Source organism: Gracilibacillus suaedae (genome assembly GCF_017599345.1).
Lineage (GTDB): Bacteria > Bacillota > Bacilli > Bacillales > Amphibacillaceae > Gracilibacillus > Gracilibacillus suaedae.
Genome location: NZ_JAGFVL010000042.1, coordinates 1 through 57,671, shown reverse-complemented (window position 1 = coordinate 57,671; position 57,671 = coordinate 1). Strand labels below are relative to the sequence as shown.

The following is a 57,671-nucleotide window of genomic DNA, read 5'->3' as shown; positions in this document are numbered from 1 at the left end:
GGTAGCGCTAACCGGTTAGCCATGACATGACTTAATGCAAAACGAAGGGCAATATATAATTGATCTTTAGTAGCCTGTGATAATTCGGTGACTCCAAAGACAAAGCCATCCTTGTCTTCTACAATGATCGTTTCATTATCTTCTATATATATGTGCGGATACCTACCTAATGTCAGTTTGCTAAAATACTGACTAGCTTGCTCGAACACTTGAGGCATATATTTTTGTGAATAAGTTGATTTTGCTTCTGTTAAGTTTGTTAATGCCACATGATATACAGCCCATTGTTTTGCTATTTCTTGTAATTCTACTTGTTTGATGGCCAACTGATGCTTGAGAATCGATGTATCCTCATTTGCCTCCAGCATCGCAGTAGTTGCTTTTTGGTCACTTAATAAAGCTTGTTTTTCTTTTATTTGCTTAGTAGTTTCGTTGATTACTTGTTTACATTCTTCTTGTACAACCTGTAACGTCTTTTCCTCATCAAAATTTCCTTCAGCGATTTGCTTAATTTCATCATCTGTGAAAAGGACAGCCAAGCTATCATATAACTGATTATGTTTCTGTTGCAGGTGATCAAGTTCTTCTTTTTGTTCTCCCTTTTCAATAAAGGATTCCTCTGTATCCACTTCTGCCTTGTGCAGTAACAGATTGATCTCTTGCTGATACGGTTTTTGCTTCTCTAACATAGTCTCCAGTTGTGATTGCCATTCTGCTCTTCTCGTTTGAAGCTGCTTATAAGCTGTTCTATTAACCTGCTCCTTCTCAATAATTGATTCTAAATCATCCATATCTAAATCCAGGGTATCAATAGCTTGTTGTTTTTCCCTTTTTAGCTCGTAAAATTTATTTACTTCTGTTTCTAATTGGTTCATCTCCAAAAGCTTTTCTTTTTGAGTGATTACTTGTTGATAAAGCCTAGGCCAATAAGTTAATTCAATATTTGTTAAAAATGGATATTGCTGCTTTTGATCAGTGATTTTTTGCTCGATTTGTTCGATACGTTCCTTTAAAAAAGAAAGTCGTTCTTCTTGTTTTAACTGTTCATTTTGATATTTCTGTACATCTTTTTCAATTTCGGATAACGATTGCTGGAGCTCTTTTTGTTGCTCGATAATCCGCTCCCGCTCCTGAATTTCAGCACGAGATAAGGAAACGAACTCTTTAAGATCAGGCTGTAACCATTGTTTAAATGCTTTTCCATATAGTCTAATCGCGATGTTTTGACCACTAGCCAGAATAACTGTGACAATCACCCACATTAAATCTGTTAGGAAGAAAAGCCCTGCCCCTAGCAAAAACCCAATAAGGATAACAAGGTTAGATAATTTCAATTGCTGTTGAAATGTTTGTTGCCATTTACGATATTGTTCTTGTTGCTCTGCTTGATTTGCTTGTTCGATCTCCTCTTGATATTGTTTGATCTTATCCTGACCCAGCAATGCTTTTTGCAGTTGTTCCTTTTCCTTCAGCAATTCCTGTTTTATTCTGACCGTTGAGGATTTGTCGTTTTCGACATACTGTTTTTCCAAGGATAATTTCTCACGCTGATTTGCTAAATCTGCCCATACTTCTTCTAGATAAAAAGGAAGTTCTGTCTCCCGTAATTGCTCCAACGTCAGGTTAATCTGCATATTTTCTAACTTGCTGATCATTTCATTTTCGATTTCTTTAATGCGTTTTCCGATTTGTTGGATATCTGCCTCGATTTGATCAATTTCATTCTGAATCTTTAACCCGCGTTCGATCGTCTTAAATTTTTCATCAGGCATCAGCTCCAACTGGCTTATCTGCTGCTCCACTTCCTTTACATTATTACGCAGCACCTGCTCTTCACTTTTTAATGGTAAAAGCGAGTCCTTCCATTCATTCAGACGCTTTAATCCTTCAATCGGAAACGTAATAGTTGCATCTTGTCTTTTCAATTGAGCAGTGGTGAAATAGTAATCCTCGATTAAAGCATAGTGTGTTAACCGTTTTTCAGCTTGTTCCTGTCTTTGGATGGTGTTACTTTTTTCTTGTTGTAATTGAATTAATTGCTCATTTAATTCTTCAATTTCCGTTAATTGTTGCTGATACTGACTTTCCTTCTCTTTCGCTTCGGTTAATTTCTTTTTGAGATCTGCTAGCTCTTGAAAAAGTTGATTAATCTCCGGCTTTTTTCCATACGGTTTAAACAGATCTGCCAGCTTTTTTTCCAAGTTTTTTTCTGCATGATAGATCCGATCTGAGCCTGTCATACCTACAGCTAATAAGACTTCATGCAGAGATTGATTGTCAAGATCTTGAATTTGCTTGAGGTCATGGGCATCAAATGTATAGATTGATTGGAATTCCTTACGATTAATCCCTTGCAAAGCAGATTTTAACCATTCTTCATCCATCTGTGTTCCGCTCTCACCATATATGATCGCCTGATTTTTATGCTTGCCTTGTACTCGTTCTATCGTGACAGATTGGTTCGCAAGTCCGGAAACAGTAAGCCTCCCACCTACAGTTGAGCCTTGCTTCGGTGTAAAACGTTCTATCTGTTTCGATTTCAAGCCAAACAAAATGTATAAAATGAACTGTCTCAAAGTTGATTTGCCCGATTCATTATCCCCTGCAATTTCAATAGGACCGTCCTGCTCAAGAGAGAAATGCTGATCGATCCATTTACCAAAACCATATATATGTATGCTTTCTATCCGCAAGACTTATCCCTCCTTTTCATGCAGTAATTGATCTAAAAGATATTCTGCTTCGTGCAGGATTTCCATTTGATCATCACCTTCTAATTCTAGCAGCCATTTTCTTCCTTCTCCATGCTGCCATAACGGGCTGATTGACTGCTCCAGATTTGTTTCTTGAAAAGCAGTTGCTAACTCTTCCAAAAAACGACCGCCATGTTGCCATTCAGATCGTTTAGCTGCCATGTTCCATTTATAACCGATAATATAGCTATGCTCTAATTCCTGATTCAAATAGGTAATCATTTCTGTTATCTGGCCATTAGTGAACCAGACTTCCTTGTCCTCCGCTACTTGCGAAAAAATGATCTGGATTAATGTCTTCCCTGTTTTCCATTGATTGGTGATTTCTATTAGCTGTTCCGTCACACTTGGAATATCTGTCCAACCACTAGCATCTACTGGTACTTTTTCAAAGCTAATAGGAGATAGAGGTCGGAATTCAAGCTCTGCATTATTTTCAGATAGGGTGACAAGGTAGCAACCCTTTTCCCCTGTTTCTTTCGTTGACCTGCCTTGGATATTTCCTGGATAGACAACTGGCGGACTTTCCGCTACTATTTCGCGCTTATGTATATGCCCTAGTGCCCAATAATCAAATCCAGCTTCTTTCAGTTCTGTCAGTTGAAAAGGTGCATAACTTGCATGATCCTGGTTGAGTTCATTTCCTATACTTCCATGTAACGTAGCGATATGAAAACAATCATCGGCTGTTGTTTTCTGGTACTCTTTCGTTTTGTTTTCCACTACTGCTCTATTTTCATAACTAAAGCCATAGATTCTCGCTTGGACTTGTCCATCTTTGATAAATGGGAAGGAGGTAACCTCTTCTTTATCAAAAACATGTACATTATCCGGGTAGTTACGCGGAAAGGACTGACTGTTCAAATAATCATGGTTACCGTAAGAGAGGTATACCTTAATCTGGTGTTCTTGTAATCTTTGAAAAGCTTTCTGCAATGCCATATGCGCTTGCATGCTTTGTTCTTCCTGGTCAAAAATATCTCCTACTAAAAGGACAAAATCTACTTGATGTTTGATGGCTTGTTCGGTGAGATTTTCTAAGGCTTGAAATGTACTTTGTCTAATATCTCTTAATAGCTCATATGGGATGTCTTTCAAACCTTTAAATGGACTATCTAAATGTAAATCCGCACAATGAATGAAAGAAATTTCCTTTCTCACAATTCTTCACCTTCTTCCTCTCTCTATTGTAGCAGAGCACAAATAAGAATGCACGTTCGTTTTGTCATTTTTGTGGAATTTTATGTTAAAATTGAAATATGGGGGGGGGGCGTGGCGGTATGTCTGTTAAATTAGTGAAACCAACGAAAATGTTAACGAGAGAATATCAGGATTTCTACTTGGAGTGGAAAAAAAGCGGTGAGAAAACAATTATTGGTGTTGTCAATATTAGACATCGATTATCAGAAATGCTTCTTGCCATTGGAGGTCATATTGGTTATGGTATACGTCCGAGTGAGCGAAAGAAAGGTTACGCGACCAAAATTTTGGAATTGGCGTTACTTGAAGCTAAAAAGATAGGGATCACTAGAGCACTCGTTACTTGTGATGCTGACAATATCGGTTCTCTGAAAGCTATTTTAAAAAATGGTGGAATAGAAGATGGAGATTATGTGGAAGATGACGGTAATGTCGTGAAAAGGTTTTGGATTGAATTATAGGGACTTCCTTCAAAACATGAACAAGGAGTCCTTTCTATTTTCGGACTCCTTGCGACAATATTATTTTAAACCTCTCGATTCATTTTCTATAGCTTCATTAAATTCTTCTTTCACAACTTTTGATGGATTTGTTGGGGTTCCAAAAATAAGGCTGACGATAATGATTGCAACTGCACCTAATGCAAACCCTGGTACAATTTCATATAAATCAAAAATGCCTCCTTCAAGCTGCTCCCAAACGATCACTGTTAAAGCTCCTACCACCATTCCGGCAATCGCTCCACCTACAGTTGTCCTTTTCCAAAACAAACTCAATATGATAATCGGGCCAAAAGCTGCTCCAAATCCTGCCCATGCATATTCGACTAAATCAAGAACTTGGCTTTCAGGGTTTTGAGCAATCAAAATCGCAATAATCGCGATGATAATGACTGCAATTCTTCCGATCCACACTAATTCTTTTTGGCTTGCATTTTTTCTGATGATTCCTTTATAAAAGTCCTCTGCAACCGCACTAGAGGATACTAACAATTGCGAATCAATCGTACTCATAATCGCTGATAAAATTGCAGCTAATAAAATACCTGCAACCCATGGATTAAATAGTTCTTGCGTGAATGCTATAAAGACTGTTTCTTCATTATCTAGCGGTGTGTCGGCAAAATAGGCAATCCCCGCAAAACCGGTAAAAATCGAACCATATAAAGCAAATACCATCCATGACATTCCTATAAATCTGGCCTTTGGGATTTCTTTGGTCGATTTTACAGCCATAAACCTTGTTATGATATGTGGCTGTCCAAAATAACCTAGCCCCCATGCTAGTAATGAAATAATACCAATAGCTGTGGTATCGGTAAATGCGTTTAGAAATCCCGGATCTATCCTTCCCACTTGATTGACCACTTCATTCCAGCCACCTGCAGCGTTAATGGCTACGATTGGTACAATAATTAATGCTAAGAACATTAGGATACCCTGGAAAAAGTCTGTCCAGCTTACTGCTAGAAATCCTCCTAAAAATGTATACGATATAATGACAATGGCTCCAATCCATAACGCAGATTGATATTCTATTCCAAAGGACTGTTCAAATAAAATGGCTCCCCCGACCAGTCCTGCTGACGTATAAAATGTAAAGAAAATTAAAATAACTAAAGCGGAAATGACACGTAGAATCCGGGATTGGTCTCGAAAACGATTTTCTAGAAAGTCTGGAATCGTAATGGAATCCTTGGCAACTTCGGTATAAGTCCGTAACCTTTTCGCTACGAATTGCCAATTCAAGTATGCCCCTACTGCTAAACCTATCGCAAGCCAGATTTGATTCATGCCACCTGCATACATGGCACCTGGCAATCCAAGCAAAAGCCAGCTGCTCATATCAGAAGCTCCGGCACTTAGAGCCGCTACACTTCCACCTAAATTTCGGCCACCTAAAACATAGTCGGAAAGGTTATTCGTTAAACGAAAGGCAATAATTCCAATAACTAACATTCCGACTAAATAAACGATAAACGTTATCAAAGTAACACTATCCATTATTTACTCTCCTCTTTCTGTAAAAAAGGTGATTAACGATAAGAGAACAACGGATAACATCGGGACTAATAACCACCCCCATGTTGCTGCATTGATTGTTTCCTGTTCCATCAAGATCACCACCTAGTCAATTATGTATACATAGTGTCTGTATTGATTTACTATATATTCTAAAAAGATTTATTTTATCATATCTGACCCGTTGTAAACAATGATAGAGTTATTGGAAAGTCGAAGTTCAGAATATTTCCAATCTTGATCCAGTATGGTATCATGGTAAAAAATACTAAAGGAGGTCTATTACTTGGTCCATGATTCTGTAAGAAAATCTTTTTATTTAAGACAGTTAGAAGCACTTATCAGCCGACTCTCACCTCATGATATTCCTCAAGATTTGGAAAATGCATATGGCAGAGAATTATCGGGTTATACCGGTGAAAAGCAATTACCTTATCATTTGCATATGGTGCAAAATGAAAAAATGCTGTTGTATGGTATCCGGTTACCTTGGCAAAAACATTATTTCCAAATGGACAACCTATCCTTTTTCCTAAAGAAAATCTTCATTTGTGAAGTCAAACACCTAAAAGGCAAGCTATTCATTAATGAAGCAGATCAATTAGTCCAAGAACATGAAGATGGAAAAATCGAAATTTATGATCACCCACTTTTACAAGCTAAATTCCAACAAGAAAAATTAGAAGCGCTGCTTACTTTACACGGCTTCTCTTTTCCCCCAATTCATCCAATCGTTGTTTTTACTCACCCGAATGCCAACCTTAACTTTCAGCATCCTGATATGATACCCGTTCAGCAATTGTCTCTCAGAATCAAACTTTTCCTCCAAGAACAAACAGCTAACAACGAATATAACTTTACTGAGAGCAGACACCTCATTAATTTCATTTCAGCCCATCACCAAGAACGAAAAGTAAAGATACATGACAAATTTAAGATAGATCTTCGAAAAATAGTACGAGGTGTATTTTGTCCATCATGTCAGTATGTAAAAGCAAAAAGGATTTATGGAACTTGGCAATGTCCTAAATGTGGTATTAAAGACAAAATGATGCATGTCCATGCGCTTAAAGAGTGGGCATTGATCTTCGGTCCAGTAATAACTAATAAACAGGCCAGATGGTTTTTGGACGGCATATCAATAGACCTGACGAAAAGATTATTAAGACAATTAAACTGTCCATTTGTCGGGAGTTATCGAGATCGAAAATATGACTTAACTATACTATTAAATTAAAGAGACAACTTCTATGAGTTTTCTGGCAACTTTGGCTGGTTTACTGGCAACTCTCTCGACTTTTCTGGCAACTTCGCTTGGTTTACTGGCAACTCTCTCGACTTTTCTGGCAACTTCGCTTGGTTTACTGGCAACTCTCTCGACTTTTCTGGCAACTTCGCTTGGTTTACTGGCAACTCTCTCGACTTTTCTGGCAACTTCGCTTGGTTTACTATCAACTTGGACAACCAAACAAATTTGAAGAAGCTATTTCGCTCGTCGCGAAATAGCTTCCTCTTTTTCTTATTCTTTTTTCGATAGCTGTAATGCTTTTTTGAAGTCTTTTAATGAGGTGGATGTGCCGTACATGAGTACGCCGCCTCGATATATTTTGGCTCCTAAAATGGCAAATATTATAATGGTTACAATTAATATTAGAATACTTAATCCCACTTCCCAGAATGCAATATCCAGTAAACCGACACGCAGGAACATTGCCATTGGCGAGAAGAATGGGATATACGACGAAATAACAACAAATGTTGATTCCGGCATACTCAAACCGATCATTGAAATCATAAAGGCAGCAATAATTAAAAATGTGACAGGAGTCATCAATTGCTGTACATCTTCCGTTCTACTTACTAATGATCCTAACATCGCTGCTAATGTCGCGTATAAGAAATAGCCTAACAGAAAGAAGATGATCGCGTATATAAATGTAGAGACACTGACATCAGATAGTCCGAAAAATTCAAAGAAATCACCAATCAATTCATCTTGCTTCTGCATAATAACGAAGTAAGCTGTCCCTAGTAGCAGAATCATTTGGGTTAGACCTACCAAGCCTATTCCAAAAATTTTGGCAAACATTTGACTGACTGGTGAGGAACTTGAAATTAAAATTTCCATTACTCTTGATGTTTTTTCGTTGGCTATATCCATCGCAATCATGTTTCCATACAAGATGACCGCCATATATAGTAAAAATAAGATCGCATACACAAGGCCACGTGCTCCGCTTAACTCTTCTTCTGTTTTGACGTCACTAGCATCACCGTTACCTGTAGCAATTAATTCATTCTCAAAAGAAACTGGCTCATAGATTGAAGCAATGACAGCGGGATCAATACCTGATTGATTGGTTGCCATCTCTACTTTTATTTGTTGTAATTGGCTTTCTAATATATTTTGTGCAGTTTGATTAGTATAATCTCTACTATAGTAAGTAGCTTCAGGTAATCCTTCTTCCGTTTCCCTGATATCCAACACAGCAATAAATGATTCTTCCCCGACCGCATCTTGTGCTTCTTCTAGTGTGCCGTCAAAATGCTCTAATTCAAAATCTGCTTCCGTCCTTGATTCTAATTGTGAGTATACTTCTTCTTGTTCTGTTAAAACTGCAACTTGGTCTGTCTCATCTGAACCGAACATTTCTATAAATGATTGAACATTCGACATTAGAACGATTAACGCTAGAATGATAGCAGTGGTGATAATAAATGATTTTGATTTTATTTTTGATAAATAAGTATGAGAAAAGACAATCCAAAATTTATTCATATGACTCACCAGCTTTCTCAATAAAGATGTCATTCAGGCTTGGTTCATCCAATTCAAATTTACGGATAAATCCTTTTCCTGATATTTCCTCCAACACACTTTGGGAGACATCTTCATTTTCAATTTGACAAAGGACACCATCACTAAAGTATTTCACTTTCACAACACCAGCGACGTTTTCTAAGAAGGATAAATCAAAATCCGCTTGTATTGATAAATTTTTCTTACCGAATGATCGTTTAATTTCGCGAAGATCACCATGTAAAATCGGTTTTCCGTGCTGCATCATGCATAAATGCTGACATAATTCTTCTACATGCTCCATCCGGTGTGAGGAAAAGACGATCGATGTTCCAGAGTTTTTTAATTCGATTACTGCCTTCTTTAACAATTCGACGTTAACAGGATCCAACCCGGAAAAAGGTTCATCCAAAATTAGCAGCTTTGGTTTATGTATGACCGCCGATATAAATTGGATTTTTTGCTGGTTCCCTTTCGATAATTCCTCTACTTTTTTGTCCATATACTGTGGAACTTTTAAATAATCAAGCCAACTAGTCAATTCATCTAATACTTCTTTCTTTTGCATCCCTCGTAATTTCCCTAGATAAATTAATTGATCGCGAACCTTTAATTTAGGATATAAACCTCTCTCCTCTGGTAAATAACCAATTTGATCACTCTTGCTGTAATCGATTGTTTCTCCATTCCAGGTAATAGATCCAGATGTTTGATCTAATAAATTGAGGATCATTCGAAATGTTGTTGTTTTTCCTGCGCCATTTGCACCAAGAAAACCGAATATATTCTTTTCAGGTATCTCGATCGATAAATCATCAACAGCTGTAAATGATCCAAATCTTTTCGTAACATTCTCTAATTTTAACGTCACATTCTTTCACTCCTTCCAATTATTATTACGGTAGTAACAGGCAAAAAGTTTCAAATAAAAATGAGCTACAGTAAATACTGCAACTCATGATGTGTTCGTTATTGTTGTTGTGCACCATATAATTCTTCTAATGGTTTTGTAATAATACGGCTAATATCATTAATCAAAACATTGACACGTTGTTCTTGTTCCATTAGTTTGGAAATGTCATCATGTTGTTGAACAAGTTCTACAACTTGTTTTGCCTTTTCAACTTCCTCTTCGGTAATTTCCATACCTTGCATTTGTTTCTGTTGCAACTCTAACTGTGTGTTACGGAAATTATCGAACATTTGCTTAGAATTCGGATCTTCCATTACTTTATCATAAGCAGCTTTTAAATCCTTGAATTCGTCGCTTTCTTGAATTGCTTTTTCAAGCTCATTTGCACTGTCATAAACGTTTGACATAAAATAAAATCCTCCTAAATAGTTACGTCATGCATAGGTTGCTATACCTTCATGTATATGTTCCTACATGTACTTTACCACTATAACAAAGATTTAAACGACGATAAAGAGAATCGCCTGAATTAATCCAATTAACCCACCTAATAAAGCACCTAAATAAGTAATTAGTTTAAATTCTTTTCTAGAAATCGATAAAATGATCTCCTCTATCCGTGAAGTTGGAAAGGACGCAACTTGATTTTCGACCATTTTCTCCACTTCTAAATGTTGTAGCATATTCGGTACACTATCTGACAATTTACTAAATAACTGCTCGACTAGTAACGGTAGCACCTTTTCCTTTATTGGATAGGAAAAAGGGGTTATTAATTCTTGAATCGGTTTGTTTAGCCATTCTTCCACTGGGATATTGTCATGAATTAATCCGTGCAGTAACTGTTGTGTTTCTTCTTTTTCAAACAATGGTTCGATAAGTTGTATTTCCTGGTGTAAAAGGTTTGTCCACTCTTTTTGGACAGCTTGCTGGATCCATCTGCTTCCGTCATCAGAACGTAAATAATCCGTTACTAATTGCTGGATTTTTAGCGCTAATTCACCACTACTGAACATCGATAACATCATACTTCCTAGAAAACCTTTAGATTCAGCGTATTGTTTAATTACTGCTTCTATCTTTTGATGAGTTTCTTCATTATTTAATAAATCGATTCCTTTATCTCGCAAAAGAATGGATGCCTTTTCCATTTCCTTCTCTGCCATCACCTGACCAAGCCAATGCTTGAGTGGTTTTTGTTGGTTTTTTTGCAAAAAGTTACGCATTTGCTCCATGACTTTATCCGCAATCATTCTTTTCACACGATCAGCATTTAGATTTAGTTGAAACTTATCTGACAGTTGGCTGATAGTGATGGATTTGGCCAGAAAATGCTCCCACTCTTTGTTTATCTTTAGTTGTACTTGTTGTTTTAATCTCTGGTCCTGCAGTTTTAATTGAATGCTATCGATCGTTACTAAGTGATTAACAACCAATTGACCGAGTTGTTTCGCTAATTGATCACGCCTTTTCGGGATAACACCCGGGGTAAAAGGCACCTTCCATTTACCGATATATTTTGCCTCATATGGTCGAAACAGCATCTTAATAGCAATGGAATTGGTTAATCCACCAATAAAACTCCCTATCGCCACCATGAATAGTATTATAATCAGGTTATCCACCGTTCTTTCCTCCTTTCCGCTTTGTAAAAAGTATAGTACTCTTTCCTGTTGCATATAATGAATTAGCCTATATGAAGAAAGCTGGTGCTCATATGCGACAGACATTCCAAATAATAGCCTATCCTAATGACAAAAATAGAATGATTGTCCCTATTGAGATTTACTATCGCTTAAAACAGATATCTATGCTTCAGCATGGTTTACAGAACATTCCTTGTGATATCTTAAGCCACCATAACAAATCGGATACGATTTACCTTTCTTCTTCGATCATGAAGCAATTTCATTTAATTAATCATGCACCAATCATTTTGGATATCGACACACACACCTGCCATATGAACTATCTCTTCGGTGTTTTCAGCCATCGCTCGCCACAGCAAACATCCTATGAAAGATTATATCAGGAAATGGCTAGTGTCGGACATACACACGGATTTAAGACAATTTTTTTCTCCTATCATCACATTCATTCCCAAACAAATAGCTTAACAGGAGTTGTTTGGCAAGAACAGAAGTGGAAAACGATCGAAACAGATATACCGCCTGTCATATACAACCGCATACCTAATCGTAAAATCGAGTCACATAAAAAGGTACAAAAAATTAAACAACATTTGACCACAAACTCTATTATATTTAATCCTGATTTTTTTAACAAATGGCAAGTTTACGATGATATCATAAATCATGAACGAATCAATTATCTTCTACCTGATACTACTTTTCATCCTTCGACCCAGACCATTAGGCATAAACTCTCCCAGCATCCAATTACACTTATGTCATTGAAAGATGATGATACCAATCATTTCTATTTAGAAGAAGTAGGAGGTCTTCTTTTTGTTACGCACAACTATAACAGTCGCCAATATTATCAAGACCTTGAACAATTTAAGCAAGCGTTCTTCCCTAACGGCTTCCAGCAATATGTATTACAGGACGCGTTAGATTTAATGCAACATCAGGGAGATCCCTTCTATTTAAGAGTTCATACAAACAAAACGAAGCAATGGCAGGTGTCCTTTTTATATGGCAGAAAAAATATCGGGAATGAAATAGTTAATTTAGACACACTGAATTTAGGGAGAAATATCGTAAAAAAAGTAAAAGAATTAGCCATAGTATTAAGCAAGCTGTTAGAAAATATGTTACCTGGCACGATTGGAGAGATAGGCTTTGATATCGGTATCGACCAGGAACGGAGACTCTGGTTACTAGAAGTTCAGGCAAAGCCGAGCTGGCAAGTATTTTACCATCCTGCTCTTGCAACTAAAACACAAGATTATTTCACTTCATTATTTGAGTTCTCGTTAGCTTCTATCTCTAGTTTTGAATGATTTTCACCTTTTGGTTCAAACTATGCTTAGAGGAGGGAGTATCGTGGCAAAACCTTCATCCAAAAAACAGACAGATTCCCGCGAGAAATATGAAGTAGATGTTGACCGTATGATTAATGAAGGAATGGCTGGTGGTACAGCACATTCGGTATATGGTCGGATGCAAATCGAACAAGCGAGAAAATTGCCAAAAGAAAAAGAAGCCTTTCCCGCCGAAACAGACGGAGAGTAAAAATACACACACTCTTTGAAAAGTGTGTGTATTTTTATGGAGTTAACGCTCATAGCACAGATTCTTTGTTATAATAGATGTAAATGATTTTCAATGAAAGAGGCTTAAACATGTTAGAACAACTTCAACAAATGTTTCCTAATTTAGTTACGCATACAAATGAGACAAAAATGGATACGATTTCGTATAAATGGTATGTCACAAACGAAAATGACATTATCGGAGTACCAAAAGATGAATTAACGGAGAGAGAATCGAAAATTTTAGAAATATTACTAACGCCATATAAGGCTAGTCAACCACCGACTACTGAACGTGAAAAACTATGGATGGATATTTTATTTCAACAAGAAATTCCTAAAAAAATGATAGAAGCTAATTTGTCTGCCTTTCATTTTGTTTATTTTTCTCTATCAGATGAGTCGATTGATCCTGAATCTTTTCGAGAAGCGATCCATGGTTTGTTCCCACAAAAGACTTCGATCCTTTGGGAAAACAATCATGAAGGAGTAATCATTCAGGAAGAAATCCAAACAATGGAGGACTTTGTATCCTATTCAGAGATTATCGAGGTACTGACGACAGATTTTTATATCAATATAAAGCTTTTTGTCGGTCCAACATTACATCATATTCAACAAGCACCAAATTTCTATGAATGGATTAAAAAATGTTACTACTTAACCAGACGCCATAATCATGATGTTTTGGATTATATTAAAGCGATTCCGTACCTATTTTTACATGATATAAGTGATAAAGAACAACAGATGATTACGGATTCGATCCTTAATGAGGTAAAAAGTGACGAAGAATTATTAAAAACGGTTCAGGTCTTTCTGGAGTCCAATTCCAATACGACCTTAGCGGCAAAAAAAATGTACATGCACCGTAATAGTTTACAGTACCGTGTGGACAAGTTCATTGAGAAAACGGGGATAGATGTGAAACAATTCGATGGAGCTATTGCCGTTTATTTATGTCTGCTCATGCGCACAAAATGGTAAAATGAGACAGTTTTTTGCTTGATGGACATGCTTTTGTAACCGTGCACAAATAGGCTGACTTTTTTTGTGCACGCTTTCTATTTACGTTTGGACGTTTTATTAGTAAACTAATAGACATAGATGAAACGCTTTCAACAAATTAGGAGGGGAATACAATGGCAGAATTATCATTAAGAAACATTGACAAAATTTATACAAAAGGTGAAGACAAAGCAGTTGACAACTTCAACCTTGAAATTAAAGACAAAGAATTTATCGTATTCGTAGGTCCATCTGGTTGTGGTAAGTCAACTACACTTCGTATGATTGCAGGTCTTGAAGAAATTTCTAGTGGAGAGTTCTACATCGATGACAAATTGATGAATGAAGTCGCTCCTAAAGACCGTGATATTGCGATGGTATTCCAAAACTATGCACTATATCCACACATGAACGTATATGACAATATGGCATTTGGTCTTAAACTTCGTAAATTCAAAAAAGACGAAATCGAGCGTCGTGTAAAAGAAGCAGCTCGTATTCTAGGTTTGGAAGCTTACTTAGACCGTAAACCGAAAGCACTTTCAGGTGGTCAGCGTCAGCGTGTTGCATTAGGTCGTGCAATCGTCCGTGATGCAAAAGTATTCTTAATGGATGAGCCGTTATCAAACTTGGATGCGAAACTTCGTGTACAAATGCGTGCGGAAATTCAAAAGCTTCACCACCGCCTACAAACAACTACAATTTACGTTACACACGACCAAACAGAAGCGATGACAATGGCAACTCGCCTTGTTGTATTAAAAGATGGTGTTATCCAGCAAGTTGGTGCTCCTAAAGAAGTATATGACAAGCCAAACAACATCTTCGTTGGTGGTTTCATCGGTTCACCAGCTATGAACTTCTTCAATGGTACATTAGAAGAAGGAAAAATTGCACTTGGTGATACAAAAGTAGAAGTACCTGAAGGAAAAATGAAAATTCTTCGTGAGCAAGGATATGTTGGTAAAGAAGTAGTACTAGGTGTACGTCCAGAAGATATCCATGATGAGCCTGTCTTCTTAGATGCTAACCCAGGTAAGAAAATTACCGCTACGATCGACGTATCCGAATTAATGGGTTCTGAGTCTTATCTATATTCTGAAGTAAATGGTCAAGAGTTCGTTGCACGTGTTGATTCTCGTACAGATATCCACGGTGGTGAAAAAATCGACTTAGCATTCGATATGCATAAATCCCACTTCTTTGATAAAGACAATGAACAACGCATTCAATAATGTAATCAAACCCGTTTCGTTCTTCGAAACGGGTTTTTCTATTTCCTAGATTGACTTATCACGGTGCTTATCGTTTGTAAGACTCCCACTTCAAGCTTCAAGTAACTGAGATAAGTTCGCTAATGATCAGTGGGGGTTAAAACTAGTCTGATCGTTCGTACTCTTATCAATGAACCGAAGAACATTTATTTGCTTCACTCAAACTATCATGATAATTCATGCTCATGGATAACAACTTCTTCGGTATAATTACAAGCTGAACAAACTCCAACGTGAACACATTGATGTGATGAACTGGAATTAGGTACTCCATCAATCAATTGTGCATCGTTTATTTCAATATAAGGCGCATAATCATCATAGTAATCGACAACCTTACCTCCATCTAGCATATGTGCATCACATACCGGACATCTATGCTCCATTTTTTCTAAGCCATTACATAGATAACAAATATACATATTTATCCTCCGCAATGAAACTCGACTTATTATTAACCTTCGTTTTACTTATATTTTGTACTTTTTTCATTGCCTTACAACTTCTTTTATAAATTCTTAATCTGTAAAAAGGAGACACTTAAATAAGCGTCTCCTTCTCCTTATTATTCAATTATTGTTGTTGGTTTCCACCAAATTGTTGTTCAGCCATTGTTACTAAACGTTTTGTGATTTCTCCACCAACAGAACCGTTAGCACGAGAAGTAGAATCTGCACCTAAGTTTACACCAAATTCTTGTGCAATCTCATATTTCATTTGATCTAGTGCTTGCTCTACTCCAGGAACAACTAATTGATTTGAATTGTTAGTTGCCATCTTTGATCACCTCCTGTACCCCATATTGTGAACAAAAAGGAGATCAATATGCTTTAATTTTGTTAGCAATTTCTAGCAACAAATCCAACGTGTTTATTTTGGATAAGTCATTTCTTCTGGCTTGATCCACTCATCAAATTGCTTAGCTGTCAACAAGCCTGATTCAACTGCAGCTTCTTTTAATGTTGTATTATCAGCAAATGCCTTTTTGGCAATCTTTGCCGCATTCTCATAGCCGATATGCGGATTAAGTGCTGTTACTAACATGAGTGAGTCATTTAAGTTTTTCTCAATTTGTTCATGGTTTGGCTCTATTCCGACAACACAACGATCATTAAATGATAGCATACTATCTGCTAATAGTTGGGCAGATTGCAAGAAGTTATAGGCAATAACTGGTTTAAAAACATTTAATTCAAAATTACCTTGACTTGCAGCAATACCAATCGCTGTATCATTTCCCATCACTTGTGTAGCTACCATGGTAATTGCTTCACTTTGTGTCGGATTAACTTTACCAGGCATAATCGAGCTTCCTGGTTCATTAGCAGGAATCGTAATTTCACCAATTCCACAACGAGGGCCACTAGCTAACCAGCGCACATCGTTACCTATTTTCATCAAGTCTGCAGCTAATCCTTTTAATGCTCCGTGTGCATAGACTAACTCATCATGACTTGTCAATGCATGGAATTTATTTGGTGCAGAAACAAAATCTTTTCCGGTATATGCACTGATTTTTGCTGTTACACGCTCTGAAAATTCCGGATGAGCATTTAATCCGGTACCAACAGCAGTACCACCAATAGCCAATTCTTTCACATAGGGAATACTGTCTTTGATCATCGATTCTGTTTTTTCCAGCATGCGATGCCAGCCACTAATCTCTTGTCCTAACGTTAATGGAGTAGCATCTTGCAGGTGTGTACGTCCAATTTTCACAATATCATCAAACGCTTCCATCTTTTCTTTTACTGTTGCTTTTAAAGTTGCTAATGCAGGTAAAACAACGTCCTCCAATTTACGAACAGCAGCAATATGTAAAGCGGTTGGATAGGTGTCATTGGAACTTTGTGATTTATTGACATCATCATTTGGATGTAATGTAACATCACTATTTTGTTCCTTTAACCACAGATTTCCTACATAAGCAATCACTTCATTAACGTTCATATTGGATTGTGTACCACTACCTGTTTGCCATACTACTAATGGGAAGTGCTCATATAATTCACCAGCTAAAATGCGGTCTGCAGCGTGTTTAATCGCATCCGCTTTCAATTGTTCCATTAAACCTAGTTCGCTATTTACAATAGCTGCACTTCTTTTTAAAATTGCAAAGCCTTCAATAATTTCTGTTGGCATTGTCTCACTACCGATTGGAAAATTTTCTTTACTTCGCTGTGTTTGCGCTCCCCAATACTTATCTTTTGCCACCTTCATTTCACCGATAGTATCACGTTCAATACGATAATCCATTAAACATTCTCCCCCTTATGTAATCTTCATTTATCACGAGGCCAAGAGTCCGTAAAATCCCCCACTTAAAATTTAGACCAAGTCATAAAAGCTCTAAGTTGGGAGATAACGTTCCCTAACACCTTGATAAGTTTCCCTTTATATTGTATCAAAAAAAGCAAAAAAAATAGAGACAAAACTATTTTGTCTCTACATAAGGTATACCGGTACGATAAAGCCCCCTTGTTTCCATTCCCCCGAGCCCTTTTTCACCAGTAAGTGTGTTTTTTAACACATCATAAACATTCACTTTATCCATAAAAGGTGTGTAGGCTACTTTTGCTACAACATAGACGGGATCTAACGCATGAATATTGACGCGATCTGGTGAGCTTGCAAAATTAGCCCCTGCGCGAATAAGTGATTCGAAGTGTGATTGACATGCCCCTGCAAAAATAATTAATTGATCCAGATTGGGAGACCATGCTCTCGCTTGACGTACAGCTTCGACAAAAAAGCGTGTATTTCGGTATGCTGACATATCTTTTTTACTGCCCTTTGATTCTGAATAAGCATCATGACCGGTAATAACGATAATCTCTGGCTGCACTTTTTTTACTAGGTCTTCCATTTCAATGGGTAATTCCTTTTCTTGCACATACACACCATGCACTTGCAATCCTAATCGCTGATATAATTCAATGCATTTCTTTAAATAAAGTCGATCACCATCAATGTGTAGTACTTTTACTGGTAATTGAAATCGTTGAATATTACGTGGCTCTATTTTTTTATGCTCATAATCTTTTTTTTCTTTCATTAGTTGATAATCTTGACGAAAAAGACGATATGAATACTCTTCTTTTTCTTTTATTTCATCCTGTCTTTTTCTGATATCTTCTTCTGGTAAAATACGAAGATCATCAACAGGTGCATCTGCTTCTAAACGTAAATCTTCTCCGTGTAGTAATACCTTATCATCATTTATATTTTTGATACGAAAAACGATATCATGTTTATAAGAATATCGTGTCACAAGCATTCCTGTCATCAGCTTCACCAAATCACCCCATAATGAGCTTGCTACTATAGGTTATGTGAAGCTAGTGTTTTTGGTGAATAAGACCAAAAACGCAAGCGACTAACACACCCAACTTTATCTACAGGATCAAGTTTTATCATACGCTAGCTAATGTAAAAAACCAAGAAGCTAAATCTTCTTGGTTTAAGGATAAAGACCAAAGTATTCTTCTAGTGTTACTTGTGCTTGATAAATTTCTGTCGCTGTTTCTTTTCCTACGTAACGTAAATGCCATGGTTCGTAACTGTATCCAGTAATGTCTTCTTTTCCTTCTGGATAACGAATGATAAACCCATGTTCATGGGCATGATCTTCTAGCCATTGGCCTTCCTCTGTTTCAATAAAACTTTGTTCCAAAACAGCCACTAATGCTGCTGAGGCAACATCCATTGCTAACCCTGTCTGATGCTCGCTTGTTCCAGGTTTGGCAGAGAATTTATCCGCATGATCTTGACCTTTTGTTTCAACATTATATTCATATATTTGTTTCTGACGGTCATAGGAGCGATACCCTGAAACAGCTACTAGTTCTAAGCCATCTTCCTTTGCGGCTGCAAAAAGGTCCTCCAGTGCATCTGCTGCTACTTTTCGTATTAAACGCTTCGGATCCCCTTCTGCTGCATGGTAAGGAACATTCGCCTCCACTAAGTCATCCGGTTCGAAACCGTCTGGTAATTTTCGCTGTTTATTGACAACAAGTGATACACTTTCAGGATTATCGATAACTGTCAGTGTATTATCTTTATTTTCATCGATTTGTTCATTTTCCTGCTCTTCTTCTATACCTTCTTCTCCTTGCTCTTCATCCTCTTCTTCCACTTGGACAAAAGATTCTGGTTCTTCCTTATAATCATGTTGAGTTTCTCTTTTTTCTGTCTGTTGTGCTAAAAAGTTTTCTTGTTGACATCCAATCAAGAAAGTTATTAGCAAGGTAAAAATTGCAGCTTTTTTCATTTTTATAACCCTTTCCATATGACAACTATTATTACTATAACATATTTTATACAGAATCCATATAGATGGAGAGAATTAAAATAACTGTTAAAAAGGTGTAGTAGATACAAACTGCAACAAGTAATGAAAATTCTGTTTGAAGTAATTATCCTCGAAGAGAAGACTTTTTTCCTCGGAACAAGACGGCGCTTCCGGGGATATCTCCTTCCCTTCCATGGATATAGTCGATTATCCTCGGAAGGGAAGACTTTTTCCTCGGAACAGGACGGCGCTTCCGGGGATATCTCCTTCCGTGAGGTTCACAAGACAGCATAGAAAACACTACGAAAGTAATTTTTGTTTGATTAGATGTTGCACTTGTTCCCAACGAAGTATTCTGCCGGAGCGATTTGTCAGCATTCTCAAAGGAAGAATGGAAGAGAGCAAATCGTTACTGCGAAGTATATGGATTATGTAAAATAAAAAACCTCGTCGATTTAACGAACGAGGTAAACGCTTATGATTCCCATATATAGCTGTTATATGTTTCACTCAATTTTTTGAATGTTTCTTTATTGTTATCATCGATAGATTGGTTTATTTCTTCTTCCAAGCGTGCCTTATTCCAAGTAAAACAAAGATCGTCCAATACAAGCTGTGACGCTAAACGAATTTCATACGGAATCTCTCTTCTAGCTCTAAGTACCGAATTTGGATTCATATGGAACACTTTCAATTGATAACTCACCTTATGTTTTTTCATGAAGCACGCCTCCCTTTCTAAACTCTTCTTGAATACCATTTTATGACGAAAAATACTTTTTGTTAATGGTTATTAAACATCTTCCCTGAAAATGGTTATCTTAAACGTATGGTAATGCTTTTTAGCAATTTTTTTAGCGATTGGGAAACACTAAAAGTAGACGTAAAACACTTTCATTTGATAAGCTTATCTTACTATAAGAAACATCGGAGGACGCTTATGGATCAATATCATAAATACAAAGAAGGAGAAAAAGGGGCATGGCTTAGTATTATCACATATATCTTGCTAGCCACTGTTAAATTAGTCATTGCCACCATTGGTAATTCCTCCGCTTTACGTGCTGATGGCTTAAATAACGCTACTGACGTTGTCGCATCAGTAGCTGTTTTAATCGGTTTAAAAATATCTCGGAAACCACCAGATGAAGATCACCATTACGGACACTTCCGCGCAGAAATGATTGCTTCACTGATAGCTGCCTTCATTATGATGATGGTTGGTATCCAAGTACTATTTGATACACTCCAATCTATTCTTGCTGGCGACTTTTCACAGCCAGATATGTTAACAGCTTGGACAGCTTTAGGGGCAGCAATTGTTATGTTTATTGTATATCTATATAATTTACGCTTGGGGAAAAGAATCAATAGTAGCGCACTTCAAGCAGCCGCTCAAGATAATAAATCTGACGCACTTGTAAGTATTGGGGCATTTGTCGGAATTATCGGGGCCCAATTTCAAATATACTGGCTTGATCCGCTAGCCGGTGCAATTGTAGGTTTGATTATTTGTAAAACAGCCTGGGATATTTTTAGAGAAGCTACACATACACTAACTGATGGGTTTCAACCAAAAGAATTAGATCAAATCAAAAAAAGTATCCATGACCATCCTGATGTATTAGAGATTAAAGATGTAAAAGGAAGATTGCATGGGAATCAAGCCTTGATTGAAGCAACTATTTATGTAGAACCACATATGACCGTGGAAGAAAGTCACGATATTACAGATCGTATTGAGGAAAACTTAAAAGAAAAGCATGATGTACCACATGCCCATATTCATATTGAACCGTATGAAGAAGAACAATGATGTCTTTTAGCACATACTATAACAGGAAGGGGGGGAGATTATAAACCTCCCTTCATCAAATTCCACCTTGCCATTTTCCCTTTTTTCAAACAGCAGATATACTAAAAAAGACTGTAACCAAATTTAAATAGGTTACAGTCCTTTTGCAATTCATTTATAACGGTACTAACGTCCTTAAGCACCTACGCTTTGATAAGTTTTGCTATTGATCAGCTGAGGTCAAATTTCCCACTGATCATAGTCTCACTTTAGCTAAGAGAGAGTCAATATTCACAAAACCGTATGCTGTTTCCTGATATGTGCCATAGCCAATCGTTGTTTGCTCTTGCTCGATTTTCTCAGCTCCAAATTGTAAATAAAACTGATGAGTTGGGTTGTTTGTTAATACCCAAATTAATAATGACTGATAGCCTAATTCTTTCATTTCTTCCGCGAAAGCTTTTAACAAACGTTTCCCTAGTCCTTTTCTCTGATGGGATGGTAATAAATAAATCGCAAAAATTTCCCCATCATACCCAAAGCGATCGGTTCTTTCTTTACCTCCTGAAATAAATCCGACAATTTCTCCCTCTTCCTCAATCACTGTTACTGGTTGTTGTTGTCGCGGTAACTTCAGTATGGTTTCCCAATATATTTGCCGATGTTCAACTGTTGTATTGGATAAATCTTGTTCATTGATTAAATTCTGATAAGTAGCTTTCCAGCTATGTACATGAACCTCTGCAATAGCTTGCGCGTCTTCAATACGTGCTTTTCTAATATGATACATGTGTTAACACCCTAACATTTAAATGGTTAAAAGAAACACTGTTAAAATCGCACTTAATACAACAAAAATAACATGAATTCGGAGCCAAGCCAGCAAAATTGCCACTATTCCTGCAACGACACCAATATATGGCTGGTCTGGTATGACTGTCATAATTCCAGGAAATATGAGTGCACCTAATGCGGCATATGGAATGGCTTGTAACCACTTATTCACCCAATCGGGAAATTGAATAAAATCAACGATAAAAGCAGGAATTATTCGGGGAATCACTGTGACAAGTGCCATTCCAATAATAATAACCCATATCATCATATTTTCTCCTCCTCTAATACGAAAATACCGATAAATGCACCTAAGACAGTACCAACTACAATTCCCCATCCATCTCCTATGTATGGGCTTACTATATAGTTGATCAACATTGCAGCAATACTTATAACTGCAATCCGTTTATATTTTCGTATCGAGGGAATCAGTAATCCAATAAACATCGCATATAGCGCAACACCCATACTCTGACTTAGGTTTTGAGGAATGATGTCACCGAGCATGCCACCAAGGAACGAGCCCAAAACCCAAGATAGATAGGAAGTAAGCATAATCGTTCCATAGAAAAAGTATCCATATGCCTGATTTTCCTGCTTTTTATAAATAGATGAAACAGAAAAGGTTTCATCAGTTAAACCCAATGATAAACCAAATTTCCACTTCCGTGCATAATGCTTAATTTGGTTAATAAAAGATAGGCTCATGACAAAATGACGGAAGTTTAAAACGAACGTCGCAATGATAATCTCTAGAGCACTGACACCAAGACCAATCATACCTGCTCCCATAAATTGAGCTGCACCAGCATAGACAAGGAGACTCATACCAGTAAGCTCCATTAATGTCATCCCAGCCTGCTTCGCTAAAACACCGTAAGCAATGGCTATCGGTAAATAGCCCACAACAATTGGTGATCCGGCAATGAATCCATCTCTTACCTGCATCTTGATTAACTGTTTCTCCTCTAGGTCCATTACAACTTTTTCCCCTTTAGCTTATGCTTCGATATGGTCCTGATCTGTTAAGATAATTGGCCCTTCTTTAGAAATCACTAATGTATGTTCAAATTGCGCCGAACGTTCCCCATCAACCGTACGTGCAGTCCAATTGTTATCATCCATTTTACTTTGCCATACACCTTCATTAATCATTGGCTCGATCGTAATAACCATACCTTCTTTAAGACGCGGTCCTTTGCCAGCCAAACCAAAATGCGGAATTTGTGGATCTTCATGAATCGTCGGACCAATTCCATGCCCTGTAAACTCACGAACTACTGAATAGCCTTCTGCTTCCGCATATTGTTGAATAGCATGACCAATATCACCGATTCGATTTCCCGGCATTGCTTGTTCAATACCTTTATATAGGGAAGTTTTGGTTACTTCTAATAAATTCTTTGTTTTTTCATCTGGTTCACCTACTACATATGTCCATGCAGAATCTGCTAAACCACCATTGAGGTTGACAACCATATCGATCGTCACAATATCACCATTCACTAGCTTTTCATCACGTGGAAAGCCATGGCAAATTTCATCATTTATAGAAGCACAAGTAGCATATGGATAACCGTTGTATCCTTTTTGTTCTGGAGTTGCGCCATGTTCTGCTAAAAAGGAGTCAACAAATTCATCTATTTCTTTTGTTGTTACGCCTGGTTTAATTCGCTTTGCAATTTCTTTATGACAACGTGCCAGTAATTTACCAGCATCGTGCATCATATCTATTTCACGTTTACTTTTTCTAGTGATCATTTAAAACTTCCTTTCTGAATCCTTTGCCAATTTTCATCTCTATAAAGTTTATCATATTTTGCTGAAAAGATGTGTAAGAAAATACTCTTGCCTTTTGGAGTAATTGAAATATGGACAAGTTTAATATATTTTAAAAACCCGTTTCATTCTTGTAATGAAACGGGTTCATGTTTTGTCAGGCTAGCTGTTAAGAAAGCCTATTTTCTTGTTAAATTAGTACGCGCCGTATCCCCAAGAAGCACCAATGATGATTAAGAGAATAAACAACACGACGATTAGCGCAAAACCTGAGCCGTAACCATATTGTTGTGCACCCATCTATATCCCTCCTTATAATACTTACACTTATAAACTATGTAAGAGGAATGAAATTGGTCAGTGTTATAACGGAAAATGGGTGATAACCTACTTAAAAATATCTTTGACACTGTAATACTCCCCGTTCTGAATCGAAGCTTCATCTAACAAACGATCTATTAATACTTTTGCGACTACATCCGTGTCACGGAGTTTGTTTTCTGTTTTATAATTTTTAAATTGATCAACATCTACAAACTGACTTGGATCTGCAGAACGAATTTCACCTTGCATATCTGTATCCATAATACTCGGATCAAATAGAAATATTTTATGACCAGTGCCTAATGTTTCTTGTTCCAATGCTACTGTATTCGTGTAACGATCCAGTCCTGCTTTTGTGCTTCCATATGCATTCCAGCCGTATACGGATCGATTGGCTGCTCCTGAAGTTACATTAGCAATAACTAATGATAAGTCTGTGTCACGCCAGGCATCCAACCATAAATTAGTCACTACCATTGGGGCTAATAGATTGACATGGACATGGTTAGTTAACTGTGCAATGTCTTGTTTCCCTGCTTGTTCAATCGGCGAGACTAATGCTGCATTCTGCACTAATTGCAATGATTCCACTGGCTGCTCCTTCAAAAAAGAAATGATGCTTTGAAATGTTGCTTCTGTTTGTTCGATATCGGATAAGTCGACTTGATAATGCTTATAGCTTCCTGGTAAATCAGCATTTTGCAGTTCTTGATTTTTTCCTCTGGCAAGTCCTATTACATGAACAGAAGCTTCCATTAACTGTTTTGCTATCGATGCACCAAGACCTTTTGACGTTCCTGTTATAACAGCATATTTCAAATGATCACCTCATTTTTTTGATTGATCTAAAGCTTGTTTCATTGTAGAAATAATATCCTCTACATCTTCAATACCAACAGAAATTCTGACTAACCCCTTAGTAATACCTAATGTTTCTTGGGACGACTCCGGCAAACTACGATGGGAAGTAGCAATCGGGTAGGACACCGTTGTTTCTACTCCTGCCAATGTTGCTACAATTTTAATCCAATCCAGTGATTCAAAAAAAGTTGCAATATCCGCTTTGTTCGTAATGTCGATCGTTACAATCGCACCATTTCCTTTTTCTGAAACAAATTCTGGATAATAGACCTTATCTATAGCTGGATGTTCAGCTAGTGCATCTGCTAATTTAGCTGCATTTTTTACATGACGCTCCATACGGACACTTAATGTTTTGAGACCTCTTACTGTTAACCATGCTTCAAATGGGCTTAAATTGGAGCCTAAATTGACCATTTTTGTTTTGGCTTTTGCAATTAAATCTTCGTCACCTACTAATACACCCGCTGTAATATCACTATGTCCACCTAGATATTTGGTTGCACTATGTACAACAAGATTAACTCCCAATGCATAAGGTTGTACTAAATAAGGAGTGGCAAATGTGTTATCTATCATTGTCTTCAAGTTATGCTTCTTGGCAGTTTCGACTACCCTTTCTAAATTTTCAACTCGTAAAAGCGGATTGGTAATCGATTCGGTATATAGTAATACTGTATTTTCTCGAATATCCTGTTCCAAACCATTTTCGAAGGAGACAAAACTTACTTCAATACCAAATGCGGTTAGTTCATTTGCTAGCAATTCATACGTACCGCCATATAAGTCTTCAGACGCTATAATATGATCTCCAGCTTTTGCAATTGAAAGAATTCCAACCATGATTGCTGACAGTCCTGAAGAAGAAGCGATTCCTGCTGGTGCTGCCTCTAATTTGGCTACAGCATGACCTAGCTCATCTGTGTTGGGGTTGCCTACTCTCGTATACAAATATTCTCGTTCACCCTTATAGAAATTCTCAATATCTTCTAAGTTTTCGAAAGTGAAAGCTGATGTTTGATGAATCGGTGTTACTTTTGTTGGTACACTTTCTTTTCTTTTCATTGTTACGTGCACAGATTTCGTATCAAATCCTTGTCCCATTGTTGCTCGTCCTCTCTATCTAAACATTCTGACTTTTTTCTAATACTACTTTAACGCAAAAATCAAGTTTTTCCAATTAAGAAAAACCCGATCCTTCATTTTGTTAAATACAGAGTAGATATATACTGCGAAGTAGTGAAAACTCTGTTTAGTGAGCTTTCTTCCATTCTTCTGAAGTTGCGTGCTCATTCGTCGCTGCGGAAAAACACTCCCTTTCCGGGGGCACGGCCTCAGCTAACTTGGTGAAGAACATCACTTCACCAAGTGGATCTTCGGCTCGCGCTGTTCCCCCAGGAGTGTCGCATTTTTCCGCAGCTTAGTGTGTATTTCTTATCAAGTAAGAAGAAATTCACAGAATATATCTACCAAAAGTTCTCTTCTTTCGAAAATCAGAACACTACGCTTAGCGGAGACAGAATACGGAGACTCCTATGGGAACAGCACGAGTCTGAAGACCCCGCAGGAAAGCGATTTTTGCTTTCCGTGGAGGCTGAGGCCGTGCCCATGGAAAGCGCAGTATTCTGCCGGAGCGAATGACAACACTTCTCAAAAAACAGGATAGAACAACGCAAATCCATATCCAGTTACTGCGCAGTTTATGGATAACGTGCAGCTATTTAACGCTCATAGTTTAGTCCCTTAACCATGCCAAACACATGGTACCGTGACCGGTGTGGACACCTGCTACTGGAACGAGGGTTTGAATGTTAACTTTCAGTTCCGCATGCAGTTTTTCAATTTCATCTTTCCATTTATGTGCTTGGTCTTTGACACCCGCGTGTAATATACAAATTTCTTTTAAATGATATTTCTCCATTGCATCATCCAATAATTGAAACATTTTTCGTTTCGCTCGTTTTTTAATACGTACTTTATCTTTGACAACAACCTTTCCATCATCAAAGCCAAGTATTAAGTGAATGTTTAATAATGACGCAAATATAGATTGTGCCGCACTCACTCTACCGCTTTTCCTTAGCTGGTCAAAACTTTGCGGCATGAGATACATCTGGGCAAATGCTGGATATGATCTTAATTGTTGGACAATATCAGTTACACTATGTCCACTCTTTGCCATTTGCACACCATTTTGTATCATTTTGCCTAACGCAAAATCACCAATTTTCGAATCAATCACTTCCACATCAAAGCCAACCATCTCAGATGCGGAAATCGAGCTTTGGTATGTCCCGGTAAGCTGACTAGAAGCATGAATCGCTATACCAAAATCATATTCCTCTTTTAAACGCTCATATAAAGTAATGAAGTCACCATAAGCAGGTTGACTTGTTTTGGCATCGTCACCGTGCTCCTTTAACATTTGATAAAAAGCTTCTTTCGTTAAATCCACTTCTTCTCTATATGTTTTACCATTGATGATTACATTTAAAGGAATAATGAAAATATCATGTTGTTCCGCATATTCTCTATCTAAACCACATGAGCTGTCCGTAATCCATGCAATTTTTTTCAAAATATTCGCCCCTTTTCCTACACAATGTGTGCAATCGTATTAGCGTCTATTTTACTTGATATTAGAAGTCAAGTAAATCGACAAATTACGCAAAACGGAAATAAATTAAGATAAAAGTAGCTAACACCAAAATAAAGTTTAAGAACACAAAGACAAATTGATCCACTTTTGTCTTATGTATACGAATCGGCGGATCATAAAATGATACACCTTCAATAATAAAGATAATTAATACAATGTGAATCATCGCGTGACCGATAATTTCCGTCATACCGAATAGTAATGTTGTGGAGATAAAGATCAGTGTAACAACCAAACCAAGAATTCGATTTAAAATCCCTACAACTAATAAATATCCAACCACAAATTCAACAAAAGCGGCCATTACAATAAAAACTTCTGGATCAAAGCCAAAGGTTGGTACATGATGATTCACGACAATATCCAATGACATAGCCGGGTACACCCATTTTTCCACCGCGACCCAACAAAGACTTAATCCTGTTCCCAAATACAAGAATGGAAACCCCCAGCCTTCCAGCTTTGTTTTTCCAATAAATAATACAAAAATAATTGCTAAATAAAAGCCATAATCCAACATGTAAAACCAGCCATAATCTTGCCATACCGTAATAAACAGTGCTAGCATGAAAAAGGCAGCCACTTTCGTACTGATATGGTGAGGGATTAATAGGGAGATAATAATAATCCCCATTATTATTATTTGCCAGGAAGCTGTTATTTCAAACTCAGGAGCAAACATTGTTCCTGAAACTAATTGAATAATGAATGCAATTGCTGTACCATATTTCAGAATATGACGAGAATATTGGCGAATACCATTAAGAAATTCGTCTACCTTCGTTGCATACGGTATTTTCAAAAAATAATCCATTACTTGTGATAAAATAGCTAAAGTAACTGCTACTACAATTGCAAATGTAATAAAAAATGGGGATAGTATTTGCTCAATCGGAACTTTTTCCGGCTCGACTTCGGCAAACCATTTTACATGAGCAAAAGTAGTAATTGGCGTTGCTAATAAAAGTGCTATAAAGAATGATAGTAGTCCTTTTCTACGTAATAACATGGCTCTTCTCCTTTGAATAGAATGTCTGATGCTAATCATATCATATGGAAGAAAGGAACAGATATAATCTTGAATAAATTTCAACTTGTATTAGATGTTGGTGGAGTCCTTGCTACCGATTTGGATCTTTTTTGGGAAGAACTCGTTAATCAGGCAGGTCTTCCTTATGATAAAATACGAGCCATTTATAAAACAGAAATTCGTAAACAGTTATGGCAAGGTGATATTTCCGAGCGTGACTTTTGGCAATGGCTCAGCTATACTTTCCCCAAAATCAACCTAGAATATTTGCAAATAGTTATGCAGAAAAGTCTAGTCGAACTAGAAGGTATCCAGCATATTGAAAAATGGAATACTATAAGCGATATACATATTTTGAGTAACCATCGAACAGAATGGCTCCAACCAATTATCAATCGGCTTCACCCTTTTTTGACTAGTACCACTGTTTCTGCAAATGTTGGTGTAGCTAAGCCAGAACAAGATATATATGAAATTTGTCATAAACAATTAGATAGCAATCGCCCTATTTTATTCGTTGATAACAAAAAGGAAAATTTGGCTCCCGCAAGAGAACTAGGGTGGCAAACCATACATGCAGATTCAGACAATAAATGGATTGCACAAGTAGATCAGTTTTTATCTAGTGTTTAATTATCAACTTTTGTAATTTACTTCAGTTTTAACTAAAAGAAAGGGGCTTCCCAAAACCAAGTGATTTCGGTAGCCCCTGTTTATTGCTTAATGTAAGGATGCGTGTCCTGAGGTTAATACCCAAATAGAACCAAAGACGATAATTAATGCCAGAATGATACTATTAACCATATTGATGACATTAATAATTCCTTCTTTTCCTTCTGTCACGTGCATGAACATAAAGAGTTGGATGATCGCCTGAAATATCGCCAGTACTCCGAGAACCCACAGAATTACATGATTAGAAAAGTCAGTGTAAATTGCTACAAAAACGGCTAGTAATGTTAGTGCAATTGACAAAATGAACCCAACTAACAAATTCCATGGAAAACCTTGAGATTTTGCACTCATTTACATCACCATTCCTTTCAAGTAGACAAATGTGAAAATGAAGATCCACACAACATCTAAAAAGTGCCAGTATAAACTTGCAATAAATAACTTACTTGATGTTTGTACCGTAATACCACGACGAACGAGCTGCACAAGTAATAAACTAATCCAAATAATCCCGAAAGTCACGTGTGCTCCGTGTGTACCTAGTAGTGTAAATAATGCAGCAGTAAATCCACTGGTTTGAATCGTTGCACCTTCATGAACGTAATGAATAAATTCATTAATCTCCATATATAGGAAGCCTGCTCCTAGTAGTAAAGTCACAATCATCCAAATTAGTAATCCTCTTTTATCCTGATTACGCATCGAATGAATTGCTAATCCACTGGTAAAACTACTTGTTAACAAAATAAAGGTTTGGATCAAGACATCTTTTAGAATAAAGATGTCTTGACCAGCTGGTCCACTGGCTGTGTTATGCTCTAATACGAAGTAAGAAGCAAACAATGTGGAGAAAAGAACAATTTCAGCACCAAGAAAGATCCAAAAACCTAAAATATTCATTTGAGTTTGTTTTGATTGATATTCTAACGGTGTCGTATGGGATGTCATTGTAAATCACCTCTCCACTCTCTTTCTTCCTTCTCCAACTCTTCAACTGGTATATGATATCCGTCATCGTAATCGAAACTATTAGCAATCAAACCAATCACAATACCAATCGAAGCGACAATTGCCAACGTAAACCATTCAAAGACTAGGAAAAATCCAACTACACCAAATGCTGCTGCTAAAACGATTGGCGTCCATGAATTACTTGGCATATGAACAGGTTTTAAGTCTTTTTTCTTTAAACCTGTTTCACCTTTTTTCTTCTTGTACCAGAAGTCATCTAATTGTTCGACTTGTGGAACAACCGCAAAATTGTAATGTGGTGCAGGTGAAGCAGTTGCCCACTCTAGTGTACGAGCGTTCCATGGATCGCTTCCTACATTTCTGGAAGCATATCGGAAACTCCAATAAATGTTGTAACATAATGCTGCAAATCCAGCTGCCATCACTAGTGAACCAACAGCTGAGAAACCTAGCCATGCACCCCATCCAGTACTTTCTGCATAAGTGTACATACGACGAGACATACCGTCTAGTCCAACAAAGAACATTGGCATAAATGTCATATTAAAGCCAATCACAAATAACCAGAAATGCCATTTACCGATTTTTTCATTAAGCTTGAAGCCAAACATTTTTGGCCACCAGTAGTATAATGCCGCAAATACCGCAAATACTACTCCCGGAATCAATACATAGTGGAAGTGTGCCACTAAGAACATCGTATTATGATATTGATAATCTGCCGCTGCCATAGCTAGCATAACACCAGTTACCCCACCAATAGTGAAACATGGAATAAATGCTAATGACCATAACATAGCAGTAGAAAATTCAATTCGACCTTTCCTCATTGTAAATAACCAGTTAAATATCTTCACACCCGTAGGTATCGCAATCATCATCGTTGTAAGGGAGAAGATTGAGTTTACCGCTGCACTGTTCCCCATTGTATAGAAGTGGTGTACCCACACGAGCATACTTAGGAAAGCAATACCTGCTACTGCAAATACCATCGATTTATATCCATACAAATTCTTTCTTGAGAAAGTTGCAATGACTTCCGAGAACATACCAAATGCCGGTAATACCACAATATATACCTCTGGATGTCCCCATAGCCAGAACAGGTTCAACCATAGCATCGGATCTCCGCCAGCTGCAACAGTGAAAAAGTGTGTACCAAATAATCGATCTAATGTCATGAAAAGTAATGCAATTGTTAGGATCGGGAATGCTGCCACAATAATAATTGACGTGATAAACGTTGACCACGTAAATATTGGTAGCTTCATCCATGACAAACCTGGTGCACGCATTTTCATTATCGTTACTATAAAGTTAATACCTGTTGCTAATGTACCAATACCGGCAATTTGCAGGGAAACAGCATAATAGTTATTTCCGACGCCAGGCGTAAATTCTTTACCTGCTAATGGGAAGTAAGATGTCCAGCCTGCATCAGGTGAACCACCAATAACAAATGAAAGGTTAAACAACATCGCACCTGCAAAGAAAGTCCAAAAACTGAAAGCATTCAGTTTCGGAAATGCCACATCTCGTGCTCCTATTTGTAACGGAATAACGACGTTCATAATACCAATCAACATCGGCATCGCCATAAACAGAATCATGATGACACCATGTGTTGTAAATATTTCATCATAATGCTGTGCATTCAATATATCTAACTCTGGTCTAGAAGTTTGTGCCTTCATTAAAAGACCATCCACACCGCCTCTGAAGAACATGAGCACTCCAGCTAAAATATACATAATCCCGATTTTTTTATGATCAACAGTTGTAAACCATTCGTTCCACAACCATTTCCATCTTTTTAAATACGTAATTAAAGCAATTAGACCAATCATTGTCAGACCAATTGCGATTTGTGATGCCAAAATTAAAGGATCACCAGTAACAAAAAATTCATCTAATGACATGTCGTTCACCACCTCTTATTAATGATGTGAGTGATCTGTTGTTTCAGAATCACTGTGTTCCATTTCTTCATGATCATGTTCATGACTCTCTGTATCTTGCTCCGTACTATCGGCTTCTCTATCCTCGTCTATATCTTGATGAATGTCATCATGTTCACCGTGCTTAAGCTGATATTTTTCCGGGTCAATATACTGTTCAGAACCACCATGTGCATGATCAATCCAGTCTAAATGCGTACCATTAAAAGTCATACGACCTAATACACCTGGCTCTAATATTTGACTATAAGTATCTTCTGATAGCTCATTTGCTGTATTTTTCACATCATTTACCCATTTGTTAAAGTCTTCCCGAGTTTGTGCTTGAACTTCAAATTCCATATGGGCATAGCCTCTACCATTGAAGCTAGTATTTCTTCCGTAATAAGAACCAGGCTGATCTGCTACCATGTAAAGGTTTGTTTGCATATTAGCCATCGTATACTTTTGCCCTGCAAGTTCCGGTACCCAGAATGATTGCATCGTTCCAGCTGAAGTCATTTTAAATTGAACAGGATGATCTTCTGGAATATTAATGTAGTTTACTGTCTCGATATCTTGATCTGGATAACTGAATATCCATTTCCAATCCGCTGATGTAACATGAATAACAAGCGGCTCTTCCTCTTCATAGCCTTGCGGAACATCCTCCACTTCATAGATGGTCTTCGTTGTGGGGATCATTAAGGCTATAACGATAAGTACCGGGATCGTAAACCAAGTTATTTCAAGAAGATGGTTTCCTTTTTCTTCTTCTGGTTCGAAGTCACCATCGTCTTTGCGCGCTCGGTATTTCCAAACAATGTAGCCAAATAACACAAAAACAACGACTACAATGACTAACATAAAGATAATCGAATACACAATTAAATCTGTTAAGCTTCTTGCAATCGGCCCTTTAGGATCAAATACGAGCAGTTTTGATTCACAGCCTGCAAGCAAAACAGGAATTAACAATAAAGTGAGAGCATATATGAGCTTCTTCATTGCATTCATGGTGTTTCTCCTTTCGTCTAAAGAACATTTCTATTACTTTACATACCCTTTTGTTTGATAAGTAAAATTACATCTGTTTTACATTTTGACAGCTAAATGTGATGAAAGTATGATGAAGCTATAAATGTCATAATTTGTTCAAAATAAAGTGAGACTATGAACATCCGCTGCAGGGTGATAGCATCTGTTATCTTCACTTTACTTGAAGTTTGAATTTGGGATCCTACAGACGATTAGCACCGTGATAACATCATCCATTTTACTAATAGCGGATTTTTCTATACTATTTGAGTAGAGACAAAATTGAAGTTTGAGAGGGATAACTATGAAGACAATATTACTTGCCGATGACGAACAACAAATGAGAACCATGTTAACCTTATATTTAAGAAAAGATTTTCAACTGATAGAAGCAGAAAATGGCAACGAAGCGATCAATGCGTTAAAACATCATGAGGTTGACCTTGTCTTGTTAGATATTATGATGCCTGAATTAGACGGTATAGAAGCATGTAAACAAATGAAAAAACTTAAACCAGGTGTGCCGATCATCTTACTTACCGCGTTAAATGAAACCTCTCAAAAAGTAGAAGGTCTAACAATTGGAGCAGATGATTATGTAGTTAAGCCTTTCGAACCGGAAGAGTTGTTAGCGAGGATTCATGTGCAACTCCGGCATTTTCAAAAAGAAGAAGTGCAGACAACAATCATCCAGTTCAAAGATTTAAAGATCGATCCTGTTTCCCACACTGTTGCAGTTAATGGTAAAGATGTCAAATACAGTCCTAAAGAATTTGATTTACTTTATTTAATGGCATCCCACCCCAACCGGGTATACACCCGGGAACAACTATTGGATTTAATTTGGGGCTTAGATGAGGTTGTCGATATTCGGACAGTCGATTCACATGTACGTTATGTCAGAGATAAATTGAAGAAAGCCGGCATTACCGATCAGCCGATAGAAACGGTTTGGGGTGTTGGTTACAAATTTAATCGGGAGGATCACGATGAAACTTAATAGTGTTGTTTTCAAGCTTGGAGCGACCATCTTATTTTTACAACTTATTATTTTAATTCCACTTGGGTATATTATTTTACAACTTATTTTAAACTACTCGATGAATGAGACCGAGCAACAGCTTGTACAGCTGTCAGAAAAATATGCCACACAAGTAAACAGTATCGATGATCCAGAAAATCTTCAGCTATTGGAACACCTCGCTGATATGACCGATACAAGTGCGGTGATTCTCGACCAAAATGGGGAAACAGTTTTGCAAACTAACTGGCACAATGATATTACCGATGAAGTACTCGCAAATCCGCAAATTAAACAGCTAGAAGCCGGGGAAACTATCGTAGAAGATTACACGTTTAACAGTACAACTTATTTAAAAGTAGCCCAGCCGATCGCGAATCAGGATACTATCCAAGGGAGTGTCGTTTTATTCTCTTCATTCGGACTTATTAGTAATTCAATTCATAATATTATCTTTTTTGTGATATTGGCAAGTCTCGGAGCAGTTGCCTTAGCAATAGGGTTCACCTTCTTTATATCGAAAAAATTAGGTGCACCTTTAATCGCAATGGAGAAAGTCGCAAAACAAATTGCAGAAAAAAAGAATTTCTCTTTACGTGTAGATTATAAAGCGACGGACGAAATTGGTTCTTTGGCCCATGCCATCAACCATTTATCCGAAACATTGGAACGCTATCAGACAAACCGCAATGAATTTTTCTCGAATATTACACATGAATTGAAGACACCATTAACTTATGTAAAAGGATATGCCAACGCCGTTCGCCACGAGATGTATCAAAGTAAAGAAGAACGGGATGAATTCCTTGAAATTATCGAAAATGAAACAGATCATATTAGTAATTTAATGGACGATCTCACAGACTTATCCAAAATTGAAGAAGGAAAAATTGATTTAAATAAAGAAGATATCAATATTAATAAATTAGCAGAAGAAATGATAAGACGCTCACAGTTCAGGGCTTCTGAGAAGGGACTTTCCTTACATCTTGACATACCCGACAGTACCGTCTTTTTATTCGCAGATAAAAACAGACTTGATCAAGTGTTAACCAATTTAGTCGAAAATGCCGTTCGCTACACAGAAAAAGGCAGTATTACATTAACGGTAACAGAGGAACGTAATGACGTCATTATGCAGGTGAAAGATACAGGAATTGGAATTAAAAAAGAGGACATACCTTACCTGTTTGAGCGCTTTTACCGTGTAGATAAATCCCGTTCCCGAGCAAATGGCGGTACCGGCTTAGGATTAGCCATTGTAAAAAATCTAGTAGAAATGCATGAAGGAGACATTCATGTTGATAGTGAATTAAATAAAGGAACAACGATCACCTTACGCTTGCCAAAGGGAGAACAACTAAATGATTAATTATTTTACATCAAGTAGAAGATAGAATATACCTTAGTTTATATAGAAGCGGACTTTTATTCCGTTGTTCGTCAAACATAAAGCTAATTTCCTGTCCATTTTAACTACCAGCATCGAAAAATGGGCATTTTTTTACAATATAACGCACCAAATATGATCATAAGGTTGGTTTACACACTCATAATGGAAAGGACGAGCATCATGGAATTGCAACTGATCGAAGTCTATATCCCTGCCCATCGATTTGAACGATTTCTAGAAGAAGTCGAAGAATACCATGTCATCGAAAAATGGTATACGAAAATATCAGAAGAAGAACAGTTAGTAAAAATATTAATCGAGAAAAAATATGCAGAAGAGATTTTAGATTTCCTGGAAGTAAATGACCGTGGTCAAGAAAATATACGGGCACTACTCTATAATATTTCGACTTATGTACCAAGAATTGAGATTGACGAGGAAGAAGACGAAACAGAAGATTCTGAAGAAAAACAACAAGAAATTACCCGTGCCAGTCGTCATGAATTATACAATGTCGTGCAATCATCCAGTACTTCCAGTGTCAATTATCTGTGGATGCTGCTATTATCTTCTGTGGTTGCTACAGCCGGGATTGTTAAGGATAGTCCTGCTATTGTTATTGGAGCAATGGTAATCGCACCATTAATTGGTCCTTTTACCGCACTTGCTTTTGCAGCAACTTTAGGTGATTATAATTTAATGAAAAAATCGATTCTAACTTGTTTATACGGTTTAGCGATTCCAGTTGGAATAGCAATTATTTTCGGATTAATATTTCCTTTGCCAGTTAATAGTGATGAATTTTTGGCGAGGACAAACATTGAATTAATGGATATTGTCGTAGCGCTTGCCGCGGGTACTGCAGGTGCGATGTCATTTGCAAAAAGAGTATCTGAAGCACTTGTTGGGGTGATGGTATCTGTCGCATTATTACCACCTGCTGTCGTATTGGGAATGATGCTGGGAGCCCTAGAATTTCAACAGTCGCTAACTCCATTGATTCTTTTAATGGTCAATATAAGTGCGATTCTTTTCTCAGCTATCGTTGTTTTTTGGACAAGTGGTATAGAACCGGTTAACTGGAGCGAAATTCAAGTTGCCCATACATCGAAAACCTATGCACTTATATTTGTCAGCAGTGTTATTATTATCTTAGCTGTGATGATCATTATTATTCAATTTTAACCATCCTTGCCTTCCTTAACGCTCCAATCTTTAACAAAAACTTTACCAATCAATTCTTGTCGATATATATCTGTACTGCTATACTTTACAGAGAAATTTGGTTTCAAGGAGGCTTATATGACTACAAAGAAATATACAGTTCGCGATTATCTCATCATTTTGTGGATTGCAACTCGATTAGGTTTCACCTCATTCGGCGGGCCTATTGCACACCTCGGCTATTTCCACGAAGAATACGTACGCCGGAAGAAATGGCTCGATGAAAAAGCCTATGCAGATTTAGTTGCATTGTGCCAATTCCTTCCTGGTCCTGCCAGCAGTCAGGTAGGGATTGGAATCGGAATCATTCGTGGTGGTGTATTAGGCGGTATTCTCGCCTTTCTTGGCTTCACCTTACCATCTGTCATTGTGCTTATTTTATTTGCTTTGGCGTTACATCAGTTTTCTTTTTATGATGCAAGCTTTATTCATGGTTTAAAAATTGTTGCTGTCGCTGTTGTTGCCCATGCAATTATGGGAATGGGTGCTAAATTAACACCGGACTTGCCACGAAAAGCGATAGCGTTAAGCGCTGTAGCCGTCATGCTCTTATTGCAAACAACGATGACACAGGTAATCATCATTTTGATCGCTGCAGTAATTGGTATTTTATTCTTTCAAAAACAAGAGAAGCAAGAACAACCTGCACGCGTACGTTTAAGCTTATCTAAGAAAACAGCTATTATTAGTATTTCGTTATTTTTTATCTTATTAGCAGCACTTCCGATAGCTAGCCAAATAATTGATTGGCAATGGCTGGCGATGTTTGACAGTTTTTACCGCTCAGGTGCTCTTGTATTTGGTGGCGGACATGTGGTTTTACCGTTACTAGAGCAAGAATTTGTACCAACTGGCTGGATAACAGAACAAGAATTTTTAGCAGGTTATGGGGCTGCACAAGCGGTACCTGGTCCACTCTTTACCTTTGCCGCATACCTTGGTACAGTCATCGGTGGGATTCCAGGTGGACTACTTGCAACAGCAGCTATCTTTCTGCCAGCCTTTTTACTCATTATTGGTACCCTACCTTTCTGGCATGCATTACGCCATATCTCTTCGGTACGTGGAGCCCTGGTTAGTGTTAATGCGGCCGTTGTCGGTCTGTTAATCGCGGCTTTTTATCAGCCTATCTGGACAAGTACTATTTTAGAAACGAAAGACTTTATCTTAGCTGCTATTCTTTTTAGTTTATTAGCATTTTGGAAATTGCCATCCTGGTTGGTTGTTATAATTGGCTTAATTGGTGGTACCCTATTACCTTATCTACCTTTTTAGTGATCGGATCATTCCGGTCACTATTTTTTGGACACTTTAGCTCATTATCTGGACACTCGAGGTTTTCTTGCACATTTTCTTGATACAATTTATAATATGAATATATGTTCATATATTATATTGAGGAGGATATCGTATGGGACATCATCATGAACATGGTCATAGTCATGATCATCATTATACCAACAACAAAAAGGCATTGCTGATCAGTTTTATATGTATTACGGCGTTTATGGTAGTAGAAGTTATCGGTGGCTTTTTAACAAATAGCCTGGCATTATTGTCTGACGCTGGTCACATGTTGAGTGATGCTTTTGCTTTAGGATTGAGTTTATTTGCATTTAAATTAGGCGAAAAAGCTGCTAATGCCCAGAAAACATACGGTTATAAACGATTTGAGATTTTAGCAGCATTTATTAATGGTGTCACACTTCTAGCCATTTCTATTTACATTTTTTATGAAGCTTATCATCGCTTCCTTGAACCTCCTAATGTAAGTCCGATGATGCTTTGGATTGCGATAATCGGTCTTATCGTTAATATTAGTGTTGCCTTCATATTAATGAGTGGTGGTGATACGAAGGGTAACTTAAATATGCGCAGTGCCTTGTTACATGTATTCGGCGATTTACTAGGCTCTGTTGGGGCAATTATTGCCGGACTCTTAATTATGGTTTTTAATTGGAATATGGCTGATCCGATTGCAAGTATTATTGTTGCGGTACTTATTTTGATTAGTGGCTATCGGGTCACTCGTGATTCCTTTCATATTTTAATGGAAGGTACCCCTAGTTACTTATCTTATGAAGAAATTGAAAATAAGTTGGTCCAAATAGACGGTGTCATTAATATACATGATTTACACGTCTGGACGATTACTTCAGATTTTCCAGCGTTAAGCTGTCATATGGTTGTAGAGGAACATATCGATCGAGACCTGCTATTAAAAAAGGCTGCCAATGTATTACATGATGACTTTGCGATTCATCATACAACCATCCAAATAGAAGGTAGGCATGCAGATTTGGAGGATGATGAAAACAATTGCAATTGATTACAGGAGGGCTTAGTCATGTCAGATGAAAACTATCAACCATTAGACGAAGAAACACTTTTTTTAGTATCTCAAACCTTTAAAGCATTGGCTGATCCGACCAGAATCCGGATCTTACATTTGTTATTTAATCAGGAATTGTCGGTCTCAAACATTGCAGAACAGCTAAATCTTAATCAATCAAATGTCTCCCATCAATTACGTTTTTTAAAAAATTTACGCCTAGTAAAATACAGGCGTGATGGTAAGACCATTTATTATTCTCAGGACGATGAACATGTGATGAAAATATTACAGCAATCAATTGATCATGCGACCCATCACTGAAAGATAAAAGGACAAAAGAGGAAAAATCCGAACATTAACACACTTAACGCATAGGCAAAACACTTCGCTTTCCGTGGGTACGGCTTCCGCGCCATATGTTGCCTAAGCTAAGTTCAGATTGTTCGGATTATTGCACTATCTATTTAGCTCTCTGCCTCTTTTGTTTTTTACACACATGTAAAGGATTGAATTCTTTCTGTATCTATTCCGAAGTATACCCAGTTAAATCCTGTCCAGCGGTATCCGGCAACTGACCGTCTGCCGATATACGTTGGATAAAACCAAAATGAGTTATAGCGGCTGAGCCAAACATACGTGTATCGATATAAACAGCCTCTCATAGAACCAGGATCAACTGCATACAATTGTGGTCCATCACCTAGTTGCTGTGTTTGCTGTGGTATTTGTGCAGGTGGTGGGCCTGGTGGTGGCATACCTTGTGGCCCCTGTTGAATATTGGGTGGTCCAAATGGCGGTGGAGCAGAAGGGCCGTCTCCTTGCCCTGGACCAGGATAGCCCCTTTGAGGGAGCTGACTATAGTCTGCGTACACATTCCCATATTGATCATACATATATGGATGAGATGGATAATATTGTCCCATGATGTTTATACCTCCTGTCACTAACACTATATGTCAGGTACGAGGTTAGGTAATTTGTCCATATTAAAATTAGGCAGTTATTGTTCTTTTATTTTTATATACAAATCATGTGATGTTTCGGTACCTTGAATCGTATAGCCAATATCTATTTTCACATCTTCTAAAGCCAATTCATGTTTTTTGCCATATTGATACATCTCACCAAAGGTCTGTGCAATGGAAACTAAACTACCTTCGTGCTTGTGATGTAAATAACTCGCGGAGGGAATCACTAGTTTCTCCATTCCTTCAGGGACTTCAGCATCTTGTTCTACTTCTACACAAATACACTGAGTATAGTTGCTCTCATGTTTCTCCAGACTTATATCCATCATGATATCCGTTTTTCGCTGCTTTATTTTCACTAATCTGTTTTTGAATTCTTCCCACTTTACTGGCATATCACGGATCAACCCTTGCCAATCCCGAGTAATTGTAATCCCGATTACTGACATTTCATCTTTTACCACAATATTCATTTTTCCTCACCCCTTCCTTATATGACTAAGAAAAACCGGGAAAACCCACCCGGTCCTGTTCGAAGTAGTTATTTTGACATGATTAATAGTCGTAACAACCGCTTCGGCTTGCCCACTTCGCTTTCCAGGGGGCGTGTCTTCAGCTAACTTTGCAAAGAAGATCGCTTTGCAAAGTTAGTTGAGGTCGTGCCCGCAGAAAGTAATTAGTCGGAGCGTTACAAATATACATCAAATGTTTCAAAATAACTACTTTGCTTAAAGCAGTCATTGCACTGATTTTATACTTTTCTTATGAGCAAAAAAAAGAACCAGTAATTAATACTGATTCTATATTTCTACATGCCCTCTTTTAATTCCTGCTTTTATGAGATAAATTTTTTCATCACCTTTGTACCATTACAAGAAAATAAACATTCTTTATCTTCCATTACGGTTTCTAGATGGACATCTTTTCCCCATAATTGATAAATATATGGCAATGTTTTCTCTAAGTAACGGACATCAAGCTCTACACCTTCATAATGGTGGTGAATATATAATTCTCCGTTTCGCATATAGTCACCATCAACAACTGTCAAATAAGGAAAACCTCCGTTTAATCTGGTGGAAATCAATTGATCACGTACTTCTTCCCAATTTTTATCGACTATTTTATATTCTGGCCCTTGTTTTTGAAAAAGATACAGATCTTCTTTTTCTACCAGGTCTTTCGTTAAATAATTGCGCATAAATGAGATATCTGATTCAATTTCGCGCACCTCAAATATCTTTTCCCTCCCTAAACCGGGTTCTACTCCAAACTGTTTCATTTCTTCAGAAGGGTTGTTGTATCGTTCCTCGATATCTTCAAACATTTTTACTCCAAGGTAATAAGGATTAATCTGTGTTGTTGATGGTTGAACAACACCGGCATTGAGAGATGCAAATTCCACTGTTTCATCACTTGTTAACTCTAACTCCCTTACAATTCGCTGATGCCAGTACGTCGCCCAGCCCTCATTCATAATTTTCGTTTCTAATTGCGGCCAAAAATAAAGCATTTCCTCTCTCATCATTGTTAGTATGTCGCGCTGCCAATCCTCTAATTCTCTACTATGCTCTTCAATAAATAATAAAATATCTTTTTCCGGCTGAGGGGGAAAAGACTTTTTCTTTTTAGCTGATTGCCCCGAATTGGAAGAAGGCTGGTCTAGATCCCATAAATCATCATATTCTGTTCTTCTAGGCTGCGGCATTTCCTCTTCTTCCTCATTTTTTTGCCAATCTAATTGTGCTTTTAACAAGGTTGGGTCGATGTGCTCCTGAATCGAGAGTACCGCATCAAGGAATTTTTCTACTTCTTTGATTCCGTATTGTTTCTCGTATTTCGCCACGCGCTCAGCAGTCGCAGCCATGCTTTCCACCATATCACGCTTCGTATTTTGAAACCGTACATTATTTTTAAAAAAGTCACAATGTGCTAATACATGAGCTACAATCAATTTATTTTGAATCAAGCTATTGGAATGTAATAAAAAAGCATAACACGGATTTGAATTGATCACCAATTCATATATTCTACTCAACCCAAGATCGTATTGCAGTTTCATCCGGTGAAATTGTTTCCCAAAGCTCCAATGTGAAAATCTCGTCGGCATCCCATATGCACCGAATGTATATAATATTTCTGGTGGACAAATTTCATAGCGCATCGGGTAAAAATCCAGACCAAATCCTTCTGCAATCTCGGTGATTTCATGAATTGCTTTTTCCAATTTCTTTTTCTCTTCAGCTTTCAAACAAAACACCTCCACTATAATATATGAGAGGTGTTCGAAAATAGGACACCCATTATGAGATTTGGTGTCCTATCTGTTATTGGTCATTTCTACTAAATCTTCAATGGCAGTAGAAATCTGACCAAAGGAATGATTCACGTCATCCAGTTTATGAAAGAATTTCTCAATTTCTGCTTCAATGGTATTATTCTGACCTTTTGATTGATTCATCTTATCTACTAATTCTTCAAAAAATTGATAAATAGTCTTCATGCTCTGAGTACTGTCCGTAACGGAGACTTGGACTTCATCTACATATCCTATCACTTTCCCTACCTGTGTATTAGTCTTCTCGATTAGTCCAGTTACATTGCTGACAGAATTCTTTGTTTGTTCTGCAAGTTTACGTACTTCATCCGCAACAACTGCGAAACCTTTTCCATCTTCTCCAGCTCGAGCAGCCTCAATTGCAGCATTTAATGCAAGTAAATTCGTTTGCTCCGCAATATCTGTTACCATACTAACAATTGATTCTATCTGATGCGATATTTCTGCCAAACTACTACTTTCCTCTTTGATACCTTGCATTTTTTCTTCCATTTCTTCCATCTGTTTTTCTTGTAATTGAAGGTCCTGCCTGCGTTCTTGAGATGTTTTTTCAACATTTTCAGAGGTGGAGGTTCCTTGCTGAGCGTATTGTAAAATATCCTCTAATTGATGTACTAGCTGTTCTGTGGATGCTTTTGATTGTTGGAAAACTGCCGCTAAATCTTCAGATGTTGCATTAATTTGTTGATGTAATTTTTCCTTCTCAGCTTCCTGATGATCATGTACCTGCTGAATTTCAGTTTGATAAGCTTCTAACACAAGTTGTTGCTCAAGGTTTAATATTTTCGATGTTGCTGCAATTGCTTGATAAAAATAAGCTTTATCTGTAATTTTTTCATTAAAAATAGCCATTAATGAATTTAATAAATCTTGAAAGGCACACATATACCATTTCGGTTGTAAACCGATGCGAAAGTGAATGTTGGCAATTTTCATTCTTGTTTCATAAAACGATTGATCGATCGTGCCATTAAACATTTCTTGAATATGCTTGGTTAATGTCTGTTTTAGGCGGTCTCTTGTACTGTTATCCTCAATGATTTCCATCAAAGATGCTTCATGCTCAAGGTTCTTGTAAAATTGTGCTACAATTCCATCAATATGTTCCTCGACCCAAGGCTTTATCTTTTTAAGGGTAATGAGGTCTTGTTTAGTTAAATCAATCATTTGTAATTGTCTATCGTACAAACTACCTTTTTCTACATCTAATATTACGTCTAATGGCTGATCATTTGATTGAGTAACGACCTTTTTCTTTCTCTTTAGAAATGTTTTCACTGATATTCCCCTTTTACTACTATAGATTTACGACTATTTTATCATAAAAAATAGTTTGATACATCAGCATGCTTTTAGTGAACTACCTATACTAATCTACATTACCTTCATAAACTGTATTAATTGCATGGAAAGTGAGGTGAGTAACTTGCGAAGACTATTTGTAGCCAAATTGAAAGGCAGAAATGAAGTCCCTCCCGTTAACACAAATGCTTTTGGTTCAGCAAAATTTATAGTTAATAAAAACAGAACTAAAATAAAATTCACATTAGAAGTTTATGACATTAAAAACTTGGTTCAGGCTCATATCCATTTTGGCAGACGGGGTGAAAATGGACCTGTAATAGTGTTTCTATTTGGTGCCGACTTAGAAACGCTTGAGGAACAACATGGCATATCGACAGAACGAGGCGTTGTTACGGGAAATATTACAGATAACGATATTGTAGAAAATGATGTTGGTATAGAAACAGTAGAAGATTTATTAAAATTAATGGAACAAAAAGTAACTTATGTTAATGCCCATACTGAACAAAATCCTGCAGGTGAAATCAGAGGGCAAATTATACCAAGATAAATGTTAGGTGATGAGTCTAGATATTGCGGACGTACAATTTCCTACGTTATTATTTTACAAGAATGCATAAAAATAAACCTTGCCTATTTTATATCCTTGCAAGGTTTATTTTAAATTATGCTAATCTTCCAATCTTTTTCTTACATCTACATTTCGTAAGGGTATAGCCAGTAATTTCAAACCCTTTTTGTTTCAAAAAACGAATTGCTAAATTTTTTTCCACATGGTTGGAAGCAACAATATGAACGGACCTAGAAGGAATTTCTTGAAAATGTCTTCTTAGGTATGGGATTGGAATTACAACCGCTTCTGCTACTTTATCATTGTCTGCCTCTTGATAATCACGAATATCCAACATTAATTTTTCCCGATTTCGCTTCTTATCTATCTCTACACACGGTATCCCTTTAATAGGTACATAACGTGTATAGAATAAATGGCTCACCATCACTGTAATCAATAGTAAAACAATCCAAAAGATTGACATGTTAAGTTTCCTCCATTACCTATGATGAAAAGGTTATAAATCTTATACTAGTTTATCACGGTGCTAATCGTCTGTAAGACCACCACTGATCATAGGCTCACTTTATTGTTTAAGATTTTTAACTTTCTCCCAATAATGGACAATCGTCTTCATTCCTTTATCGAAATGGGCAACTGGAAAGCTTTCATTTGGTGAATGCAAGCGGTCATCCGGTGTTCCGAATCCCAGCAATACTACAGGAATTTGGTAAATTGAGTCAATCCATTCTACAACAGGGATAGAGCCTCCCATTCTAACATATACTGCTTCTTTTTCAAAGGTTTCTGCAAAGCTCTCCGCTGCTTTCGTAATTAACGGATGGTCAGGATCCACTTTATATGCTTTTGCCGATAAAGGTTCACGTTTAATCGTTAACTCCACACCTTTTGGCACATGTTGCTCCAAATGCCTTACTAATAAATCCTGGATTTCTTCCGGATCCTGTCCTGGTACTAAACGACACGTTAGTTTAGCAGTAGCAGTTGACGGGATAATCGTTTTTGTTCCCTCTCCCTGATAACCACTATACAAACCATTGATTTCTAAGGTTGGTCTTGCCATCGTGTGTTCTTTAGCTGTATAGCCTTTTTCCGAAACGGTTTCTTTTACTCCAGTAGACTCTTCGTAATCCTCACTTGGGGCATCCTTAATTAAAGTACGTTCCTCATCGGATAAAGGTTCAACTTGATCATAAAAATGAGCAACTTGGACGACTTCTTCTTCATTTTTCATTGTAGCTAACAATTGTGCCATTGCCATTGCAGGATTTTTTACTGCACCACCGTACAGACCTGAATGCAGATCATTGTCAGGTCCTTTTATGGTGAATTCCAACCCAGTGAAACCTTTTAATCCATAAAGAATCGTAGGCTGATCCTTAGCAACCATACCTGAGTCAGAAATGACCGCAAAATCAGCTTGAAATTTTTCTTTTTGTTCATGAAGAATGTCATAGAGATTGGCACTGCCGATCTCTTCTTCTCCCTCTACACAAACTTTAACATTGATTGGTAATGAGCCTGTTGATTGTAGAAATGCTTTCAAGACTACAAGGTGCATAAAAACTTGCCCTTTGTCATCACTGGCACCACGAGCATAGATCCTTCCATCTCTAACTTCAGGCTCAAAAGGTTCACTTTCCCACTGATCGAGCGGGTCTGGTGGCTGTACATCATAATGTCCATAAAATAAAACAGTTGGTGCGTCCTCTCCGGCGCCAATCCATTCAGCATATACAAGTGGATGTCCTTTTGTTTCTTGAACTTCAACGGTTTCAAAACCTGCGTTCGTTAAATAATCGGCTACAAACTCAGCTGCTTTTTTGACATCTTCTTTATGAGTGGAATCTGTACTGACACTTGGTATATGTAAAAAGTTATGAAGCTCTTCTAAATGTTGATCCTTATATTTCTCAAGGTATTTAATTACTTCTTTCATCGTGATCACATTCCTTTCCCTTCTACCTTTCCATAGTTTAACATGGAATGGGGAAATCATTCATTAAAAAAGTTTCATGTAAAAAAGAAAGCTTTTCTCAAAAAGCAGATGGAAATTGTTGCTAAAAATAGATATTTAATTTATCATTGTGTTTGTTCACCTAATATTTTACTTAAATTTAAAAGAAAGGAAGATTTAATTGAAGAAATGGATGATGTTTTGTCTTGCATTACTTATCGGTATTACACTTGTTGCTTGTAATTCTGATGACGTAGACAGTAACGGAGATAATAGGGAAGCTGATAGTGATAGCACAGAAACAACTGAAAATAATGATGAGGAAACAGATACCGAGGACTTAAACGAAGCTACAATGGAAACTGATAACGATACAGCTTCTTCTGAATTAGATATTGATCCCGATGGTGAAAACAATGTAACGCTACAACTTGAACAAGAGGGCATGGTCTCTAAAATCGCTTATAAAGCTGAAGGGGACCGAGTTATCAAACAAACAGGAGATACGATTATTCCTTATAATCTATTAGAAATATCTGATAAAGAGGAAGCGGAAGCTATGTTCGAACAAACTGTGGCTCAGTATCAAGATATCGAAGGTTTATCACATAGCATTGATTATCAAGATGATCAAATAGTAGAGACAACAAAAGTAGACTTCGAAACAGCCGACCCAGATGAAATTGCGGGATTAACAGGGGTAATGATGGAAGATGGAGCTAGCGATTTTATTAGCCTGCAAAGATCGGTGCAAATGCTACAAGAACAAGGATATGAAATTATTACAGAATAAACAGTCCGATACATACTGCGATTGAGCGGACATTTAGTACGTTATTTGACTAAAAATCACCTGTTTTTCGATGTTAGCGGACATTGAATCCCTTATTTGGTTCATTTCGGCTTCCATTAGCACTATTTTCGATGAATAGCGGAATAGATGTCCGCGACCACCCTAAAAACGGCATTTTTGTCACAAATAGCGGAACAAATGTCCGCGCTCAGCCTAGATTGACTTGGAGTCCACGTTATTTCGCAATAAAAAACACTTACCTCCTGAAACAAGTGATAAGTGTTTTTTATTGTTAGTTTAAACCTTTTGCTAAGTCTTCTATTAAATCATCGACATCCTCAATTCCAATGGAAAGGCGAATTAATCCATCGGTAATGCCTAATTCTTCACGACGATTTTTTGGAATTGATGCGTGTGTCATGCGTGCTGGAATCGAAATTAAACTTTCGACTGCTCCAAGGCTTTCCGCTAACGTGAAATAATCTACTTTGCTCAGTACTTGATCCGCTTTTTCGCCACTGCCGACATCGAATGCGATCATACCACCAAATCCTTCAGCCTGTTGTTCAGCAACATTATGTCCTGCATGTGATGTTAAGCCTGGGTAATATACCTTCTCAACATTGGGATGTTGATCAAGATATGTGGCAATTTTGTTTGCATTTTTCTCGATTGCTTCCATTCGCAATCCCAATGTCTTGATACCACGCATTAATAACCATGAATCCTGTGGACCTAAGACAGCACCAACAGAATTTTGAATAAAGTGAATTTCTTCTGCAAGTTGTTCGTCATTTACGGCAACAAGTCCTGCAACAACATCACTATGTCCACCGATATATTTCGTTGCGCTGTGTAAGACAATATCTGCACCGAAGTCTAATGGATTTTGCAAATAAGGTGTCGCGAATGTATTATCAACCACTAATAAAAGGTGATGCTTATCAGCGATTTCTTTCATTTTTTTCAAGTCGGTTACTTTCAACAATGGGTTAGTTGGTGTTTCAATATATAGCATTTTCGTATTTGGTTGAATCGCTGCTTCTACCGCCTCAATATCACTCGTATCAACAAAAGTGTGTCCTAATTCAATACGATTCAACACTTTTGTTGTTAAACGATAGGTTCCACCATATACATCATCTGTTAATACGACATGGTCACCAGCTTTGAGTAACATCATTACAGTTGTAATTGCAGCCATTCCTGAAGCAAAAGCAAAGCCTGCATTACCATTCTCTAGTTCCGCGGTAACTGTTTCTAATGCATATCGTGTCGGGTTACCTGTTCTGGAATATTCGTAACCAGTGTGTTTGCCTGCTTCTGGTTGTCTGTACGTACTTACTTGATAAATCGGTACAGATACAGCACCAGTTCTATCATCACCTGTGATACCGCCATGTACCATTTTTGTTTTACGTTTCATAACTATTCCTCCTATGAATCACACGTATAATGTGAGATTTTCCCTCAAAGGGAAGGTTGTTCCCCACTTATATTATCGAAACTTATCCTTCACATTTCTTCTTTGAAAGACTTGAAGGATTACGAACGCTTACCACCGTGATAAATACCTTTACTTAAATATCGCTCACTACTATCTGGAAAAATGGTAACAATGTTGCTGCCAGGTTCAGCCTTTTTTGCTTCTCGTAAGGCGGCAACCATTGCTGCTCCTGATGAGCTTCCAACTAGCAAGCCTTCTTTTTCTGCCAGTTGCTTTACCATATCAAACGCATCATCATCATCGATCGTATGGATTGCATCGAATAATGTATGATCCATATAGTTTGGTAAAAATTCCATACCAATTCCTTCCGTTCGATGTGCTCCTGCTTCACTTCCAGCAATAATCGATCCTTCAGGTTCCACAATTACTGTTTTTGTTTCTGGATTTTTATCTTTGAAATAACGAGCAGATCCCATAAAGGTACCGCCTGTTCCTGCACCTGCAACAAAAATTGATACCTTACCATTTAAATCTTCATCAATTTCTGGTGCTATTGTCTTGTAATAAGTTTCTGGATTTGCTCGATTTTCAAATTGCTGCGCGGCATAACTGTTCGGGATTTCTGAAAGCAGCTGTTTTGTTTTCTCAATTGCTCCACCCATCCCTTCATCTCTAGGAGTGTGGACAATTTCTGCTCCTAAAGCTTGCATTAATACTTGCTTTTCCTGACTAAAGTGTTCAGGAACAACAAAAATAACGTGAAATCCTCTATTAACAGCAGCTAAAGCAATTCCAATCCCTGTATTACCAGCGGTTGGTTCGATAATCGTTCCTCCTGGCAGCAACTCACCAGATTCCAGTGCTGTTTCGATCAGGTTGATTCCTAAACGATCTTTGATACTGCCGCCAGGATTAAAGAATTCTAATTTCGCAAAAAGTCGTACACCGTCTGGGAGTTTGAAATTCGATAACTCCATTAACGGTGTACCTCCGATCAATTGTTGTATATTTTTATAAAGTGCCAATCCTTATCCCTCTTTTACTCAGCAAACACAATGTGCCATTCGTCTTTTCCGGCTAACATATTCTTAGCGATGTCTTTTGCACCTTCTAAGCTGTGGTTAGCTGCCCAGCCACATTGGACTTCATTACATGCTGGTACTTCTGTCGCTTCTACTACATCCTCCAAGGTTTTCTCTAACGCTTCTACTACATCCTTAAAACTGTCATTGTTTAGAATAGCTAGATAAAAACCAGTTTGGCAACCCATTGGACTGATGTCTAACACATTGTCAATATGGTTGCGAATGTTTTCTGCCATTAAGTGTTCAATCGAATGCAATCCTGCCATATCCATATGGTCCTTATTCGGCTGACAGAAGCGAATATCATATTTGTAAACTTTATCCCCATTTTGTCCTGTAGTAACCCCTACAAGCCGTACATACGGTGCTTTTACTTTCGTATGATCTAAATTAAAGCTTTCAACATTCATTTTTTTAGTCATCTTCCAATCACTCCTCTTCAAATTTTCCCGCTACAAATAACCAAACAAATTTATTTCGTTGTTTCGCTTCAAAATGAAAACCATTTTGTTCAAAAAGCTGGCGAATATCCTCTAATTGAGGATAGTATTCTCGGTTTAAATCCTCCAGTAAATCATAATAGTCTTTCTCATTTGCTTCTTGTTTAATTTGCTGTTCTGCCTGTTCATTTTCATAAACCGTATCAGCAAAAACTATGCGTCCACCATCCGCTAACAAGGAATAAAAATTAGCAACCGCCTGGTTCTTCTCAGCTGTCGTTAAATGATGGAAAGCATACGTACTAATAATCGTATTCACTGGTTTATCTGGTAATGGAAAGTTAAGAAAATCACCTTCATACAAATCTAATTGAGGTAATTTTTCTTTCGCTAATTCCCTCATCGGAGCTGATGGTTCAATACCAATCACCTGTAATCCTTTTGCTAACACTTTTTCTGTTAAATTGCCAGTACCGACACCGAACTCCATTACTGTACCTTCAGCCAACTGCGCAACTTCACTTAATATTGTATCATATCCTTCGAATACATCTCTATACTGAGGGTCATGACCCGTTACTGCATCATCATACGTAGAAGCCCACTCTTCAAACACTTCCAAAAATTCTCTCCCCATGGTAAACTCCTCCATCTATGTTAATCCATACTATTTTACTCTGTTTTATCGGAATTGATACTAATATAGCATAAATACCTTTAATATGCAAAAATACGACACGGATAAAAAATCGGCAAACCCCGCCGGTCCTTTATTAAATGCTAATTGGATTTCGATTATTCCCACAGGAGTTGAAATGGGCGGCCTTCGTTAAAATCTGCTCTACAACATATGTCAGAGCTAAAAACTTGGATCCCATAAATGCACTAAAATATAGCACCGAAATCTCTAAAAAGTTGTGATACCAATGTTTATATTTTCCTTACAAGAAAAAAAGAGCAAGTATCCGCAGATACTTGCTCATCCTTAATTATTCTTCATCATTCGGGAAAACTCTTTCGATCATATTTCCAATACGTCTGAAAAAGCCTTCTACCGGCTCGCCTCTGTCTACATCATTTGCATACTCATCTGCTAAATCAAAGAAATCTGGGTTTGTTGAAATATAGACATTGTCAATATCATTGTCAACAGATTTAACTGAATTTGTTATATCTTCTCTTGTTTCTTCTGTTAATTCGTCATTGTTTCGGTTAGGATTATCATTATTTGTTCGTTTATCCCAAGATGCCGCTACATAGGCATTATTATCTGTTGTTAATACATAAACACGGTCAACTTCCTCAACCTGAGACTGAATTTGTTCAGCAGCTTCATCTGCTACATCATAGTTAGTACCATTACGTCTAGTGTTAGTCATATTGTCGGCATCTCTGTTCGTTCTGCCATCAAACATGAATTGGTTATTGTCATTTTCTCGTGTATCTCGGTTGATATTATCTTGACCACGAGCTGGATCTGTTGTTTGGTTTCTATTATTAGCGCGATCATTCGCAGGATCATTAGATGTTTGATTATATCCTATCGGTTGTGCAGGATTACCATTATACTCTCCATTTTCCTGGCCATATTCATTTCCGCCACATGCTACAAGTGTTAATGTGGTAGCGAAAGTCAGCGCTAAAGCAGGCTTTGATAACTTCATCTGTTTCCCTCCTTTTTTATGATCATCAATAGTATGGATAGAAACAGATTGACTTATGTTAAATAATATTTGGTAACGAGACCAACAGTTCTTTAGACTTTTTCATTGTAAACCGCACACACTAATTAATGATTCCCCAACTAAAATGTATACAACAAATATGAAAAGGGGGATTATCTGTTGAATATCGACTACGACAAAGCATTATATTATACGTTATGGGGGCAATGGGATGATTTGCTTGTATTAATGGTCCGTACTAAGGATGACTTACTGTCCAAAAAAATTGAACAATTTTTACATGCTTATCACTACCCAAGCTCACAGGAATACCTGATCAATTCTCATGAACAACTAATGCAATATATTGACCATGCATTAGTCAGCCAAATGAGCCTTACTTCGCAGTAGCAAAAACGTTGAACTTAGATACACTCCTAATTGGAGCTCGTATTATTATGTAAAAAAGGCTTGTCACCAAGTTTAAACTGTGACAAGCCTTGTTTAAAAGCAGATGGAAGCTAAAAACTGTCACCTCTTATTATGATGACAGTTAAAACTTACTTGTTATGGCCTTTACCAGGATGTTTTTTTAGCGATTTATTTTTCTTATTTTTTTTATTTGATTTGTTATTATGATTAACTTTAGCTTTATTCGACCTGTTATCCTGTTTAGCTTTTGATTTTTTATCTTTATTATGATTGTCATTCTGTTTGTTCAGAGTATGTTTTTTTCCTTTTGATTTTGTTTTTGACTTTTGACTTTGACCCTTATCGTCTCTCTTTGTTTTTGCCTTTTCACTCACTTTTTGACCGATATTATCTTTCTTTTTATCATTATTCGTTGATATTTGTTCTTTAGCACGTTCACTTGCATTAGCAGGTAAAATCACAGGATCGTTTGTCTCTTTTTTCGATTGGCCTTGATTAGTTTCTTCTATGCCTTCTTCATTCTCTTCCTGTTTCGTTTCATCAATTTCGATCTCTTCTTGAGTAGCCTCTTCCTCTTGGTCTTGCTCATTATGATTATAAAAATTTTCAATTAGTTCTCTTTCCTCAGTATTTAAGGAAGATTTAGGCGTATCATTTTCAGTTGCTACTTGCTTGACATCTGATCCTTCGCTTACCTCTAACGACTGTGCTGTTAACTCGTTCATCGATACATGTTCGGCTTCTGCTTGTGTTCTAAACTCTTCTGAGACTTCATAAACGGCCACTTGATATCCAAGTTGTTGATAATAACTACCTAAATCATCTTCAAAATGATGATCCTGTTTATCGCCATCTAAATAGCTTACTGCCATTAAAACAGGACGACCAGCATCTTGTTCTGCTTTGTCCAATGTTATCATGTTAATAATTTCATCTGTTAACGATGTTATAGTACGGTTTTTAACCTCTAAATTATCCATCAATTGCTTAGCATCATCATTCATCGGTTCAACATCCAGCACATGGTAGTTTTTATCAATCGTAATATTTAAGCTTGGATTAATGTCAATACTAACTACTGCATATGCCTTCTCATCTGCTACCCATATGTACAATGGACTTATCAGCAGTAAACAGATCAACACCATAGGAACAATTTGCCATTTTATAGGTTCTCCTTTAAAAAAAAGAAAAAATGATTGCCAGATGGATTCTTTTGGTTGATACAAGGTTTCCATACCAATATCTTTTTCCTTCATTGGTATTGCTTTGTGGAACACACCATCTTTGTCCATCACGATTGTAAATCGTGATTTATGTTCCACAATTATTCCTTTTTTCACAGATCTACCCCCTTAAGGTATTCTCTTAAATATACATAATCACCTGTAAGGATAATAAAGACCGTTAATATATACTTACGATTTCTCTCCAATGTTTTTTTACTGACAGGTACAAGGTTTAATAATTTTTTAATCGGTACTCTTTTTTTACGTAGTACATATCCTTTTAAATCTGGGTCATTTATTAATTGTTTCGCAGCATACACTGCCGATTCACGCGCATCTTGGTGTTTTGGTGATATTTCAGTAAGTTCTTTAAACGAGATTTTAAACTTCTTCAAATGTTCTGATAACTCGAGAATTTCTTGCTTACGATTCCAAGACTCTTCTTCCAGTTCAAATATTTTTTTGGCTTCTGATATCTGTAACGGACTTTCTTCCAATTCATCCTCATCATTCATATTTAAAGCAGGATACATATATTGCCGCTGTTCTTTCCGAATGTAGTCAATTACTTTGCGTTTAATAATCACTTGAGCAAATGCAAGAAATGAAGAGCCTTTCTCCCTTGAATACATTTTTATTGCTTCATTAAAAGCGATCATACCGACACTAAACTCATCATTTTGTTTTTTTATATATCTTTTACATACATCGGAAACGCATTTTGCAATAAATGGTTGATATGCTTCAATTATATCATTACGTAGATGCTCATCACCTCGCTGTATCAATTCAATTTGGTCTTCTAATCTATATTCTCTATCGATTAACTGGCTTTCTATCATATTCGGCACCACCAGTCCTTTATAAATTCGTATTGTATTTATAATTTTTTGTCTGTTATCTATAAAAATTAAGTATATTTTCACCAGTTTATTTTGTCACTTTATACAGAATAAAAGAAAATTTTGTTTCTATCTACCATGATTCAATTACAATTCATTAAATTTTATTTTCAAAAAATAGACATATTTACTTATCATGATAAAATGTTCACAGAAATTTCATCATGATGGATAGTTCATTTGAACCTATTTTGAACGAAGAGAGCTAAAGTAAGGTTTTCCTAATTAAATGTTTTGCGGATAAAAATACATATACCCTTTTTTCAAGGTAATAAACAAACTCCCAGTAAAACTGAGAGTCTAGATGAGTCATTGATTGATATTCAAATATTCTATCGGCACGGCTAACCCTACTCGGCCGTGCTCCCCATTCTTTTGTGTCGCAAAAACCACCGCAACAACTTTACCTTGCTCATTCAATACCGGACTACCACTGTTCCCCCGATAAACTGGTGCATCTAACATATAGACTGGCTTCTCCCAAGAAGACAGTTGTGTCTTTCCAATTAAGTCTCCTTCATTAGCAATCCCATTGAAACGTAGTGGATTGCCAATAAATAGAACATTATCCAGCTGATCTTCACTATTTTGATCGCTTAGGTCCAAGAATGGAAGATTTTCCGCTTCTATATCCAATAGAGCAAGGTCCATTTCTGGGTAAGTTTCTATTACTTCACCTTTATACAGACCTTCTTCCTGAAAAGCGACAGTAATTCTTGGCTGGTCCTCTATTACATGATAGTTAGTAATGATATAACCATCTTCTGATATTGCAAAACCAGTTCCTTTATTGTCCTCTCCTTCAATAACAACAACTGCTTCACGATATTGTTGTACGGTTTCGTCCTGCATTAAGCGTGCAGATGTTTGAATAAACTCAATAGCTGGGATCGAAAAAGTTTGTGGAAGGATTGCAATGACTTGAATAAACATTGCAATTGCAATCAGCCAAATTCCCCATCTTGGAACAAGCGGCTTTTTTTTCTGGTCTGTTTCTTTGTTCTCTTTTTCTTTCAGCTTTTGGCGCTCCTCCTGCACCAGCTCATACATTTCTTCCGAATCAATCTCTTCATACAAATCTTCATCTATAATATCCCATTCTTTGTCATTCGAATGTTTCATATTACACCTCATCAAGAACAGTCTGTTATTTGTATTATATCATTTTAATTGGATGAAATCTTATTTTGTTTTATATCGGATATTAATATGGGGAGGTGTCATGATATCAAATGGAGTTAAGCACGGAAAGATGTATTGAAGCATCCATTAAACCGTCATAGTCAAGGCGATTGTTCTACTCCAATAATATGTTCTTGAATCAACAGGTGAACAACCATCAGTTTTCATATATTGCTTTTAATTTTAATAATGGTCGACGTATCTGTTAGTTCCATAGCCAAGTCTAAGGTGCTATAGTATGAAAACCATTAGTTTTATTTGTAATATTAGGTAAGTGCACCTTGCAAAGTAGTATTTAAAGTTATTTAGTAATTCCATTTATACCATATTTGCTGAAGATGCACTTTGTATTTTTTAAATAAATAGGAGAATTTTGACTCTTATAATATGTTGAAACGATTATTATAACCTTTCTTTTACGAAACTATACCTTCTTACTCGTTATATGTGTCAGGTAAATCATTCTCCAATAAAATAATCGCATCTTGCCGGTTTAATGCTTGTATTTGTGATATCGCATGATTTAAGTCTTTTGCGATAAACAATTGCTCTTCCGGGTAACCTTTTTCACGAAGACCATCCTGAATAGGTTTTGTCTGTTTTTCACCTACTAAAATCACATAGTCACACGCATCACTCGCATATTCACCAAATGCTTTATTATATGAATATTCCTTATCACCTAATTCTACCATACCTGGTGTCACCAATACTTTAAATCCTTCCATTGAGGAGAGTACTTCTAAAGCCATTCGGGAACCGGTCGGATTTGAATTAAAACTGTCATCAATTACTGTTAAATTACCGAAGCCTTTCTTTATTTCCATTCTGTGTTTCACTGCCTGAATCTTCTTCACACCCATTTGCAGTTTGGCGAGAGGTACTCCCATTTCCCACGCCACACTAATCGCAGCCAAAATATTATATACATTATGCTTACCTAATATCTTTGTTTCAAAATCTGCATCTAATGTTCCTGCTTTATTCGTCACTCTAAAAGTCGTTCCTTTTTTGTGAAAACGAATAGCAGAAGCTAAGTAGTCTGCTTCTTGATCATCGATTCCAAAATAAACTTTACGGCACTGATTTTTCGGGGTATAAGACATAATGTTTGGATCATCACGATTGAGGAAAGCAATGCCGTCAGCAGGCAATGTTTCAACAATCTCATATTTGGTTTTTTTAATGTTGTCTAATGATTTAAACGTTTCTAAGTGCTGTTCCCCAATTGCTGTTAGAATCGCATATTTATGCCCTACTAACTCACAGATTTCTTGAATATTGCCAGGCTCTTTCGCCCCCATTTCAGCAATAAATACATCATGATATGGCTTTAAAGAGTTCCGAATAGTGATCGTTACACCGATTTTCGTGTTAAAACTGTTCGGTGTTTTTAACGTGTTAAAGTGTGATGACAATATCGTATCTAAAATAAACTTTGTACTTGTTTTACCGAAGCTCCCTGTAATACCAATTGTTTCGGTATTTTTCGCACTGTTGATAATACGTTTTGCATCTTGGTAATAATATGCTTTAATTCTATTTTCAATCGGTTTATTCATGAGATTCGCCAATAACACTACTCCGTATGTGAGAATAGAACCTAGTACAATCACTAACCCAGCATAGCTTAACGGGTAATCATTCCAAATAAAATGTAAGCTAGTTGCTAGGAAGAAAAGATAGATAATTGCAATAGTCGTAATCAGACGTTTGACACGTGCGGTCACAGCTAATTTTTTCTTTTCTTGTTTATTTCTAGGCACAAATAGACCTAGCAATACGATCACGAATATGAGCCAATTCCACGCCAAAAATAATAATAGTAGTGCGAAAAGAAGTGCTAACCACTCATGAACCGGTACAACTTTTGACCAATGCTCTGTCATCCAGCGCCATAATCGATTGTTAAAATAACTGTTTAATTGCAGCATGTGGATTGATTGTTTCACTCGGAAGAATACATATACCATCCATAATACACTGACAATTGAA

Annotated in this window: 59 protein-coding genes (1 of these 59 running past the window's edge); 17 read left to right on the top strand and 42 right to left on the bottom strand. The window is 37.1% G+C overall.

Annotated features, from left to right (window positions below; translation table 11 throughout):
- Together J5J03_RS12605 and J5J03_RS12600 are read right to left on the bottom strand one after the other, a co-directional pair.
- Positions 1 to 2,693, bottom strand: partial view of an ATP-binding protein gene (locus J5J03_RS12605; RefSeq protein ID WP_208589978.1) — the 5' portion only. The gene continues 142 nt to the left of window position 1, outside the view; only the first 2,693 of its 2,835 coding nucleotides appear in the window; its start codon is at positions 2,691 to 2,693; its stop codon lies beyond the left edge, outside the window.
- A gap of 3 nt (positions 2,694 to 2,696) precedes the next feature.
- Positions 2,697 to 3,914, bottom strand: a complete 1,218-nt coding sequence (locus tag J5J03_RS12600) for a metallophosphoesterase family protein (RefSeq protein WP_208589977.1) — start codon at positions 3,912 to 3,914, stop codon at positions 2,697 to 2,699.
- A gap of 119 nt (positions 3,915 to 4,033) precedes the next feature.
- Here J5J03_RS12600 and J5J03_RS12595 point away from each other — a divergent pair, with 119 nt between their 5' ends.
- Entirely contained in the window at positions 4,034 to 4,414 is a 381-nt protein-coding gene (locus J5J03_RS12595; protein ID WP_208589975.1) for a GNAT family N-acetyltransferase, read from the top strand.
- Positions 4,415 to 4,474: 60 nt separating this feature from the next.
- Here J5J03_RS12595 and putP read toward each other — a convergent pair whose 3' ends face one another.
- A complete protein-coding gene (gene putP, locus J5J03_RS12590; protein WP_208589973.1) occupies positions 4,475 to 5,956 on the bottom strand; it encodes a sodium/proline symporter PutP in 1,482 nt (493 codons plus the stop codon).
- A 304-nt stretch (positions 5,957 to 6,260) separates the two neighbouring features.
- On the opposite strand from putP, the gene J5J03_RS12585 reads away from it, so the two are divergent.
- The gene (locus J5J03_RS12585) at positions 6,261 to 7,211 is read left to right on the top strand and encodes an NERD domain-containing protein (RefSeq protein WP_208589972.1); all 951 of its coding nucleotides are present in this window, start codon (positions 6,261 to 6,263) and stop codon (positions 7,209 to 7,211) included.
- A gap of 11 nt (positions 7,212 to 7,222) precedes the next feature.
- On the opposite strand, the gene J5J03_RS12580 is transcribed toward J5J03_RS12585, so the two are convergent.
- The 5 genes from J5J03_RS12580 to J5J03_RS12560 all read right to left on the bottom strand — a co-directional run bounded on the left by J5J03_RS12580 (position 7,223) and on the right by J5J03_RS12560 (position 11,312).
- Positions 7,223 to 7,429 carry a hypothetical protein gene (locus J5J03_RS12580; protein ID WP_208589971.1) on the bottom strand — a complete coding sequence of 69 codons (207 nt, stop codon included), beginning with the start codon at positions 7,427 to 7,429 and terminating at the stop codon, positions 7,223 to 7,225.
- A gap of 64 nt (positions 7,430 to 7,493) precedes the next feature.
- Positions 7,494 to 8,753, bottom strand: a complete 1,260-nt coding sequence (locus J5J03_RS12575) for an ABC transporter permease (RefSeq protein ID WP_208589970.1) — start codon at positions 8,751 to 8,753, stop codon at positions 7,494 to 7,496.
- Positions 8,746 to 9,645, bottom strand: a complete 900-nt coding sequence (locus tag J5J03_RS12570) for an ABC transporter ATP-binding protein (protein ID WP_208589969.1) — start codon at positions 9,643 to 9,645, stop codon at positions 8,746 to 8,748. Before J5J03_RS12570 ends, J5J03_RS12575 begins: the two co-directional genes overlap by 8 nt.
- A 98-nt stretch (positions 9,646 to 9,743) precedes the next feature.
- A complete protein-coding gene (locus J5J03_RS12565) occupies positions 9,744 to 10,094 on the bottom strand; it encodes a YlbF family regulator (RefSeq protein ID WP_208589968.1) in 351 nt (116 codons plus the stop codon).
- Between the two features lie 93 nt (positions 10,095 to 10,187).
- On the bottom strand, positions 10,188 to 11,312 hold the full coding sequence (locus J5J03_RS12560) for a DUF445 family protein (protein ID WP_208589966.1): 1,125 nt from the start codon (positions 11,310 to 11,312) through the stop codon (positions 10,188 to 10,190).
- A gap of 92 nt (positions 11,313 to 11,404) precedes the next feature.
- Here J5J03_RS12560 and J5J03_RS12555 point away from each other — a divergent pair, with 92 nt between their 5' ends.
- The 4 genes from J5J03_RS12555 to J5J03_RS12540 all read left to right on the top strand — a co-directional run bounded on the left by J5J03_RS12555 (position 11,405) and on the right by J5J03_RS12540 (position 15,147).
- Entirely contained in the window at positions 11,405 to 12,652 is a 1,248-nt protein-coding gene (locus J5J03_RS12555; RefSeq protein WP_208589965.1) for a YheC/YheD family protein, read from the top strand.
- A 43-nt stretch (positions 12,653 to 12,695) separates the two neighbouring features.
- Entirely contained in the window at positions 12,696 to 12,884 is a 189-nt protein-coding gene (locus J5J03_RS12550; RefSeq protein ID WP_231710734.1) for a hypothetical protein, read from the top strand.
- Between the two features lie 110 nt (positions 12,885 to 12,994).
- Positions 12,995 to 13,891: a PucR family transcriptional regulator gene (locus tag J5J03_RS12545; RefSeq protein ID WP_208589964.1), complete on the top strand. Its 897-nt coding sequence runs from the start codon at positions 12,995 to 12,997 to the stop codon at positions 13,889 to 13,891.
- Between the two features lie 155 nt (positions 13,892 to 14,046).
- Positions 14,047 to 15,147, top strand: coding sequence for an ABC transporter ATP-binding protein (locus J5J03_RS12540; protein WP_208589963.1), 1,101 nt, complete (start codon positions 14,047 to 14,049; stop codon positions 15,145 to 15,147).
- A 206-nt stretch (positions 15,148 to 15,353) separates the two neighbouring features.
- On the opposite strand, the gene J5J03_RS12535 is transcribed toward J5J03_RS12540, so the two are convergent.
- The 6 genes from J5J03_RS12535 to J5J03_RS12510 form a co-directional block, all read right to left on the bottom strand.
- Complete coding sequence (locus J5J03_RS12535; protein WP_208589962.1) at positions 15,354 to 15,608, bottom strand: hypothetical protein; 255 nt, start codon at positions 15,606 to 15,608, stop codon at positions 15,354 to 15,356.
- A gap of 151 nt (positions 15,609 to 15,759) precedes the next feature.
- On the bottom strand, positions 15,760 to 15,963 hold the full coding sequence (locus tag J5J03_RS12530; RefSeq protein ID WP_018933661.1) for an alpha/beta-type small acid-soluble spore protein: 204 nt from the start codon (positions 15,961 to 15,963) through the stop codon (positions 15,760 to 15,762).
- 93 nt (positions 15,964 to 16,056) lie between these two features.
- Positions 16,057 to 17,442, bottom strand: a complete 1,386-nt coding sequence (gene fumC / locus J5J03_RS12525) for a class II fumarate hydratase (RefSeq protein ID WP_208589961.1) — start codon at positions 17,440 to 17,442, stop codon at positions 16,057 to 16,059.
- A 178-nt stretch (positions 17,443 to 17,620) separates the two neighbouring features.
- Positions 17,621 to 18,481 carry a sporulation peptidase YabG gene (gene yabG, locus J5J03_RS12520; RefSeq protein WP_208589960.1) on the bottom strand — a complete coding sequence of 287 codons (861 nt, stop codon included), beginning with the start codon at positions 18,479 to 18,481 and terminating at the stop codon, positions 17,621 to 17,623.
- Between the two features lie 165 nt (positions 18,482 to 18,646).
- Positions 18,647 to 19,456: a M15 family metallopeptidase gene (locus tag J5J03_RS12515; RefSeq protein ID WP_208589959.1), complete on the bottom strand. Its 810-nt coding sequence runs from the start codon at positions 19,454 to 19,456 to the stop codon at positions 18,647 to 18,649.
- Between the two features lie 496 nt (positions 19,457 to 19,952).
- Positions 19,953 to 20,198: an IDEAL domain-containing protein gene (locus tag J5J03_RS12510; protein ID WP_208589958.1), complete on the bottom strand. Its 246-nt coding sequence runs from the start codon at positions 20,196 to 20,198 to the stop codon at positions 19,953 to 19,955.
- Between the two features lie 219 nt (positions 20,199 to 20,417).
- On the opposite strand from J5J03_RS12510, the gene J5J03_RS12505 reads away from it, so the two are divergent.
- Positions 20,418 to 21,293: a cation diffusion facilitator family transporter gene (locus J5J03_RS12505; RefSeq protein WP_208589957.1), complete on the top strand. Its 876-nt coding sequence runs from the start codon at positions 20,418 to 20,420 to the stop codon at positions 21,291 to 21,293.
- A 235-nt stretch (positions 21,294 to 21,528) separates the two neighbouring features.
- On the opposite strand, the gene J5J03_RS12500 is transcribed toward J5J03_RS12505, so the two are convergent.
- From J5J03_RS12500 to J5J03_RS12460, 9 genes are all read right to left on the bottom strand, one after another.
- The gene (locus J5J03_RS12500) at positions 21,529 to 22,062 is read right to left on the bottom strand and encodes a GNAT family N-acetyltransferase (RefSeq protein ID WP_208589956.1); all 534 of its coding nucleotides are present in this window, start codon (positions 22,060 to 22,062) and stop codon (positions 21,529 to 21,531) included.
- Positions 22,063 to 22,080: 18 nt separating this feature from the next.
- Positions 22,081 to 22,374: an AzlD domain-containing protein gene (locus tag J5J03_RS12495; RefSeq protein ID WP_208590011.1), complete on the bottom strand. Its 294-nt coding sequence runs from the start codon at positions 22,372 to 22,374 to the stop codon at positions 22,081 to 22,083.
- On the bottom strand, positions 22,374 to 23,087 hold the full coding sequence (locus J5J03_RS12490) for an AzlC family ABC transporter permease (protein ID WP_208589953.1): 714 nt from the start codon (positions 23,085 to 23,087) through the stop codon (positions 22,374 to 22,376). Before J5J03_RS12490 ends, J5J03_RS12495 begins: the two co-directional genes overlap by 1 nt.
- Positions 23,088 to 23,108: 21 nt before the next feature.
- Positions 23,109 to 23,870 carry a type I methionyl aminopeptidase gene (gene map / locus J5J03_RS12485; protein ID WP_208589951.1) on the bottom strand — a complete coding sequence of 254 codons (762 nt, stop codon included), beginning with the start codon at positions 23,868 to 23,870 and terminating at the stop codon, positions 23,109 to 23,111.
- Positions 23,871 to 24,083: 213 nt separating this feature from the next.
- Positions 24,084 to 24,188, bottom strand: coding sequence for a YjcZ family sporulation protein (locus J5J03_RS12480; RefSeq protein WP_018933651.1), 105 nt, complete (start codon positions 24,186 to 24,188; stop codon positions 24,084 to 24,086).
- Positions 24,189 to 24,275: 87 nt separating this feature from the next.
- Positions 24,276 to 25,031 carry a (S)-benzoin forming benzil reductase gene (locus J5J03_RS12475; protein ID WP_208589949.1) on the bottom strand — a complete coding sequence of 252 codons (756 nt, stop codon included), beginning with the start codon at positions 25,029 to 25,031 and terminating at the stop codon, positions 24,276 to 24,278.
- A gap of 9 nt (positions 25,032 to 25,040) precedes the next feature.
- Positions 25,041 to 26,177 carry a trans-sulfuration enzyme family protein gene (locus J5J03_RS12470; RefSeq protein ID WP_208589948.1) on the bottom strand — a complete coding sequence of 379 codons (1,137 nt, stop codon included), beginning with the start codon at positions 26,175 to 26,177 and terminating at the stop codon, positions 25,041 to 25,043.
- A 631-nt stretch (positions 26,178 to 26,808) separates the two neighbouring features.
- On the bottom strand, positions 26,809 to 27,651 hold the full coding sequence (locus J5J03_RS12465; protein ID WP_208589947.1) for a DegV family protein: 843 nt from the start codon (positions 27,649 to 27,651) through the stop codon (positions 26,809 to 26,811).
- 85 nt (positions 27,652 to 27,736) lie between these two features.
- Complete coding sequence (locus tag J5J03_RS12460) at positions 27,737 to 28,741, bottom strand: DoxX family membrane protein (RefSeq protein ID WP_208589946.1); 1,005 nt, start codon at positions 28,739 to 28,741, stop codon at positions 27,737 to 27,739.
- Between the two features lie 69 nt (positions 28,742 to 28,810).
- Between J5J03_RS12460 and J5J03_RS12455 the strand changes: the two genes are divergently transcribed.
- Complete coding sequence (locus J5J03_RS12455) at positions 28,811 to 29,395, top strand: HAD family hydrolase (protein WP_208589945.1); 585 nt, start codon at positions 28,811 to 28,813, stop codon at positions 29,393 to 29,395.
- Positions 29,396 to 29,482: 87 nt separating this feature from the next.
- Here J5J03_RS12455 and qoxD read toward each other — a convergent pair whose 3' ends face one another.
- The 4 genes from qoxD to qoxA are packed head-to-tail and all read right to left on the bottom strand — an operon-like array spanning position 29,483 to position 33,363.
- Entirely contained in the window at positions 29,483 to 29,788 is a 306-nt protein-coding gene (gene qoxD / locus J5J03_RS12450; RefSeq protein WP_208589944.1) for a cytochrome aa3 quinol oxidase subunit IV, read from the bottom strand.
- Positions 29,789 to 30,385, bottom strand: coding sequence for a cytochrome aa3 quinol oxidase subunit III (qoxC, locus tag J5J03_RS12445; RefSeq protein ID WP_208589943.1), 597 nt, complete (start codon positions 30,383 to 30,385; stop codon positions 29,789 to 29,791).
- Positions 30,382 to 32,328 carry a cytochrome aa3 quinol oxidase subunit I gene (qoxB, locus tag J5J03_RS12440; protein WP_208589941.1) on the bottom strand — a complete coding sequence of 649 codons (1,947 nt, stop codon included), beginning with the start codon at positions 32,326 to 32,328 and terminating at the stop codon, positions 30,382 to 30,384. The genes qoxC and qoxB overlap by 4 nt, the downstream gene beginning before the upstream one ends.
- A gap of 18 nt (positions 32,329 to 32,346) precedes the next feature.
- Positions 32,347 to 33,363: a cytochrome aa3 quinol oxidase subunit II gene (gene qoxA, locus J5J03_RS12435; protein WP_208589939.1), complete on the bottom strand. Its 1,017-nt coding sequence runs from the start codon at positions 33,361 to 33,363 to the stop codon at positions 32,347 to 32,349.
- 325 nt (positions 33,364 to 33,688) lie between these two features.
- On the opposite strand from qoxA, the gene J5J03_RS12430 reads away from it, so the two are divergent.
- From J5J03_RS12430 to J5J03_RS12405, 6 genes are all read left to right on the top strand, one after another.
- Entirely contained in the window at positions 33,689 to 34,384 is a 696-nt protein-coding gene (locus J5J03_RS12430) for a response regulator transcription factor (RefSeq protein ID WP_208589937.1), read from the top strand.
- Positions 34,374 to 35,777 carry a sensor histidine kinase gene (locus J5J03_RS12425; RefSeq protein ID WP_208589936.1) on the top strand — a complete coding sequence of 468 codons (1,404 nt, stop codon included), beginning with the start codon at positions 34,374 to 34,376 and terminating at the stop codon, positions 35,775 to 35,777. The genes J5J03_RS12430 and J5J03_RS12425 overlap by 11 nt, the downstream gene beginning before the upstream one ends.
- A gap of 201 nt (positions 35,778 to 35,978) precedes the next feature.
- Positions 35,979 to 36,983 (top strand): TIGR00341 family protein, encoded by a 1,005-nt coding sequence (locus J5J03_RS12420; RefSeq protein ID WP_208589935.1) that lies wholly within the window; start codon positions 35,979 to 35,981, stop codon positions 36,981 to 36,983.
- A 117-nt stretch (positions 36,984 to 37,100) separates the two neighbouring features.
- Positions 37,101 to 38,297, top strand: a complete 1,197-nt coding sequence (gene chrA / locus J5J03_RS12415) for a chromate efflux transporter (RefSeq protein ID WP_208589932.1) — start codon at positions 37,101 to 37,103, stop codon at positions 38,295 to 38,297.
- A gap of 136 nt (positions 38,298 to 38,433) precedes the next feature.
- Positions 38,434 to 39,351 carry a cation diffusion facilitator family transporter gene (locus J5J03_RS12410; RefSeq protein WP_208589931.1) on the top strand — a complete coding sequence of 306 codons (918 nt, stop codon included), beginning with the start codon at positions 38,434 to 38,436 and terminating at the stop codon, positions 39,349 to 39,351.
- A gap of 18 nt (positions 39,352 to 39,369) precedes the next feature.
- Positions 39,370 to 39,678 (top strand): ArsR/SmtB family transcription factor, encoded by a 309-nt coding sequence (locus J5J03_RS12405; RefSeq protein WP_208589928.1) that lies wholly within the window; start codon positions 39,370 to 39,372, stop codon positions 39,676 to 39,678.
- Between the two features lie 167 nt (positions 39,679 to 39,845).
- Here the strand turns inward: J5J03_RS12405 and J5J03_RS12400 are convergent, their stop codons facing one another.
- The 4 genes from J5J03_RS12400 to J5J03_RS22170 form a co-directional block, all read right to left on the bottom strand.
- Positions 39,846 to 40,280, bottom strand: coding sequence for a hypothetical protein (locus J5J03_RS12400; protein WP_208589926.1), 435 nt, complete (start codon positions 40,278 to 40,280; stop codon positions 39,846 to 39,848).
- A 77-nt stretch (positions 40,281 to 40,357) separates the two neighbouring features.
- Entirely contained in the window at positions 40,358 to 40,798 is a 441-nt protein-coding gene (locus J5J03_RS12395; RefSeq protein WP_208589925.1) for a GyrI-like domain-containing protein, read from the bottom strand.
- A gap of 362 nt (positions 40,799 to 41,160) precedes the next feature.
- Positions 41,161 to 42,576 carry a SpoVR family protein gene (locus tag J5J03_RS12390; RefSeq protein ID WP_208589924.1) on the bottom strand — a complete coding sequence of 472 codons (1,416 nt, stop codon included), beginning with the start codon at positions 42,574 to 42,576 and terminating at the stop codon, positions 41,161 to 41,163.
- Positions 42,577 to 42,645: 69 nt separating this feature from the next.
- The gene (locus tag J5J03_RS22170) at positions 42,646 to 43,941 is read right to left on the bottom strand and encodes a globin-coupled sensor protein (protein ID WP_331460487.1); all 1,296 of its coding nucleotides are present in this window, start codon (positions 43,939 to 43,941) and stop codon (positions 42,646 to 42,648) included.
- 148 nt (positions 43,942 to 44,089) lie between these two features.
- Here J5J03_RS22170 and J5J03_RS12380 point away from each other — a divergent pair, with 148 nt between their 5' ends.
- Positions 44,090 to 44,518 carry a CHRD domain-containing protein gene (locus tag J5J03_RS12380; protein ID WP_208589923.1) on the top strand — a complete coding sequence of 143 codons (429 nt, stop codon included), beginning with the start codon at positions 44,090 to 44,092 and terminating at the stop codon, positions 44,516 to 44,518.
- A gap of 115 nt (positions 44,519 to 44,633) precedes the next feature.
- Here J5J03_RS12380 and J5J03_RS12375 read toward each other — a convergent pair whose 3' ends face one another.
- Together J5J03_RS12375 and J5J03_RS12370 are read right to left on the bottom strand one after the other, a co-directional pair.
- The gene (locus J5J03_RS12375) at positions 44,634 to 45,005 is read right to left on the bottom strand and encodes a rhodanese-like domain-containing protein (RefSeq protein WP_208589922.1); all 372 of its coding nucleotides are present in this window, start codon (positions 45,003 to 45,005) and stop codon (positions 44,634 to 44,636) included.
- A gap of 102 nt (positions 45,006 to 45,107) precedes the next feature.
- Positions 45,108 to 46,481, bottom strand: coding sequence for a dipeptidase (locus J5J03_RS12370; protein ID WP_208589920.1), 1,374 nt, complete (start codon positions 46,479 to 46,481; stop codon positions 45,108 to 45,110).
- A gap of 199 nt (positions 46,482 to 46,680) precedes the next feature.
- Here J5J03_RS12370 and J5J03_RS12365 point away from each other — a divergent pair, with 199 nt between their 5' ends.
- Positions 46,681 to 47,292 carry a YehR family protein gene (locus tag J5J03_RS12365; RefSeq protein WP_208589918.1) on the top strand — a complete coding sequence of 204 codons (612 nt, stop codon included), beginning with the start codon at positions 46,681 to 46,683 and terminating at the stop codon, positions 47,290 to 47,292.
- 292 nt (positions 47,293 to 47,584) lie between these two features.
- On the opposite strand, the gene J5J03_RS12360 is transcribed toward J5J03_RS12365, so the two are convergent.
- From J5J03_RS12360 to J5J03_RS12340, 5 genes are all read right to left on the bottom strand, one after another.
- Positions 47,585 to 48,718, bottom strand: coding sequence for a bifunctional cystathionine gamma-lyase/homocysteine desulfhydrase (locus tag J5J03_RS12360; protein WP_208589917.1), 1,134 nt, complete (start codon positions 48,716 to 48,718; stop codon positions 47,585 to 47,587).
- Between the two features lie 119 nt (positions 48,719 to 48,837).
- Positions 48,838 to 49,767, bottom strand: a complete 930-nt coding sequence (locus J5J03_RS12355; RefSeq protein WP_208589916.1) for a PLP-dependent cysteine synthase family protein — start codon at positions 49,765 to 49,767, stop codon at positions 48,838 to 48,840.
- 14 nt (positions 49,768 to 49,781) lie between these two features.
- Entirely contained in the window at positions 49,782 to 50,249 is a 468-nt protein-coding gene (locus tag J5J03_RS12350; RefSeq protein WP_208589915.1) for an S-ribosylhomocysteine lyase, read from the bottom strand.
- A 7-nt stretch (positions 50,250 to 50,256) separates the two neighbouring features.
- A complete protein-coding gene (locus J5J03_RS12345) occupies positions 50,257 to 50,904 on the bottom strand; it encodes a class I SAM-dependent DNA methyltransferase (protein ID WP_208589914.1) in 648 nt (215 codons plus the stop codon).
- A gap of 352 nt (positions 50,905 to 51,256) precedes the next feature.
- Positions 51,257 to 51,931: a YhcN/YlaJ family sporulation lipoprotein gene (locus tag J5J03_RS12340; RefSeq protein WP_208589913.1), complete on the bottom strand. Its 675-nt coding sequence runs from the start codon at positions 51,929 to 51,931 to the stop codon at positions 51,257 to 51,259.
- Between the two features lie 177 nt (positions 51,932 to 52,108).
- On the opposite strand from J5J03_RS12340, the gene J5J03_RS12335 reads away from it, so the two are divergent.
- Positions 52,109 to 52,342, top strand: a complete 234-nt coding sequence (locus J5J03_RS12335) for a YhdB family protein (protein ID WP_407927833.1) — start codon at positions 52,109 to 52,111, stop codon at positions 52,340 to 52,342.
- Positions 52,343 to 52,491: 149 nt separating this feature from the next.
- Here the strand turns inward: J5J03_RS12335 and J5J03_RS12330 are convergent, their stop codons facing one another.
- The 4 genes from J5J03_RS12330 to J5J03_RS12315 form a co-directional block, all read right to left on the bottom strand.
- A complete protein-coding gene (locus J5J03_RS12330; protein ID WP_208589910.1) occupies positions 52,492 to 53,706 on the bottom strand; it encodes an anti-sigma-I factor RsgI family protein in 1,215 nt (404 codons plus the stop codon).
- On the bottom strand, positions 53,703 to 54,434 hold the full coding sequence (sigI, locus tag J5J03_RS12325; RefSeq protein WP_208589908.1) for an RNA polymerase sigma-I factor: 732 nt from the start codon (positions 54,432 to 54,434) through the stop codon (positions 53,703 to 53,705). The genes J5J03_RS12330 and sigI overlap by 4 nt, the downstream gene beginning before the upstream one ends.
- Before the next feature lie 369 nt (positions 54,435 to 54,803).
- On the bottom strand, positions 54,804 to 55,616 hold the full coding sequence (locus tag J5J03_RS12320) for a S1C family serine protease (RefSeq protein ID WP_208589907.1): 813 nt from the start codon (positions 55,614 to 55,616) through the stop codon (positions 54,804 to 54,806).
- Between the two features lie 494 nt (positions 55,617 to 56,110).
- Positions 56,111 to 57,671, bottom strand: a 1,561-nt coding sequence (locus J5J03_RS12315) for a UDP-N-acetylmuramoyl-tripeptide--D-alanyl-D-alanine ligase (RefSeq protein ID WP_331460423.1), incomplete at its 5' end; no start/stop codon positions are given.

What these genes read in the sequence shown, in the direction of transcription:
- J5J03_RS12595 (WP_208589975.1), top strand. Translation starts at nt 4,034, where the DNA reads ATGTCTGTTAAATTAGTGAAACCAACGAAAATGTTAACGAGAGAATAT.
- putP (WP_208589973.1), bottom strand. Translation starts at nt 5,956, where the DNA reads ATGGATAGTGTTACTTTGATAACGTTTATCGTTTATTTAGTCGGAATG.
- J5J03_RS12575 (WP_208589970.1), bottom strand. Translation starts at nt 8,753, where the DNA reads ATGAATAAATTTTGGATTGTCTTTTCTCATACTTATTTATCAAAAATA.
- J5J03_RS12565 (WP_208589968.1), bottom strand. Translation starts at nt 10,094, where the DNA reads ATGTCAAACGTTTATGACAGTGCAAATGAGCTTGAAAAAGCAATTCAA.
- J5J03_RS12555 (WP_208589965.1), top strand. Translation starts at nt 11,405, where the DNA reads ATGCGACAGACATTCCAAATAATAGCCTATCCTAATGACAAAAATAGA.
- J5J03_RS12545 (WP_208589964.1), top strand. Translation starts at nt 12,995, where the DNA reads ATGTTAGAACAACTTCAACAAATGTTTCCTAATTTAGTTACGCATACA.
- J5J03_RS12540 (WP_208589963.1), top strand. Translation starts at nt 14,047, where the DNA reads ATGGCAGAATTATCATTAAGAAACATTGACAAAATTTATACAAAAGGT.
- J5J03_RS12535 (WP_208589962.1), bottom strand. Translation starts at nt 15,608, where the DNA reads ATGTATATTTGTTATCTATGTAATGGCTTAGAAAAAATGGAGCATAGA.
- J5J03_RS12530 (WP_018933661.1), bottom strand. Translation starts at nt 15,963, where the DNA reads ATGGCAACTAACAATTCAAATCAATTAGTTGTTCCTGGAGTAGAGCAA.
- fumC (WP_208589961.1), bottom strand. Translation starts at nt 17,442, where the DNA reads ATGGATTATCGTATTGAACGTGATACTATCGGTGAAATGAAGGTGGCA.
- J5J03_RS12515 (WP_208589959.1), bottom strand. Translation starts at nt 19,456, where the DNA reads ATGAAAAAAGCTGCAATTTTTACCTTGCTAATAACTTTCTTGATTGGA.
- J5J03_RS12510 (WP_208589958.1), bottom strand. Translation starts at nt 20,198, where the DNA reads ATGAAAAAACATAAGGTGAGTTATCAATTGAAAGTGTTCCATATGAAT.
- J5J03_RS12505 (WP_208589957.1), top strand. Translation starts at nt 20,418, where the DNA reads ATGGATCAATATCATAAATACAAAGAAGGAGAAAAAGGGGCATGGCTT.
- J5J03_RS12500 (WP_208589956.1), bottom strand. Translation starts at nt 22,062, where the DNA reads ATGTATCATATTAGAAAAGCACGTATTGAAGACGCGCAAGCTATTGCA.
- J5J03_RS12495 (WP_208590011.1), bottom strand. Translation starts at nt 22,374, where the DNA reads ATGATATGGGTTATTATTATTGGAATGGCACTTGTCACAGTGATTCCC.
- J5J03_RS12490 (WP_208589953.1), bottom strand. Translation starts at nt 23,087, where the DNA reads ATGGACCTAGAGGAGAAACAGTTAATCAAGATGCAGGTAAGAGATGGA.
- map (WP_208589951.1), bottom strand. Translation starts at nt 23,870, where the DNA reads ATGATCACTAGAAAAAGTAAACGTGAAATAGATATGATGCACGATGCT.
- J5J03_RS12480 (WP_018933651.1), bottom strand. Translation starts at nt 24,188, where the DNA reads ATGGGTGCACAACAATATGGTTACGGCTCAGGTTTTGCGCTAATCGTC.
- J5J03_RS12470 (WP_208589948.1), bottom strand. Translation starts at nt 26,177, where the DNA reads ATGGGACAAGGATTTGATACGAAATCTGTGCACGTAACAATGAAAAGA.
- J5J03_RS12460 (WP_208589946.1), bottom strand. Translation starts at nt 28,741, where the DNA reads ATGTTATTACGTAGAAAAGGACTACTATCATTCTTTATAGCACTTTTA.
- qoxD (WP_208589944.1), bottom strand. Translation starts at nt 29,788, where the DNA reads ATGAGTGCAAAATCTCAAGGTTTTCCATGGAATTTGTTAGTTGGGTTC.
- qoxC (WP_208589943.1), bottom strand. Translation starts at nt 30,385, where the DNA reads ATGACATCCCATACGACACCGTTAGAATATCAATCAAAACAAACTCAA.
- qoxB (WP_208589941.1), bottom strand. Translation starts at nt 32,328, where the DNA reads ATGTCATTAGATGAATTTTTTGTTACTGGTGATCCTTTAATTTTGGCA.
- qoxA (WP_208589939.1), bottom strand. Translation starts at nt 33,363, where the DNA reads ATGAATGCAATGAAGAAGCTCATATATGCTCTCACTTTATTGTTAATT.
- J5J03_RS12430 (WP_208589937.1), top strand. Translation starts at nt 33,689, where the DNA reads ATGAAGACAATATTACTTGCCGATGACGAACAACAAATGAGAACCATG.
- J5J03_RS12425 (WP_208589936.1), top strand. Translation starts at nt 34,374, where the DNA reads ATGAAACTTAATAGTGTTGTTTTCAAGCTTGGAGCGACCATCTTATTT.
- J5J03_RS12420 (WP_208589935.1), top strand. Translation starts at nt 35,979, where the DNA reads ATGGAATTGCAACTGATCGAAGTCTATATCCCTGCCCATCGATTTGAA.
- chrA (WP_208589932.1), top strand. Translation starts at nt 37,101, where the DNA reads ATGACTACAAAGAAATATACAGTTCGCGATTATCTCATCATTTTGTGG.
- J5J03_RS12410 (WP_208589931.1), top strand. Translation starts at nt 38,434, where the DNA reads ATGGGACATCATCATGAACATGGTCATAGTCATGATCATCATTATACC.
- J5J03_RS12405 (WP_208589928.1), top strand. Translation starts at nt 39,370, where the DNA reads ATGTCAGATGAAAACTATCAACCATTAGACGAAGAAACACTTTTTTTA.
- J5J03_RS12400 (WP_208589926.1), bottom strand. Translation starts at nt 40,280, where the DNA reads ATGGGACAATATTATCCATCTCATCCATATATGTATGATCAATATGGG.
- J5J03_RS12395 (WP_208589925.1), bottom strand. Translation starts at nt 40,798, where the DNA reads ATGAATATTGTGGTAAAAGATGAAATGTCAGTAATCGGGATTACAATT.
- J5J03_RS12375 (WP_208589922.1), bottom strand. Translation starts at nt 45,005, where the DNA reads ATGTCAATCTTTTGGATTGTTTTACTATTGATTACAGTGATGGTGAGC.
- J5J03_RS12370 (WP_208589920.1), bottom strand. Translation starts at nt 46,481, where the DNA reads ATGAAAGAAGTAATTAAATACCTTGAGAAATATAAGGATCAACATTTA.
- J5J03_RS12360 (WP_208589917.1), bottom strand. Translation starts at nt 48,718, where the DNA reads ATGAAACGTAAAACAAAAATGGTACATGGCGGTATCACAGGTGATGAT.
- J5J03_RS12350 (WP_208589915.1), bottom strand. Translation starts at nt 50,249, where the DNA reads ATGACTAAAAAAATGAATGTTGAAAGCTTTAATTTAGATCATACGAAA.
- J5J03_RS12345 (WP_208589914.1), bottom strand. Translation starts at nt 50,904, where the DNA reads ATGGGGAGAGAATTTTTGGAAGTGTTTGAAGAGTGGGCTTCTACGTAT.
- J5J03_RS12340 (WP_208589913.1), bottom strand. Translation starts at nt 51,931, where the DNA reads ATGAAGTTATCAAAGCCTGCTTTAGCGCTGACTTTCGCTACCACATTA.
- sigI (WP_208589908.1), bottom strand. Translation starts at nt 54,434, where the DNA reads ATGATAGAAAGCCAGTTAATCGATAGAGAATATAGATTAGAAGACCAA.
- J5J03_RS12320 (WP_208589907.1), bottom strand. Translation starts at nt 55,616, where the DNA reads ATGAAACATTCGAATGACAAAGAATGGGATATTATAGATGAAGATTTG.